Origin of the sequence: Pseudofrankia coriaricola (assembly GCF_001854805.1) — a bacterium.
Classification (GTDB): Bacteria; Actinomycetota; Actinomycetes; order Frankiales; family Frankiaceae; genus Pseudofrankia.
In genome coordinates this window covers 1-57671 of sequence record NZ_MBLO01000258.1, presented here as the reverse complement: position 1 = coordinate 57671, position 57671 = coordinate 1, and the positions used below count along the sequence as shown (strand labels likewise).

At 71.4% G+C, this 57671-nt stretch carries 49 protein-coding genes and 1 pseudogene (1 of these 50 running past the window's edge); 19 read left to right on the top strand and 31 right to left on the bottom strand.

Translation table 11 applies throughout. The annotated features are described in order from the left end of the window. Nucleotides 1-498 carry the 3' portion of an SDR family NAD(P)-dependent oxidoreductase gene (locus BCD48_RS37770; protein WP_241842310.1) on the top strand. Its footprint begins 264 nt before the window's first position, so only the last 498 of its 762 coding nucleotides appear in the window; its start codon lies beyond the left edge, outside the window; its stop codon occupies nt 496-498. A gap of 101 nt (nt 499-599) precedes the next feature. Here BCD48_RS37770 and BCD48_RS37765 read toward each other — a convergent pair whose 3' ends face one another. Beyond that, nucleotides 600-3035, bottom strand: coding sequence for a bifunctional acetate--CoA ligase family protein/GNAT family N-acetyltransferase (locus BCD48_RS37765; protein ID WP_071053191.1), 2436 nt, complete (start codon nt 3033-3035; stop codon nt 600-602). 164 nt (nt 3036-3199) lie between these two features. Beyond that, nucleotides 3200-3985 (bottom strand): SDR family NAD(P)-dependent oxidoreductase, encoded by a 786-nt coding sequence (locus BCD48_RS37760; protein WP_071053190.1) that lies wholly within the window; start codon nt 3983-3985, stop codon nt 3200-3202. 82 nt (nt 3986-4067) lie between these two features. Between BCD48_RS37760 and BCD48_RS37755 the strand changes: the two genes are divergently transcribed. The 3 genes from BCD48_RS37755 (at nt 4068) to BCD48_RS37745 (ending at nt 7257) form a co-directional block, all read left to right on the top strand. Further along, nucleotides 4068-4877 carry an SDR family NAD(P)-dependent oxidoreductase gene (locus BCD48_RS37755; protein WP_071053257.1) on the top strand — a complete coding sequence of 270 codons (810 nt, stop codon included), beginning with the start codon at nt 4068-4070 and terminating at the stop codon, nt 4875-4877. Between the two features lie 74 nt (nt 4878-4951). After that, nucleotides 4952-6190 carry an acyl-CoA dehydrogenase family protein gene (locus BCD48_RS37750; protein WP_071053189.1) on the top strand — a complete coding sequence of 413 codons (1239 nt, stop codon included), beginning with the start codon at nt 4952-4954 and terminating at the stop codon, nt 6188-6190. Continuing rightward, nucleotides 6190-7257, top strand: a complete 1068-nt coding sequence (locus BCD48_RS37745; protein ID WP_071053188.1) for a phosphotransferase family protein — start codon at nt 6190-6192, stop codon at nt 7255-7257. The genes BCD48_RS37750 and BCD48_RS37745 overlap by 1 nt, the downstream gene beginning before the upstream one ends. A gap of 68 nt (nt 7258-7325) precedes the next feature. On the opposite strand, the gene BCD48_RS37740 is transcribed toward BCD48_RS37745, so the two are convergent. From BCD48_RS37740 to BCD48_RS37725, 4 genes are all read right to left on the bottom strand, one after another. Continuing rightward, the gene (locus tag BCD48_RS37740) at nt 7326-8126 is read right to left on the bottom strand and encodes an SDR family NAD(P)-dependent oxidoreductase (protein WP_071053187.1); all 801 of its coding nucleotides are present in this window, start codon (nt 8124-8126) and stop codon (nt 7326-7328) included. 118 nt (nt 8127-8244) lie between these two features. Continuing rightward, nucleotides 8245-9447 carry an acyl-CoA dehydrogenase family protein gene (locus tag BCD48_RS37735; RefSeq protein WP_071053186.1) on the bottom strand — a complete coding sequence of 401 codons (1203 nt, stop codon included), beginning with the start codon at nt 9445-9447 and terminating at the stop codon, nt 8245-8247. 135 nt (nt 9448-9582) lie between these two features. Then, the gene (locus BCD48_RS37730) at nt 9583-10419 is read right to left on the bottom strand and encodes an enoyl-CoA hydratase/isomerase family protein (protein ID WP_198543565.1); all 837 of its coding nucleotides are present in this window, start codon (nt 10417-10419) and stop codon (nt 9583-9585) included. 90 nt (nt 10420-10509) lie between these two features. After that, nucleotides 10510-11082 (bottom strand): TetR/AcrR family transcriptional regulator, encoded by a 573-nt coding sequence (locus BCD48_RS37725; RefSeq protein ID WP_198543564.1) that lies wholly within the window; start codon nt 11080-11082, stop codon nt 10510-10512. 229 nt (nt 11083-11311) lie between these two features. Between BCD48_RS37725 and BCD48_RS37720 the strand changes: the two genes are divergently transcribed. Next, nucleotides 11312-12088 carry an SDR family NAD(P)-dependent oxidoreductase gene (locus BCD48_RS37720; protein WP_071053184.1) on the top strand — a complete coding sequence of 259 codons (777 nt, stop codon included), beginning with the start codon at nt 11312-11314 and terminating at the stop codon, nt 12086-12088. A gap of 65 nt (nt 12089-12153) precedes the next feature. On the opposite strand, the gene BCD48_RS37715 is transcribed toward BCD48_RS37720, so the two are convergent. Next, nucleotides 12154-12666 (bottom strand): amidohydrolase family protein, encoded by a 513-nt coding sequence (locus tag BCD48_RS37715; protein WP_071053183.1) that lies wholly within the window; start codon nt 12664-12666, stop codon nt 12154-12156. A gap of 39 nt (nt 12667-12705) precedes the next feature. Here BCD48_RS37715 and BCD48_RS37710 point away from each other — a divergent pair, with 39 nt between their 5' ends. Further along, nucleotides 12706-17595, top strand: coding sequence for a diguanylate cyclase domain-containing protein (locus BCD48_RS37710; RefSeq protein WP_071053182.1), 4890 nt, complete (start codon nt 12706-12708; stop codon nt 17593-17595). A gap of 307 nt (nt 17596-17902) precedes the next feature. Continuing rightward, complete coding sequence (locus BCD48_RS37705; protein WP_131804187.1) at nt 17903-18985, top strand: hypothetical protein; 1083 nt, start codon at nt 17903-17905, stop codon at nt 18983-18985. 68 nt (nt 18986-19053) lie between these two features. On the opposite strand, the gene BCD48_RS37700 is transcribed toward BCD48_RS37705, so the two are convergent. Beyond that, nucleotides 19054-19716: a TetR/AcrR family transcriptional regulator gene (locus BCD48_RS37700; RefSeq protein ID WP_071053181.1), complete on the bottom strand. Its 663-nt coding sequence runs from the start codon at nt 19714-19716 to the stop codon at nt 19054-19056. Nucleotides 19717-19805: 89 nt separating this feature from the next. On the opposite strand from BCD48_RS37700, the gene BCD48_RS37695 reads away from it, so the two are divergent. The 5 genes from BCD48_RS37695 to BCD48_RS56100 all read left to right on the top strand — a co-directional run bounded on the left by BCD48_RS37695 (nt 19806) and on the right by BCD48_RS56100 (nt 26396). Next, on the top strand, nt 19806-20597 hold the full coding sequence (locus BCD48_RS37695; RefSeq protein ID WP_157910612.1) for a TauD/TfdA dioxygenase family protein: 792 nt from the start codon (nt 19806-19808) through the stop codon (nt 20595-20597). 446 nt (nt 20598-21043) lie between these two features. Further along, complete coding sequence (locus BCD48_RS37690; protein WP_131804186.1) at nt 21044-22249, top strand: ABC transporter substrate-binding protein; 1206 nt, start codon at nt 21044-21046, stop codon at nt 22247-22249. Nucleotides 22250-22373: 124 nt separating this feature from the next. Further along, on the top strand, nt 22374-25370 hold the full coding sequence (locus BCD48_RS37685; RefSeq protein ID WP_071053178.1) for a branched-chain amino acid ABC transporter permease/ATP-binding protein: 2997 nt from the start codon (nt 22374-22376) through the stop codon (nt 25368-25370). Nucleotides 25371-25417: 47 nt separating this feature from the next. Then, nucleotides 25418-26125 (top strand): ABC transporter ATP-binding protein, encoded by a 708-nt coding sequence (locus BCD48_RS37680; protein ID WP_071053177.1) that lies wholly within the window; start codon nt 25418-25420, stop codon nt 26123-26125. 46 nt (nt 26126-26171) lie between these two features. Then, nucleotides 26172-26396 (top strand): LysR family transcriptional regulator, encoded by a 225-nt coding sequence (locus BCD48_RS56100; RefSeq protein WP_083419796.1) that lies wholly within the window; start codon nt 26172-26174, stop codon nt 26394-26396. Here BCD48_RS56100 and BCD48_RS37675 read toward each other — a convergent pair. The 9 genes from BCD48_RS37675 to BCD48_RS37635 all read right to left on the bottom strand — a co-directional run bounded on the left by BCD48_RS37675 (nt 26342) and on the right by BCD48_RS37635 (nt 37752). Next, the gene (locus BCD48_RS37675) at nt 26342-27154 is read right to left on the bottom strand and encodes a TetR/AcrR family transcriptional regulator (RefSeq protein WP_083419795.1); all 813 of its coding nucleotides are present in this window, start codon (nt 27152-27154) and stop codon (nt 26342-26344) included. The genes BCD48_RS56100 and BCD48_RS37675 overlap by 55 nt on opposite strands. Nucleotides 27155-27160: 6 nt before the next feature. Further along, on the bottom strand, nt 27161-28690 hold the full coding sequence (locus BCD48_RS37670) for an AMP-binding protein (protein ID WP_071053176.1): 1530 nt from the start codon (nt 28688-28690) through the stop codon (nt 27161-27163). A 91-nt stretch (nt 28691-28781) separates the two neighbouring features. After that, entirely contained in the window at nt 28782-30035 is a 1254-nt protein-coding gene (locus BCD48_RS37665) for an ABC transporter substrate-binding protein (RefSeq protein WP_071053175.1), read from the bottom strand. 148 nt (nt 30036-30183) lie between these two features. Beyond that, complete coding sequence (locus BCD48_RS37660) at nt 30184-32979, bottom strand: ABC transporter permease subunit (protein WP_198543561.1); 2796 nt, start codon at nt 32977-32979, stop codon at nt 30184-30186. Between the two features lie 3 nt (nt 32980-32982). Continuing rightward, nucleotides 32983-34629: a class I adenylate-forming enzyme family protein gene (locus BCD48_RS37655; protein WP_083419793.1), complete on the bottom strand. Its 1647-nt coding sequence runs from the start codon at nt 34627-34629 to the stop codon at nt 32983-32985. A 151-nt stretch (nt 34630-34780) separates the two neighbouring features. Next, nucleotides 34781-35047: a hypothetical protein gene (locus BCD48_RS37650; protein ID WP_071053174.1), complete on the bottom strand. Its 267-nt coding sequence runs from the start codon at nt 35045-35047 to the stop codon at nt 34781-34783. A 101-nt stretch (nt 35048-35148) separates the two neighbouring features. Further along, on the bottom strand, nt 35149-36021 hold the full coding sequence (locus BCD48_RS37645) for a TIGR03619 family F420-dependent LLM class oxidoreductase (protein ID WP_157910611.1): 873 nt from the start codon (nt 36019-36021) through the stop codon (nt 35149-35151). Nucleotides 36022-36266: 245 nt separating this feature from the next. Then, nucleotides 36267-36701 carry a CoA transferase gene (locus tag BCD48_RS37640; RefSeq protein ID WP_071053172.1) on the bottom strand — a complete coding sequence of 145 codons (435 nt, stop codon included), beginning with the start codon at nt 36699-36701 and terminating at the stop codon, nt 36267-36269. A gap of 73 nt (nt 36702-36774) precedes the next feature. Next, nucleotides 36775-37752 (bottom strand): TauD/TfdA family dioxygenase, encoded by a 978-nt coding sequence (locus tag BCD48_RS37635; protein WP_071053171.1) that lies wholly within the window; start codon nt 37750-37752, stop codon nt 36775-36777. Nucleotides 37753-38031: 279 nt separating this feature from the next. Between BCD48_RS37635 and BCD48_RS37630 the strand changes: the two genes are divergently transcribed. Then, nucleotides 38032-38808 carry an ABC transporter ATP-binding protein gene (locus BCD48_RS37630; RefSeq protein WP_071053170.1) on the top strand — a complete coding sequence of 259 codons (777 nt, stop codon included), beginning with the start codon at nt 38032-38034 and terminating at the stop codon, nt 38806-38808. A gap of 103 nt (nt 38809-38911) precedes the next feature. Next, a complete protein-coding gene (locus BCD48_RS37625; protein ID WP_131804185.1) occupies nt 38912-39886 on the top strand; it encodes an alpha/beta fold hydrolase in 975 nt (324 codons plus the stop codon). Nucleotides 39887-39920: 34 nt separating this feature from the next. Here BCD48_RS37625 and BCD48_RS37620 read toward each other — a convergent pair whose 3' ends face one another. From BCD48_RS37620 to BCD48_RS37585, 8 genes are all read right to left on the bottom strand, one after another. After that, nucleotides 39921-40724, bottom strand: coding sequence for an enoyl-CoA hydratase/isomerase family protein (locus BCD48_RS37620; RefSeq protein ID WP_157910610.1), 804 nt, complete (start codon nt 40722-40724; stop codon nt 39921-39923). Continuing rightward, nucleotides 40721-41515: an alpha/beta fold hydrolase gene (locus tag BCD48_RS37615; protein ID WP_274536625.1), complete on the bottom strand. Its 795-nt coding sequence runs from the start codon at nt 41513-41515 to the stop codon at nt 40721-40723. Before BCD48_RS37615 ends, BCD48_RS37620 begins: the two co-directional genes overlap by 4 nt. Before the next feature lie 108 nt (nt 41516-41623). After that, the gene (locus tag BCD48_RS37610) at nt 41624-42466 is read right to left on the bottom strand and encodes a mycofactocin-coupled SDR family oxidoreductase (RefSeq protein ID WP_071053167.1); all 843 of its coding nucleotides are present in this window, start codon (nt 42464-42466) and stop codon (nt 41624-41626) included. Nucleotides 42467-42528: 62 nt separating this feature from the next. Further along, nucleotides 42529-43323, bottom strand: a complete 795-nt coding sequence (locus BCD48_RS37605) for an SDR family NAD(P)-dependent oxidoreductase (protein WP_071053166.1) — start codon at nt 43321-43323, stop codon at nt 42529-42531. A gap of 94 nt (nt 43324-43417) precedes the next feature. Then, entirely contained in the window at nt 43418-45841 is a 2424-nt protein-coding gene (locus BCD48_RS37600; RefSeq protein ID WP_071053251.1) for a CaiB/BaiF CoA transferase family protein, read from the bottom strand. A 4-nt stretch (nt 45842-45845) separates the two neighbouring features. Next, a complete protein-coding gene (locus BCD48_RS37595) occupies nt 45846-47123 on the bottom strand; it encodes a CaiB/BaiF CoA transferase family protein (RefSeq protein ID WP_198543559.1) in 1278 nt (425 codons plus the stop codon). Nucleotides 47124-47250: 127 nt separating this feature from the next. After that, nucleotides 47251-48387 carry an amidohydrolase family protein gene (locus tag BCD48_RS37590; protein WP_071053165.1) on the bottom strand — a complete coding sequence of 379 codons (1137 nt, stop codon included), beginning with the start codon at nt 48385-48387 and terminating at the stop codon, nt 47251-47253. 112 nt (nt 48388-48499) lie between these two features. Continuing rightward, nucleotides 48500-49972 carry an aldehyde dehydrogenase family protein gene (locus BCD48_RS37585; protein WP_071053164.1) on the bottom strand — a complete coding sequence of 491 codons (1473 nt, stop codon included), beginning with the start codon at nt 49970-49972 and terminating at the stop codon, nt 48500-48502. Between the two features lie 154 nt (nt 49973-50126). On the opposite strand from BCD48_RS37585, the pseudogene BCD48_RS56990 reads away from it, so the two are divergent. Together BCD48_RS56990 and BCD48_RS54470 are read left to right on the top strand one after the other, a co-directional pair. Beyond that, nucleotides 50127-50339, top strand: a pseudogene (locus tag BCD48_RS56990) (SDR family NAD(P)-dependent oxidoreductase); the annotation flags it as partial. Between the two features lie 44 nt (nt 50340-50383). Next, nucleotides 50384-50560: a hypothetical protein gene (locus BCD48_RS54470; RefSeq protein ID WP_241842309.1), complete on the top strand. Its 177-nt coding sequence runs from the start codon at nt 50384-50386 to the stop codon at nt 50558-50560. Between the two features lie 80 nt (nt 50561-50640). Here the strand turns inward: BCD48_RS54470 and BCD48_RS37580 are convergent, their stop codons facing one another. Next, on the bottom strand, nt 50641-51891 hold the full coding sequence (locus BCD48_RS37580; RefSeq protein WP_071053163.1) for a cytochrome P450: 1251 nt from the start codon (nt 51889-51891) through the stop codon (nt 50641-50643). Nucleotides 51892-52135: 244 nt separating this feature from the next. Then, nucleotides 52136-52330: a ferredoxin gene (locus tag BCD48_RS37575; protein WP_071053162.1), complete on the bottom strand. Its 195-nt coding sequence runs from the start codon at nt 52328-52330 to the stop codon at nt 52136-52138. A 642-nt stretch (nt 52331-52972) separates the two neighbouring features. Between BCD48_RS37575 and BCD48_RS37570 the strand changes: the two genes are divergently transcribed. Then, nucleotides 52973-54031: a hypothetical protein gene (locus tag BCD48_RS37570; protein ID WP_198543558.1), complete on the top strand. Its 1059-nt coding sequence runs from the start codon at nt 52973-52975 to the stop codon at nt 54029-54031. Between the two features lie 149 nt (nt 54032-54180). Here BCD48_RS37570 and BCD48_RS37565 read toward each other — a convergent pair whose 3' ends face one another. Continuing rightward, nucleotides 54181-54705: a SixA phosphatase family protein gene (locus BCD48_RS37565; protein WP_071053161.1), complete on the bottom strand. Its 525-nt coding sequence runs from the start codon at nt 54703-54705 to the stop codon at nt 54181-54183. A 202-nt stretch (nt 54706-54907) separates the two neighbouring features. Between BCD48_RS37565 and BCD48_RS37560 the strand changes: the two genes are divergently transcribed. Beyond that, a complete protein-coding gene (locus BCD48_RS37560) occupies nt 54908-55183 on the top strand; it encodes a hypothetical protein (RefSeq protein WP_071053160.1) in 276 nt (91 codons plus the stop codon). Nucleotides 55184-55373: 190 nt separating this feature from the next. On the opposite strand, the gene BCD48_RS37555 is transcribed toward BCD48_RS37560, so the two are convergent. After that, nucleotides 55374-55982: a TetR/AcrR family transcriptional regulator gene (locus BCD48_RS37555; RefSeq protein WP_071053159.1), complete on the bottom strand. Its 609-nt coding sequence runs from the start codon at nt 55980-55982 to the stop codon at nt 55374-55376. Between the two features lie 48 nt (nt 55983-56030). On the opposite strand from BCD48_RS37555, the gene BCD48_RS37550 reads away from it, so the two are divergent. Then, nucleotides 56031-56915 (top strand): alpha/beta fold hydrolase, encoded by an 885-nt coding sequence (locus BCD48_RS37550; RefSeq protein WP_241842308.1) that lies wholly within the window; start codon nt 56031-56033, stop codon nt 56913-56915. On the opposite strand, the gene BCD48_RS56985 is transcribed toward BCD48_RS37550, so the two are convergent. Together BCD48_RS56985 and BCD48_RS37545 are read right to left on the bottom strand one after the other, a co-directional pair. After that, entirely contained in the window at nt 56857-57177 is a 321-nt protein-coding gene (locus BCD48_RS56985; RefSeq protein WP_157910609.1) for a TauD/TfdA family dioxygenase, read from the bottom strand. The genes BCD48_RS37550 and BCD48_RS56985 overlap by 59 nt on opposite strands. A gap of 97 nt (nt 57178-57274) precedes the next feature. Continuing rightward, nucleotides 57275-57671, bottom strand: a 397-nt coding sequence (locus BCD48_RS37545; protein ID WP_491677198.1) for an SDR family oxidoreductase, incomplete at its 5' end; no start/stop codon positions are given.

Genomic DNA, 57671 nt, shown 5'->3' with positions numbered 1-57671 from the left:
ATTCTCGTGAACAACGCGCAGTCATCGGTCCAGGTCCGCCTCGAGGACACGACGGACGCCGACGTGGAGCTCGCCTGGCGCAGCGGCGCGCTGGGCACCCTGTACTGCATGCAGGCATGCCTGCCCCACCTGAAGGAGCGCGGAGGCAGCATCGTCAACTTCGGGTCATCGACGGGGGTCCGCGGCGACACCACGTTCGGCTCCTACGCGATGGCCAAGGAGGCCATCCGAGGCCTGTCGCGGGTCGCCGCGCGCGAGTGGGGCCGCTACGGCATCCGCGTGAACGTCATCTGCCCGACCGCGATGTCGCCCGCCGCCGAGGAGTACCGCGAGGCCAACCCCGAGCGCTTCGCGATGGTGATGCGGGAGATCCCGCTGGGCCGGTTCGGTGACCCGGAGACCGACATCGGCCGGGCGGTGGCCGCGCTCGTCAGCGATGACATGTCCTACCTGACCGGCGCGACGCTCATGCTCGGCGGTGGCCGCGAGGTCCAGTGAACCGGCCCGCCGGCCGCGCCGCACCCGGGCCGTGCGCCCGGCGGGCCGGTCGGCGGGCTCGGCGAGGCACTGGACCGTGCATCGGGACCTGGCATCGTCGGTCAGCCCGCGGCCTCGTCGGGCGTGGCGAGGGTGAGCCGGGCGCCGAGCGCGGCCACGCCGCCTCTGTCCGGGAACACCCGCAGCGGCCGGATCGCGAGGCCTGTGACCCGCGGCAGGTCCTCGACCATCGCGGACACCCTCAGCAGCATTTCCTCCAGCGCGCCGACGTCACAGCGCGGCGCCTCCCGCCACCCGTCCAGCAGCGGGAATGCTCGCAGCGACCGGACCATCTCCGGCGCGTCCCGGTCCGACAACGGGGTGACGCGCACGGCCACGTCCCCGACCAGGTCCGCGTAGTCGTCGGCGAGGGCGAGGGTCACCACCGGGCCGAAGACCGGGTCGGTCGCCACGCCGACCGCCATGTCGACCGCGTCCGGCTCCCCGCCGGCGGCTGGCTGCTCGGCGACCGGGATGCCGTAGTGGCGCAGGAGCGCCCGGGCGGCGTCGGGGTCCACCGGGCCCGCTGGCAGGCTGTCGAGCAACGCCCGGGCCGCTGCCGCGTCCGCGTCCCCCGACTCGACGACCACGCCCGCTGGGCTGCGCCGCCACGCGCCGTAGGCTGCGGCCGCGCCAAGAGCGGAGGCGGCCGCTTCGGGGAACACGTAGCTGGGGATCGCCCGCCCTTCGCGGCGCAGCAGGGTGGGAAGCCCCGGCGCGGACAGGAAACTCGTCACGACCGTCTTGTGCGGCACCGCCGCGGCCGCGGTGGCGATCGCCGCGGCGACGTCGGCGACGTGGCGGACCAGCGGCGGCACGTACAGCACAACCAGCGCGTCGACCGCGGGGTCGGTGAGCGCGGCGTCGACGCTCGCCCGGTAGTCGGAGGGCGTCGCGCCCGGTCCCAGGTTCGCCCCGGCATGGCCGGTGACGACCAGCCCGCTCGCCTGGCACGCGTCGGCGGTCAGGGCGCCGGGCCCGTCGGCGTTCGTGACGATCGCGACCCGGTTGCCGCCGGGCACGGGCTGGTTCGCGAGCAGGAGCGCGACGTCGAACATGGCGCCCAGGGACCGCGTCCGGATGATCCCCGACTGCTGGAACAACGCGTCCAGCGCCGCGTCCGAGCCGGTGACGGGCTCGTCGTCGGCTGGCCCGCCGGGGACCTCCTCCCAGAGCGTCGGCGAGCCCGCGTGCACGGCGACGATCGGCTTGCGGGCGGCGATGCGCCGCGCGATCCGCGCGAACTTTCGCGGGTTGCCGAACCGGCCGAGATGCAGCAGGACCACCGAGGTTGCGGCGTCCTCCTCCCACCACTGAAGCAGGTCGCTGGTGGACACGTCCGCGGCGTTGCCGATCGACACGAAGCTGGCGAAGCCCAGGCCGAGCTGCTCGGCGTGGCTGAGCACGGCGAGGCCCAGCGGCCCGGACTGGCTCGACATCGACACCGGCCCCGGCGGGGGGATGCGGGGCGCGAACGTGGCGAACAGGGTCTGGTCGTCGAACCGGCTGACTATTCCCATGCAGTTCGGCCCGATCAGGCGCATCCCGCCGGTCCGCGCCGCGTGGACCAGGCGCCGTTCACGGTCCAGGCCGTCGAGCCCGGACTCGCCGAACCCGGTCGACACGACGACGACGGCTCCCGCGCCGACGGCCGCTGCGTCCAGGACGACCTGCTCGGCATTCTCGGCGGGGACGGCGATGACGACGAGGTCCACCTCGCCCGGCAGGTCGCGCAGGCTCGGGTAGGCGTTGACGCCCGCGATCTGGTCGGCATGCGGGTTGACCGGGTGGACGGGCCCGTCGAAGCCGTGGGCCAGCAGGTTGCGCAGGATCTCGTGGCCGATGGTCTTGGCCCGCCGCCCGGCGCCGACCACGGCGACGGACCGCGGCCGCAGCAGCGGCCGCAGCGAGGAGCGAACCGCGACGTGCTCGCGGCGGTCGGACCGGGCCATCACCTGGCCGGCGGGGTCCGTCGTCATCGTCACCTGGACGACCGAGCCGCCCCAGACGGTCTCGGTCCGGTATCCGGAGCCCGCGAAGGTCCGCAGCATCCGCGTGTTGTCCGCGAGGACGTCCGCGGTCAGGGTCACGACGCCGCGGGCGCGGGCTGCCTGGGCGAGCCGTTCCAGCAGCAGCGTGCCGAGACCGTGCTCCTGGTAGTCGTCCTCGACGGTGAAGGTGGCCTCGCCCCGGTGGGGCTCGTCTGGCGCGCGGACGCAGCGCGCCACCGCGATGAGCCGGGTGCCCAGCGTGGCGACGAGCGCGATGTGGTCGACCTGGTCGACGTCGGCCCACGCCCGGAGGGTCTCGGGGCTGATCCGCACCACGGGGCCGAGCAGCCGGTAGGAGATCGTCCGGCGGGACAGCCGGCCGCTGAAGGCGATCAGAGCGTCGGCGTCGTCCGCGCGGATCGGCCGGACGAGCACCGACCGGCCGTCGCGCAGCAGCCCCGGCCGCTCCCAGGAGGCCGGTCCTTCGTCTCGCCGCGTCCTTGCCACGTCCTCACCCTAGTCGCGGTGATCAGTCGCGATCGGTCGCTCCCGGCCACCCGGGTCGGCCCAGGTCGGGGCGTGGCCCGCCGTGCCGTGGGGCGCCTGGCCGTTCGTCGCCGCCGGGCGGCGGCCAGGAGCGGGACTACCGTCGCCCGCGCCCCGGTATGCCGTCAGAAGGTGAACGGCGACGGTGGTCGCAGGTCGCCGAGGCGGTTGGTCGTGTAGGCGAGCCAACGGTCGTAGTCGTCGGCCTTGTTCCGGAACGACGACCCCACCCGCGGGTTCGGCAGGATAAGGAAGTTCTCGGCCGCCAGGCCCGCGACGGTGATCTCGGCGACCTCCGCCGGTGTCTGCACCAGGCCGATCCCCGGATGGTCGGCGCCCTGGACGGTCCTCGTCTCGACCGCCGTCGGGCACAGGCATGACACCCGGATGCCCTTGTCCGAGTAGTTCAGCGCCAGCCACTCCGCGAACCCCAGCGCGGCGTGCTTGGTGACGGTGTAGGTCAGCTCCGACGGCCCGGTGATCAGTGCCGCGGCGGAGAGCGTCTGGAGGAAGTGGCCGCCGCCGCGGCGCAGCATCCGGGGCACCAGGCACTGGGCGGCCCAGACGTGGGCTAGCACGTTGACCCGCCACGACCGGTCCCAGGTCGCCGCGCTGGTCTGCAGGTTGCCGCCCTCCGGCCCGCCGAACACCGCCGGGTTGCCGCAGAACAGGTCCGTCGGTCCGGCGGTCTCCTCGGCCCAATCGATGAACGCCGCCAGCGCCGCCTGGTCACCGACGTCGCAGGGACGCCCGGGGACGCCGAGCGTCTCGGACATCGCCGAGACGGCGTCGGCGTCCAGGTCGCTGACGACCACCGACTGTGCGCCGTGCGCGAGGAACGCTTCGACGAGCCCGCGGCCGATGCCGTGCGCCGCGCCCGTCACCACGATCCGGCTGCTTTCGATTTTCATGGCCGTCTCCGTACAGCTGTGGGACCCGTCCGGACAATCGTCGCAGGTTGTGGCAGAGAATGACAGCATGGCAGACTCCGCCATGTGCGACGCCACTGGTGCGCCGCGAGGGGAGGCGACGGTGGGTCTCGCGGAACTGTTCGACCTGGAAGGCCGGGTCGCGGTGGTGACCGGCGGCAGCCGCGGGATCGGTTACGCCGTTGCCCGCGGCTTCGCGGCGGCCGGGGCCGACGTGGTCATCGCGAGCCGCAAACTGGAGGCCTGCCAGGAGGCCGCCGGGCGGATCGCGAGGGAGAGTGGCCGCCGGGCGGTTCCCATCGGCTGCCACGTCGGGCGCTGGGCGGACTGCGACCGTCTCGTCGACGAGGTCTACGCCGCGTTCGGCCGCTGCGACGTCCTGGTCAACAACGCCGGGATGTCCCCGCTCTACCCGGACCTTCCAAGCGTCACGGAGGACTACTTCGACAAGGTCGTCGGGGTCAACCTCAAAGGGCCGTTCCGGCTCGGTGCGCTCGCGGGCGACCGGATGGCCGCGGCCGGCGGCGGCAGCATCATCAACGTCTCGACGATCGGCTCGCTGCGCCCCGGCGCCGGCGAGCTCGTCTACGCCTGCGCGAAGGCCGGCCTCAACGCGCTGACCATCGGGCTGGCGGAGGCCTACGGGCCGGCGGTGCGCTCGAACGGCATCCTGCCCGGCGGTGTGCTCACGGACATCGCCGACGCCTGGACACCCGAGCGGCGCGAGCAGGCCGCGCACGCCACCACTCTCGGCCGCGCCGGCACGGCCGACGACTTCGTCGGCACCGCCCTGTGGCTCGCCAGCCCCGCCTCTGCCTGGGTCAGCGGCACCCTCATCCGCGTCGACGGCGGCGCGTACCGGCAGACCAGCTGACCGGACCGCCCCGACGGGCGGTCCCGCACCGCCGGCGACCGGCGCGGGCCGGGCCGGCGAAGGGAGAGCAGACCATGGTCGACTTCGCCATTCCCGAGGAGGCCCGGGCCGTGCGCGCCCGGGTCGCGGGCTTCATCGACAGCCACGTCCTGCCGGCCGAGCAGCGGGTCGGCCAGGAGCCCTATTTCGACATCGTCGCCGAGCTGCAGGCCAGGGCCCGCGCCGAGGGGCTGTGGTGCCCGTTCGTCCCCCGGGAATGGGGCGGGATGGGGCTCGGGCCGCTGGCGAACGCCGTGGTCCAGATCGAGGTGGGCCGGTCCTTCAGCTACCTCGCCGCGTGGGCGCTGAACTGCATGGGCCCGCAGGACGCGACCATGATGACCTTGATCGAGCACGGCACGCCGGAGCAGAAGGAGAAGTACCTGCGTCCGCTCGTGGCCGGCGACCTGCGGATCTGCTTCTCGATGACCGAGCGCGCCGCCGGCTCGGACGCGACCGGGATGCGCACCACCGCCGTCCGCGACGGCGACACCTGGGTCCTGGACGGCGAGAAGTGGTTCTCCAGCAACGCGACCATCTCCGACCTCGCGCTGGTGATGGCGCGTACCAGCGACGAGGGGCCCCGCCAGCAGCGGTTCACGACCTTCCTCGTCGAGCTGCCGAACCCGGGCTACCGGATCATCCGGAACATCCCGACCATGGACGAGCCGTTGCGGGCCCGCTTCGGCGACGAGGTGCGCAGCGGCCATGCCGAGGTGGTCATCGACAACCTCGTGGTCGGGCACGAGAACGTGCTCGGCGGTGTCGGCCAGGGGTTCGCGATGGGCCAGCACCGTCTGGGCTACGGGCGGCTGCGCCACGGCATGTGGAGCATCGCGAAGGCGCAGGCCGCGCTCGACCTGGCAGCCGGCCGGGCGCTGGAGCGGGAGACGTTCGGCGAGCCGCTCGCCGACCGCCAGGGTGTCCAGTGGATGCTCGCGGACTGCGCCGAGCAGCTGTACGTCACCCGGCTGATGGTCCTGCACCTCGCCTACAAGATGGAGCGCGGCCTGGACCTGCGCCAGGAGAACTCGATCGCCAAGAACTACATCGCGCACATGCTGCACAACGTCGTCGACACCGCGCTGCAGATCCACGGCTCCCTCGGCTACACGCTCGACACCCCGCTGGCCGAGTGGTACGTCGAGGCCCGCCAGCAGCGGCTCGTCGACGGCCCCGACGAGGTGCACCGCTGGGTGATCGGGCGCCACGTGCTCAAGGCCTTCCGGCACGACGGCACGACGGCCGCCGCGACCGGTGGGGACCTCGTCTGATGGGCACCGGCACGGGCACCGGCGCCGCGGCTGCCGGCGGCGCGCTCGTCGACCTGCCCGCGTTGGAGGGCTGGCTCGAGACGGTGCTGCCGGGCGGCGGCCCGGCGCGGCGGGCCCGCCTCGGCGAGGCGACCGGCATCGCCAACGCGCTGTTCACCGTCGACTGGGGCGGACGGACGCTGGTGCTGCGCAGGGCGCCCGCGGCCCGGATCACGAGCAGCGCCGGCAACACCGTGCGCGAGGCCTGGCTGCTCGCCGCGCTCGCCGACACCCCGGTCCGTCATCCGCGGCTGGTCGCAGCCTGCCCCGACCCGGCGGTGATCGGCGCACCGTTCATCCTTATGGAGCGTGTGGACGGGTTCACCCCGGCCGGGGGCCTCCCCGCACCGTTCGACGCCGACCCCGCCTCCCGCCGCGCCTTCGGCCTGGAGGCCGTCGACGCGCTCGCGGAGCTCGCGCTCGTCAACTGGCGGGCGGTGGGCCTCGAGGGGTTCGGGAAGCCCGACGGGTTCCTCGACCGGCAGGTCGACCGGTGGCTGTGGCAGCTCGGGACCTACCAGGCCCGGCCGCTGCCGGAATCCACCGACAACCTCGCCGCCTGGCTGCGTGCCCACCAGCCGGCGACCGGGCCGATCGCGATCATGCACGGGGACTACAGCCTGTTCAACGTGATGTTCGCGCCGGGCGCCCCGGCCCGGCTCGCCGCGATCGTCGACTGGGACACCGCGACGATCGGCGACCCGCTCATGGACCTGGGCCACCTGCTCGCCCGCTGGGACGAGCCCGGCGAGCCGGCGACCTTCCTCGGCTCCAGCGACGTCGCCGACCGGACGGGGCTGGCCGGCCGCGCCGAGCTGGCCGCGCGCTACGCGGAGCGCACCGGCCACTCAGTCGCTGACCTGCGGTTCTATGAGGTGCTGGCGCTGTTCAAGCTCGGCTGCATCATGGAGGGCCACCACGCCCAGGCCGCCCGTACCGGGGACCCGTCGGGTGCCCGGTTCGCCCCGATGGCGCCGGCGATCTTCGCCGACGCGCTCGCGATCGCGCGCGGGGACCGGACGCCCTAGGCCTCCGGTCACGTCGGCGCGGCGGCTGTCACGGGCCCTTGTGGCAGCTGCCGCGCCGCGACGCCGCGTCAGGCATGCGCGGTCGGCGCGGTTGCCGGAACCGGGAGGCCCAGCTCGGTGAGCAGGGGCGACGAGTATGCGATCCGGCCGGTGAGGTCGCTCGCGAGCAGCGCGGCGGCGGCCTCGGCGATCACGGATTCGTCCTCGAGCGGGAAGCCCGCGACGAGGCCGTGCGCGCCGGTCCCCGCGGTCGCGACGTTCTCAAGCGGGGCCAGCGCGTTCACCCGCACCCCATACGGGTGCGCCTCGGCGGCCAGCCCGGTCGTGAAGCGCTCGAGCGCCGCCTTGCACATGCCGTAGACGGTGAAGCCCCGTCGCTGGATCTCCTCGAAGGGCGGCCCGGCGGGATGGACGGCGGCCCGTGACGAGATGTTCAGAATCCGGCCCCGGCCCCTTTCATACATTCCGGGCAGCACGAGCTGGGCCAGCTCGAACGGCGCTCGGACCTGCATCTCGAACATCAGCCGGTAGCGCTTCTCGGAGAAGGCGTCGACGGGCGCGATGTAGGTGATGGCCGCATTGTTGACGAGGATGTCGATCGGTCCCAGCGTCCGCTCGGCCTCCGCGACGGCTCGGCGGCGGTCCTCGGGCCGGGTCACGTCCCCGGGCACCGCTACCGCGATACCCCCCGACAGGCTGACGGCCCGCACCGTGTCCGCCAGGGAGCCAGGCTGACCAGGGGTCGCGGTGGTCGTGCGGGCCATCACGGCCACGGCCGCTCCCTCGGCGGCGATGCGTCGGGCTATGGCCGCGCCTATTCCCCGGCTGGCGCCGGTGACCAGCGCGACGGTGCCCTCGAGTTGGCCCATCTTCCTCTCCCTCGGGATCTTCGTGTCGGCCTTTCCTGACCACGCCGCCGAGCCACGACGTCGCGGGATACCCGCCGACTCGCGGCGCCGGTCGCGACGAAGCCGCGGCCAGCCGACGTCAGGAACGGCGGACGTCGGTCCAGGGGATGCCCTTGTCGACCCGGATCTCGCCGGGAAGCCCGAGCATCTGCTCGCCCAGGATGTTGTGCAGGATCTCGGACGTGCCGCCCTCGATGGTGTTCGCCCGGGCACGCAGGAAGGCCCGCGTCGGACTGCCCTGGTCGCCTGACTGGGCGAGATCGACCTCGCGTGGCTGGTAGGACTCGTGGAGCATGCCTGCGGCGCCGAGCAGGTCGACGGTCAGGTCGGTGGCGCGTTTGTTCAGCCGGGCGGTCATCAGCTTGGCTACCGCCCCTTCCGGGCCGGTAGCGCCACGAGTCATGCCTTCGGTCGCGCGCAGCGTCGTCAGGCGGTTCACCTCGACGTCGACCCGGAGGGCCAGAAGCGCGTCCCGTAGCGCGCTGGCCGTCGGCGAGGTGCGGTCGGCCCGATCCCGCCAGGCCGCCAGCGCCGAGCGCAGCGCCGGCTCGGCGGAGAGCCCCTCGGACAGCATGTACCGCTCGTTGTTCAGCGTGGTGAGGGCGACCGCCCAGCCACCGCCGACCGGGCCGACCCGCAGCCGGTCGGGCAGGTGCACGTCGGTCAGGTACACCTCGTTGAATTCGGCGTCGCCGGTCAGCTGCCGCAGCGGCCGGACGTCGACTCCATGCGCGGTCATGTCGCACAGGAAGTACGTCAGGCCGCGGTGCTTGACGGCCCGTGGGTCGGTGCGGGCGACGAGCATGCCCCAGCGGGCGACGTGCCCCCAGGACGTCCACACCTTCTGCCCGTTCACCACCCAGCCGTCGCCGTCTCGCTCGGCCCGCGTGGCGAGCCCGGCGAGGTCGGAGCCGGCGCCTGGCTCGCTGAAGAGCTGGCACCAGACCTCCTCGCCGGAGAACAGCGGCCGCAGGTAGCGTGCGTGCTGCTCAGGCGAGCCGTGCTGGAGCAGGGTCGGGCCGCCCATGCCGTAGCCAAGCGGATTGCTGTCGAAGCCGATGGGTGCGCCGGCCGCCGACAGCCGGGCGTTGACCCGCGGCTGCAGACCGGGTGAGACACCGAGCCCGCCGAGCTGGACCGGGAACGAGACCCAGGCGAGCCCGGCGTCGAACTGGGCGCCGAGAAAGCCGGTCCGTGTCGCGGCCTCTGGCGGATGTTCGGCGAGGAGCCTGCCGACAGCATCGTCCACGATGCGTATCTCGTCGTCCGAGTCGTTGGTCACGGCGTCCTCCGAGGCGATATCAAGGCCGCAGTCTCAGCGAACTGACCGAGCGGCGCGGATCTCGCGTCCGCCCTTGTCTGTCCGTGGCGCGGTCACGGCCCAGCCGGCCATGCCCGGCAGCCGACCGTGGCAGCGTCAGGGCTGGACCGACGGGAACTGAACCTTGCGGCCGTCGGCCAGCGCGCTCATCGCGGACCGCATGTCGGTGCCGTGAAGAGTGAGCATCTGCAGTGCGGTGGAGAGCTCAAAGATGGGAGCCTGCTGGCGTACCCAGGTATTGAGCGCCTTTTTGGTCCAGCGGGTGGCGTACTGGGCATTGGTGGCGATCCGAGCGGCCACGCCCAGGGCCCGGGCCAGGACCTGGTCATCCGGAACGCAGACGCTTACCAGCCCGAGCCGCTCGGCCTCATGGCCGGTCAGTGTCTCGCCGGTGAGCAGGTAGTAGCGCACCTTGGCAAGACTCATGTACAGGGGCCACAACAGGGCCGCGTGGTCGCCCGCGGCCATGCCGCCGCGTAGATGCCCGTCGTTGAGCTTGGCGCTGGCCCCGACGACGCTGATGTCGGCGGACAGTGCCACCGCCAACCCGGACGCCATCGCCAGTCCATTCACCGCCGAGACGATCGGTTTGCGGCAGCTGATCATGTTGTCGACGAGGGCCGACATCTCGAACATGGACTCGTCAACGCTCGCGCTGGCGGGATTGTCGTCCTGGCCGAACGTGCCGAGTTCGCCGCCTGAGCAGAACGTGGCGCCGGCACCAGTGATCACGGCGACCGTGACGGTCGGGTCGGCGTCCACCTCCCGCCAGATCTGGGCGAGCTCGACGTGCAGCCGTGGATTGACGGCGTTACCGGTCTCCGGGCGGTTGATGGTGATCAGCAGGACGCCGTGGGGGTGCTGATCGAACAGCAGGTGCTCGTAGCGGGCCGCCCATGCGTCGATCGACGCCATCTCGAATGCCTCCGGCATCAGGCGTGGACCTCGCGACCCTCTCGAGTGGCGGCGGTCCCGAGGAACGGGAGATCAATAATTTACAGTGTAAGTAGTTTTGGGGAGATGTCAATCGCGCAGGCCCAGGTGGCTGCGCAGCCCCGCCGTCATGATCTGCAGGCCACGCTCGAACAGGGCGTCCCTGTGCGCGGCCGAGTGGCGGGTCACCGCCGGCGTGAGCTGGGCAAAACTGCCGATCATGAAGGTGAAGAAGAAGGTCACGCCGTCGCGGGCGGCTGCCTCGCCAGCTCCCGCGGCCTGGAACAGGCCCAGCAGCGCCTCCCGCGCCCGCGCCTGGGCCGGGCGCTCGTCGAGGCCGTGCGCCGAGAGCAGCGCGGGGATCCACGGATGCGGAAGCTGAGCGCGCCAGGCGTCGAGGGCGTAACGGCGCAGCTCGGCGTCCCAGGGGTGCGCGTCCGGGTCCGGCGGGCGGATCGGGTCGATCACGCTGTCGACCGTCTTCTCGAGCAGCAGCGCCTTGGTTGGCAGGTAGTTGTAGACGGTCATCGCCGAGACACCGAGTTCGGTGGCGAGCGCCCGCATGCTGAAGTCCTGCGCCCCGGCGCGGTCTAGAACGCGCAACGCCGCCGAGACGATCTCCACCTGGGTCAACGAGGGTGCCGGCCCTCGACGTCCTGGCACGCCCGACTCCCTCCTGTCGACCATCGGCCTCCTGTCGACCATCGGCCCCGCGGCCCCGCCGGGCACGGACGAGGCTAGTGCGCCGGTCCTGAACGGGGGAGTTCGCATACTCGCGGGCGGCCGGCAGAAACCTCTTACAGCGTATATGGTAGTGGGACCGGTAGGGCAACCGCGCCCTACGCCCTCGTCGCCGCGGGCGGCCGGGATGTGTCCGATTGGGGGAGAGAACATGCCGGCCACAGCCGAGTTCGGTCACCGGGTAGCGCTCGTCACGGGCGCGGCCGGTCAGGGCATCGGACGCGCCGTCGCGGCCCGGCTGGTCTCGGGCGGGGCGCACACGGTCGTCGCGGACGTGCACCCGGCACGCATCGAGCGCGTCGTCGCGGAGCTGTCCGCCCAGGCGCCCGAGGGGATCCGGGTGCTGGGCAAGCTGCTGGACGTCGCGGACCTGGCGGCCATCGACACGGTGGCGAAGGAGATCGCCGAGGAGCTGGGCCCGATCCGCGTCCTCGTCAACAACGCCGCCTACAACATCATGGCGCCGATCTGGGACTACCGTCCGCAGGACTGGGCCCGGGTCATGGACACCAACGTCACTGGGCCCTGGTATCTGTCCAAGGTCGCCATGACGCAGATGCGCGCGGCCGGCGGCGGGGTGATCGTCAACATCTCGACGGTCGCGCCGGACTGCGGCGGAATGGGGCTGGAGGGTCCCTACGCCGTCAGCAAGGGCGGCCTGAACGCGCTGACCCGGTCCTGCGCACACGAGGGCGGTCCATACGGGATCCGGGCCAACAACGTCACCATGGGCCTGGTGCTGGGCACCCGGTACGCGGATGTCCACCACCCGGACCTCGTGGCTGAGGCGATCGCCGCGTCGCCGATGAACGCGCTCCCGCACGCGGTCGACATCGCCGAGGCGGTCGCCTTCCTGGCCAGCGACCGGGCCCGCTTCATCACCGGGGAGACCCTGAACGTGGCCGCCGGCCAGTTCATGCGCTACTGACCGCGGCGCGGACGCCGCCCGGCCAGGGGGCGCTCTCCCCATGGCCGGGCGTTCCGCGGAGTTCGTCAGCTCACGGCGGTAGCAACCGGGCCGTGCTGGGCCGCGGGCGTCGTCGCCAGCGTCGTCAGGTCGAAGTCGAACAGGCGCGCGGCGTTCCTGGCAGAGATCGCCAGGCTCTCCGCCGGCGTCGTGCCCTCCAAGGCCCGCGCCAGCCGCGTGCGCGAGTGCGGGTAGGTGCCCTCGACGTGGATGAAGTCGCTGCCGAAGGCGATCGTCTCGACACCGATCCGCTCGCGGAGCGCGACGTCGGCCTTCGACAACGGGCCCGCCGCGAAGCAGCTGGCCTTCCACTGTTCGGTCGGCGTCATGGTCAGCCGGTGCGACGGGTGGTCGACGGTGCCGTGGAAGAACATGTCGCAGGAGTCGAGGATCCGCGGAATCCACTGGCAGCCGGTCTCGATCCAGCCGAAGCGGATGTTCGGGAACCGCTCCGGGACACCGGCCAGCAGCAGCAGGTGTGTCCGGTCCGTCCAATTGCCGGGGCGTGGTCTGGGCAGAACCCGGGAGAGTGCGGGCACGCGAGACGAGCTCGGCGTGGCGTGGTGTGGGGCTGATAGATGGACGAGCAGGCAACGGCGTCGGTCCGGGATCCGTTGCTGGCTGCGCGGGTGACGGTGCTCCATGAGACGGAGCGGACCCGGGTCGTTCGGCTGACGTTCCCGGGTGGAAGTGTGATCCGGAAGGAGCCGCTGGGGCCCGGCGCGCGGCGGCGGCTGCGGCATGAGGTGGAGATCCTCGGTCAGCTGTCCGGTGACGAGGGAGTCACGCAGCTGGCGACCGGGCTGCCGTCGTCTTCGGACTCGATCCTGCTGGCCGATGTCGGCGGTGCGGCGCTGTCCGAGCGGACTACTCCGCTGGATGCGGGCGAGCTGGTCGGACTGGCCGGGTTGCTGGGGCGGGCGATGGCGGAGATGCACCGGCGGGGGGTGGTGCATCGGGACGTCAATCCGGCGAACATCGTGATGACTGGTGGCGGAGATGCGCCATGTCTGGTCGATTTCTCGCTGGCCACGACGTTCGCGGTGGTTCAGCCGGAATTCGTAAATTACAGCGAGATCGTCGGAACGGTGCCGTATTTGGCGCCGGAGCAGACTGGCCGGACTGGTCGTCAAGTCGACCAGCGGGCCGATCTGTACGCGCTCGGGGCGACGTTGTACGAGCTGGCCACCGGGGCGCCGCCGTTCGGTGCCGGTGATCCTGTTCAGGTCATTCATGACCATCTGACGCGGGTGCCGGCGCCGCCGTCGGCCGTAAACCCGGCGGTGCCGGCCGGCCTGTCGGCGATCATCATGCATCTGCTGGAGAAGGAGCCGGACGATCGCTACCAGAGCGCCGACGGGCTGGTACACGATCTTACCCTGGTACGTCGTGGCGTCGTCTTGGTGCATCCCGGCGAGCACGATTTCCCCGCACGACCGCTGACACCATCCCGGTTGGCCGGGCGTGGCCGGGAGATCGGCGAGCTGGGCGCGGCGTTCGCCGAGGCGATGGAGGGCCGCTGCCGCGGGCTGCTCGTCTGCGGTGCACCGGGGGTGGGCAAGACGGCACTGGTCAACGAACTGCGGCCGATAGTGGCCGGTGTCGACGGCTGGTTCGTGGCGGGCAAGTACGACCAGTATCGCCGTGACCAGGAGTATGACGGCGGCTGGCAGGCGTTTCGGGCGCTTGGCCGGCTGTTGCTGGCCGAGCCCGAGGACTACCTGGCCGAGGTGCGGGAGCGGATACTGCGGGCGTTGGGACCGAGCGCCGGGCTGGCGACCGCCGTCGTGCCGGAGCTGGCGACTCTGCTGAAGGTCCCCCCAGATCCGGGCGATCCGATGACCCTGCAGGTGCGAGCGCAGCGCAACGGCGTCGAGGTCCTGCGCGCCGTCGCCTCCCGGAAACGACCGGTGGTGTTCTTCGTTGACGACCTGCAGTGGGCCGGGCGGACACCGCTGGGCTTCTTCGATCTGATCCTCAGCGGCGCCGAACAGGTCGAGGGACTGCTGCTGGTCGGCGCCTACCGGGAGGACGAGGTCGACCCGGCCCATCCGATGACGCCGATGCTCGCCCGCTGGCAGCGCCAGCCGGTCGGTCCGCGCGTCTTGCGGCTCGGCAACCTGGCCCCGGACGGCCAGGCGGCCATGGTGGCCGACCTGCTACGCGGCGCGCCTGAGGCCGCCGTGGAGCTGACGCGGATGATCGCGCCGTCGACCGGGGGTAATCCGTATGACACGCAGGAGCTGCTGAACTCCCTGCGCCACGACGGTCTGCTCGTCCCTCGCGACGGCGGGTGGCGATGGGATCGGGCGGTGCTGGGTCGCCGGCTCGGGCGGGTGGATGTGGCCGGGATGCTGGCCGCTCGGGTGGCCGGGCTACCGTCGGCGACCAGGCAGATGTTGGCGGTGATGGCGTGTCTGGCGGGCCGGGTGGAGCTGGACCTGTTGGAGATCGCGACGGGGCTGGCCGCGGAGGAGGTCGAGCACCGGCTGGCCCCGGCGTTCGCCGTCGGCCTGCTGGTGCTCGAGCCCGGTGGCGGGCAGGGGGTGCGGTTCCACCACGACCGCACGTGGGAGTCCGTGCTGGGCGCCCTCAGCCCGCGGCGGCAGCGTGCCCTGCGACGGCGGCTGGCCCGGCGGCTTGCGAGGCGATCGAAGTACTTCGCGGTCGCGGCCGAGCAGTACCTGCACGTGGTCGAGGCCGTGCGGGACGACGCCGAGCGGCGGCTGGTGGCCGGGCTGTTCCAGCAGGCCGCCGAGCAGGCGCGGCTGCTGAGCAACCATCCGCTGGTGGAGCGGTTCCTGACCGCGGCGGTGCCGCTGGTCGACCCGACCGACGCCGACCAGCTGATCGAGGTCCGCACCGGCCGGCACGCCGCCCTGTACAGCCTGGGCCGGTTGGAGGAGGCGGACGAGGAGTACGGGAACGTCAGCCGGCTGTGCACCCGCCCGGCGCAGCGCACGGCGGCCACCGTGCTGCAGGTGATCAGCCTGACCAACCGGGGCCGCCCCGACGAGGCGGTCCGGCTCGGCTTGGACCAGCTGCGCGAGGTCGGTTTCGCCGTGCCGGACCGGGAGCATCTCGATGCGGAGATCGACCGCAAGCTCGACGTGGTCTACCGGTGGGTCGACCAGACCAGCGCAGCCGACGACCTGCGCCGGCCGGAGGCCATCGACCGTTCGCGACGTGGCGCCATCAAGCTCGTCAACCGGCTCATCCCCGCGGCGTTCCTCTGCGACCGGCCGATGATGGCCTGGCTGACCGCGACGGCGCTGGAGATGTGGGCGCGGGACGGACCGGATCCCGCCCTGATTGGCCCGATCAGCCACGCCTCCGTCGTGACCATGGCACTCAGGCAGGACTACCGCACCGGGTACCGCATAATGCGGCGCCTCCTCGAGGTCGGTCACGCACGCGGCTACGAACCGGACATATGGCAGATGCAGTCGCTCTATGCGGTGTTTACGGGCCACTGGTTCGACCCGCTCGAGGACAATCTGTCCGCCGCGCGTCGTGCACTGGAGGGCCTGCTCCAGGGTGGCGACCTGCAGTACGCCTGCTGGACCCATTGCGTGCTGCTCCCGGACCTGCTTGACTGCGCGCCGTCGCTGGACGTCTCCGTCGCCGATGCCGACGAGGCGATGGCTATCGCCACACGAACCGGCAACGGACACGCCGAAGAGGTGTTCCGGAGCTGGCGCCAGCTGGCGAGGGTGCTGCGTGGCGAGGCCGTCGGCCAGGCGGCCGACGAGGCGGCCGAGCAGGGCCTGCTGGCCGCCAACCCGCTCGCCGCCGCCAACCTGCACCTCACCCGGGCGATCGCCGCCGCCATCTTCGATCATCCGGCCGGGCTGGCCCGGCACACAGTGGCGGTGATGCGGTTGTTGCCGGCCCTCGATGCGACCTACCTGATCGCGGTCGCGCGCGTGCTACGGGCTCTGGCCCTGGCCGGGCAGGCCCGGATGACGGAAGCGGGCCGGCGCGGGGCCGTGCTGGCCGAGCTGGACGAGGTGGTCGACTGGCTGGCGGCCCGCGCGGCCGACGCGCCGGTCAACTTCCTGCACCTGTTACGCCTGGTCGAGGCCGAACGGGCCTGGGCCACCGGTGAGTTCCGCGAGGCCGCCTACGCCTTCGACCTGGCGCAGCGCGAGGCCGCCACTCGGTCGCGCCCCTGGCACCGGGCACTGATCCTGGAACGCGCCGCACGGTTCCACCTTGCCCAGGGGATGGAGGAAACCGGCCGCATGCTGCTGGCCGCCGCCCGCCACCAGTACGCCGACTGGGGCGCCACCGCCAAGGTCAGCCAGCTCGACTGGGCCTACCCGACGCTGGCGGCGCGAGCACCAGCCCAACCCACGTCCGGCAGCACCGCCGTCAGCACCGGCACCATCGACCTGCTCGGCGTCGTCGCCGCCTCCCAGGCACTGAGCTCCGAGACCAGCATCGAGGGCCTGCGCGCCAAAGTCGTGGGAATCCTGTCCGAGATGACCGGCGCCACCGGCGTCCACCTCCTCCTTCGCGACCAGGCCGACCACGAGGGCGGCTGGCTGGTACCCACCGACGACGGCACCATCCCGCTGCGCGAGGCCGGCCTGCGCCGTCTGCTGCCACCCTCGGTCGTCTGGTACACCGAACGCACCCACGAACCCACCGTCATCGCCGACGCCACCCGCGACGACCGGTTCGCCCGCGACCCCTACCTCACCAGCCTCGACCGCTGCTCCCTACTCGCCATCCCCGTCACGATCCGCGGCGAACTCAAAGCCATGCTCCTCCTCGAGAACCGAATGATCCGCGGCGCGTTCGCCACCAACCGCCTCGAGCCGATCATGCTGATCGCCGGGCAGCTCGCCGTCTCCCTCGACCACGCGCAGGTCTACACATCCCTGGAACGCAAGGTCGCCGAACGCACCGGCCAACTCGCCGCCGCCAACCAACGCCTGGAACAACTGTCCATCACCGACCCCCTCACCGGACTGGCCAACCGACGACGCCTCGAACAAATCCTCCACGCCGAATGGCACCAGGCCTGCCATCAGCACACCCCCCTCGCCGTCGCCATGACCGACATCGACTACTTCAAGCGCTACAACGACCACTACGGCCACACCACCGGCGACCGCTGCCTCCAACTCGTCGCCACCTGCCTGGCCACCAACATCGACGACACCCACCTCGCCGCCCGCTACGGCGGCGAGGAATTCGCCATCGTCATGCCACACACCGACACCGACACCGCCGCCCGCGTCGCCCGGCACCTACGCGCTGCCGTCGCCGCGCTCGCCGAACCACACCCCCTCGGCATCGACCACATCGTCACCCTCAGCATCGGCGTCGCCGCCACCATCCCCACCTCCGACAATCAGCCACAAAGCCTCATCGACCTCGCGGACGTCGAGCTCTACCGAGCCAAGCGCGCCGGACGTAACCGCGTCGAAGTAGCACACCCGCACCCCGCGTCGGGATAGCCGAAGGTCTGACGAGGCAGGGCGGCCAGCCGGGCGGCGATGGCGGCCACTCACGATCACGTCGGCCGCACGCACAGACCTTCCACGTGACCAGACAGGTTGCTAATTAGCTAACTTGTCTATATAAATAGCCCGAGGCGGGCATCCCCTGGTCGCGCAAGCCCGGCACGCGCATCGAGGTGGTGCCTGGGGCTGGCCACTCGGTGCAGGGCGACCGGCCACAGGAGCTCGCGACCTTGATCGCGGCCTTCGGGTGGCCGACCTCGTGACCTTCATGCTGACCTCCCGTCTGAAAGGACAGGTGCCGATGCGCGCCGAAAACCTGGCCGTCGCGGCCGTGCCGTCGCGAGGGGACTTCGGCGGGGCCGCGCTCGCCGGCCACCGCCAAGTCGTGGCGGACGAGTTCGTCGTTGACCGGGAGATCCTTGGGCTGCGCCGTGAGGGCACCTACATCTGGGGAGCCCTGCGTGATGGCAACGGCGATCTCTTCAGCCTTATGCGGCGGGTGCCGCCGACCGGGGCCGTCACCGGAACGGTCGACGCCAACTCCCTCGGTGACCGCCTGGTCGTGCTGTCGAGCGCCGACGCGGACATGCTGGTGACCCGCCGGGAGCCGCGTAACGCGGTGTCCAGTGACCAGGTGACCCGTTCGATGGCGGACGGCGTCGCGACGCTCGCGGGCGAGAGCGCGGGCCGCGGCCGGATGTGCCTGCGGACGGACGGCGTGTCGATCGACTACCTGGAGGAGGGTGTGCTGGAGCTGTCGGGCTCCCGGGTCGGCCCGGGCCTGCAGTGGTACCTGCCGGGAACCTCCGGGGCGCTCTATTACCCGACCCAGACCTGGCTGGTCGAGGGAACGGCGCTGGGCTGGGAGGCGCGTGGCTTCCTGTTCGTCGAGGAGGCCTACATGAGCCCCGGCGCCCGGCTCTACGTCGCGAAGGACCCACTGCACGACGTCGACTATCTGACCTGGTACAGCTGGGCGACGCGCTGGGAGGACGGCGAGGTGGAGTTCGGCCATTTCCTGTTCGGCCAGGGCCGGTTCCACGTCGGGCTCGTCGTGAATGGTGACGGCTCGGTCCGCGTGGTGCGGGAGATGGATGTCGTCGTCCGGCGCGCCGAGGACGGCTACTGGCACGACGGCCTCGAGTTGACCCTCGACGGCGAGGCCTGGGAGCTCGTCCCGGACCCGCGGGGCCGGATGCGGCTGGGCCCCATCCCGAACCCGCAGCAGGAAGGCCTTGTGCGGGGGTGGGGGAGCGGCGCGCCCCAGATGTGTGGATGGCCTGGGGCGAGACGGTCCCCGCCAACGGCGAACGCAGGCCCCGCTGACCGCCGACGGCTTCGAGAAGCCAGAACGCCTCACCTAGCGTCGGTCGCGACACGCTGACCTGCTCCATGAGAACTGACTCGGGCGCGAGGGCCTTGCCCCGTTTGGCGCTGCCGGCCGCCTGAACATCAACCTTCCTTGGTGCGAACCGTGTGGGGTGCGCTCAGGATGCCCACCCCCGCGTCGATCACGTCGTCCAGGAACGCGTCGTCGGATAGCCCGCCCTGCTGCTCGTCGTGCGACGAGTGCAACCGGCCCGCCAACGCGGTGAGCACGAAGGCGACGAGGAGTACGCGGCGGTTTTCGGCGACGGCTTCGGGTACGTGACGAAGGGCTCGCTTGAGCGCCTCCCTCGTCCGTTGGCCGCTCAGTCCGAGCTCGCCTGGTAGCGACGCGTAGATCTGCTCGGGTCGCGAGGGGATGGTCACCAGCTGGGCGAGGAACTTGACGTAGCTTCTCTGCGCCGGATCGATCTCCGCCAGGGGTCGGATGATCGCCTCCACGATGATCCTGAGGTGTTGCTCCGCGGGTGCGTCGGTCAGCTGCTCCAGCAGTTCCAGCCGCCGCCGGTTCAGCAGCGGGACGCGATGCTCGAAGATCGCCCGCAACAGGCCGTCCTTGGAACCGAAGTGGTACTGGACGGCGGCGGGGTTGCGGTGCCCGGCGGCCGCCGTGACCTGACGAAGTGAGACGGCGTCGATGCCGTGTTCAGCGAAGAGGCGCTCCGCTGTCTCCAGTAGGTGCGTCCTTGATCGATCACGGACGGACAGCGTTGACAGCGGACTCGTCATGTGTTGCATGTCTACATCAGGCGTTTGAAAAACCAACACATGTTTGCCGCTGAGGAGCGTCGATGACGTCCACCACAGACCAGGCCGGGATGACCGCCGCGTGGCAGGTCACCCCGCTCGCGGGGAGAGTTGGGGTCGCGGTTCGAGGACTGGACCTGCGGGCAGCCGATGACACCGCCGTTGAAGGGCTCCAGTCGCTGCTCGCAGATCACGGCGTGGTGGTGATCCCCGATCAGCACGTGACGCCCACTGACCACATCCGCATCGGCGAGGCGCTCGGGCGGATCAAGCAACCGCCGGACTACATCGAAACGTTGCCGGGGTTCGACCAGCTCGCTGTGATCTCTACGGAGAACGGTCTCGGGTACGCCACCGACCGGTGGCACTCCGACGTGACGTGGGCGGCGGCGCCACCGAAGTACTCGATCCTGCACATGGAGCAGCCGCCACCGAGTGGCGGCGACACGATGTGGTCGAGCCAGTTCGAGGCCTTCGACTGGTTGAGCCCGAGCCTCCAGTCCCTCCTGATCGGGCTCACCGCCGAGCACGCACTCCCCACCGGTGACGCCAAGTTCTCTTCGCGCCACCCAGTCGTCATCAGCCACCCCCGTACGGGGCGCAAGGCCCTGTTCGTCAACTCCATCTTCACGAAACGCATCATCGAGCTCCGCGAGGACGAAAGCGACGGGCTGCTCGCCTACCTGTTCGCCCACAGCACGCGACCGGAGCTGGTCTGCCGCTGGACGTGGAGCAAGGGCGATCTGGCCATCTGGGACAACCAATTCGTGCAGCATTACGCAGTCGGTGACTACCACCCGGCACCACGCAAGATCCACCGCATCGAAATCGAAGGCGAGCCGCCCGTGCCCGCCACGATATAGCCGGACACTCATAGTTCCGGCCGGGGGTCGGCGCCGCGATGACCTCGGCTACGGCCACCCGCCGTTGACGCCGTCCAGAATGAGAACCTGCGCGCCGTAGACCCGGTGGCCGAGGTTCGCCGAACCGCGGTTCGGTCACGGAGCGATCATGAGCGCTCGTCATGCATCCGTCCTACGCCACGTCGTTCGTGAGCCTCCTACCCGCTTCGGGTCGGCGTGATCTGAACATGTCGACGTTATCCAGAACACTGAGCTATCTGCCTATTTCCAAGGAGCTGGCGGGCGAGCGGCAGATTGAGGGACCCGGCCGCGAGCCGCGGTCTCGTGGCGAGGATCCGAGCCGACCCATCAGGTCTTGACGCCGGCGCCTCGACCACCGACCCGCGCCGCGTCCGCGCCCGGTCGCCTTGTTCTTTTGATCGTTTCACTCATGGAGGTACTGAAAGGTGCGCAAGAAGTTAGGACTGGGCGCCGGGTTGGCGGGCGCCCTCGCACTCACACTCGCCGCGTGCGGGAGTAGCGGGTCATCGGGTAGCGGGGCGGCGAGTAGCAGCAAGCCGACCGGCGAGCCCATCAGGATCATGACTATTACCGCGTTGTCCGGCCCGTCGGTTGGCAACACGTGGATCCCGGCCGCCACCAAGGCGGCGGCCAAGGCCATCAATGATGCCGGCGGGGTGAACGGCCGGCCCATCGAGGTTACTGTCTGCGACGACCAGTTCGATCCGAACAAGGCGGCCGCCTGCGCGACCCAGGCCGTTGCCGGCAAGTACCTGTTCGTCACGGGCAGCAGCGGCTTCGGTGACCGTTTCATGCCCATCCTTGAGCAGGCGAAGATCCCGGTCGTCGGCGCCCAGCCGAACAGCGCGAGTGAGCTGAAGAGTCCCTACTCGTTCCCGTTCACCTCCACTCTGGTCCAGATCGCCGGTGGCGGGACCGCATGCGGCAAGCAGGGCAAGACCAAGCCCGCCTCCGCCGTCCTCGACCTGGCCGCCGCCAAGGCGCTCGCGGGGATCTTCGCGCTTGGCCTCAAGCCGTTCGACCTCACGGTGACGAAGAACGTGACCATCGCGCCGACCGCCACCGACCTGTCGACCTATGCGGCCAACCTTTCCGGTGCCGACTGCGTCGAGGTTGTGGTGGGCTCCGCCCAGTTCGACCGGCTGACCCAGGCGATGCGGCAGGCGGACAACGGCGCGGTCATCGCCTACGGATCGGCGGACGTCAGCCAGCAGACGATCGACTCGCTCGGCTCCGCCGGGGACCACGTCGTCCTGGTCGCTCAGCAGGTACCGGTGAGCGACACATCCGTGCCCAGCGTCAAGCGCTTCCACGACGAGGCCAGGGCGGCGGGCGTCGACGACAGGACCCTCACCGACGACAGCATGATTGCCTGGGCGGCCACGCACTACGTCGCCGAACTGGCCAAGAGCCTGCCGTCCATCGACGGCGCGAGCCTCGCGGTCGCGCTCAACAAGGCAGGCACGATCAACTACGACCCGCTGCCCAAGGTCGACTTCAGTAAGCCGATCACGATGGTGTTCCCCGGCAACCGCGTCTTCAACACCTCCGTCTTCCTGTCGGAGATCAGGGGTGGGAAGCGCGTGCCGCTGTATGGGAACCAGCAGTTCAGCGTCCTCGGCTCGTCCTGAACTGGCGCCGCTGGCCGGCCCGCCAGGCGGGTGGCCGGCCGGTGGTGGCTATTCCCTCTCTTCGTTCTTTTCGTTCTCGTCCTTCGCTCCTGGTTCTCGTCGGCCTGGCTAGAAAGGTCCGGACGTGGAAGTCATCCGTTTCGCCCTGCTCGGACTGGGCGCCGGAAGCCTGTACTCGCTGGCCGCACTCGGGATCGTCCTGGTTTTCCGCGCCTCCGGGGTGCTGAACTTTGCCAGCGGCATCACCGGCGGGTTCGCCGCGTTCGTTTTCTACGACCTGCGGGACATGCACGACGTCAACTGGATCCTCGCGCTGGCGCTCTCGATCGCCTTCGGGGCCGCGCTCGGCGCGGCCACCCACCTGCTGGTGATGACTCCGCTGCGCAAGGCGTCCGCGCTGGTCAAACTGATCTCGACGCTCGGCCTGCTGATGTTCCTGCAGGGCGCCGTGGTGCTCATCTGGGGGTCGTCGGGCCGTTTGGTGGAGTCGATCCTGCCGACCGAGCCGGCGCACCTCTCCGGGTCGCTCACCATCGGCAAGGACCGCATCGCCCTCATCGGCATGCTGGTGGTGCTCGCCAGCGCGCTGAAGCTGATCTACGGTCGCACCCGGTTCGGCCTTGCCACCGCCGCGGTCGCAGAGAACCGGCGGGCCGCCTCCGCCGCCGGCTGGTCGGCGTCCACCATTGAGCTGGCGAACTGGACCGTCGGCGGTGCCCTCTACGCGACCGTCGCCATCTTCCTCGCACCGATCGCCGGACTGTCGGCGAGCTCCCTGACGCTGCTCATCGTGCCGGCCCTCGCCGCCGCGCTGCTCGGCGGCTTCTCCTCGTTCCTGCTCACCATCGCCGGCGGGATGACGCTGGGCGTCGCCCAGTCCGAGGTCGGCCGGTACGCGCATGTCACCGGCCTTGCCGACTCCCTGCCGCTGATGCTGATCACGCTCATCATCATGACCGGTGGGAGAGCACGACCGGCTCGCGGCGACCTGCCCACCCGGCTGCCGACGCCCGGCCCCGGCCGAGTCAACCTCCCGATCCTGGTCATTGCTTCCGGGCTCGGCCTGCTCCTTGTCTGGACGCTCAGCTCAGACTGGGTTGACGCGATCAGCACCACTCTCATCGCGGCCCTCGTCGTGCTGTCGGTGGTGGTCGCGACCGGCTACGCGGGCCAGCTGTCACTCGGTCAGTGGGCGCTCGCCGGCTTCGGAGCGTGGGTGGCGGCCGGGCTGGTCGCCACGCTTCACTGGCCTTTCTGGCTGTCCGCGCTGCTGGGTATCCTGGCCGCGATCCCGGCGGGCCTGGTCGTGGCGCTGCCCGCGCTGCGTACCCGTGGAGTGAATCTGGCGGTGGCCACACTCGGTCTTGCCCTGGTGATCCAAAGCATGATCCTCAACAACGGGGACCTCACCGGCGGCCTCGACGGCACGAACGTCAGCTCGCCGTCCCTGTTCGGCATCGACCTGGACCCGACGCTCTACCCGCGGCGCTATGCCACGCTGGCACTGATCACTCTGGTGCTGGTGGGCCTGATGGTCGCCAACATCCGCCGCGGCCGCACCGGGCGCCGGTTGCTGGCTATCCGTAGCAACGAGCGCGCCGCCGCCTCGATCGGGGTCGGTGTGTACACCGCCAAGCTCTACGCCTTCGCGGTCGCCGCCGCCATCGCCGCCGTCGGGGGCATCCTGACCGCCTTCCGCAGCCCGACCGTGGTCTTCGCCCAGTTCGACGTGTTCGGCTCGATCAACGTCGTGATGTTCGCGGTCATCGGTGGCATCGGCTGGGCATCGGGCAGCGTGGCCGGCACGTCCCTGGCCGCCAGCGGGCTGATGGCGAAGATCATATCCGAGGCCGGCGACATCAACGGCTGGCTGCCGCTCATCGCCGGATTCGGCGTCATCGCCACCCTCATCCAGGCACCGGACGGGGTGGCGAAACTCAACGCCGAGCGGTATCGGAAGGTCTTGGGCATGCTGCGGCGGGCCGCCGGCGGCCGAGCCGGCCCAACGGAAGAACCGGACGGCGGGGATCCGCGGCCGGCGTCCGATCTGGAGCGCGCCGCCGAGCCGGGGGCGTCATCGAGCCGGAGAACGCCGCCGGGGCGGCGGAACGCCTCTGAGAGTGAGCGCTCGGCGAGGACGGGTGAGGTTGCTGTCGGTGTCGCGGAGGTCGATGCCAGCGATGCGGAGACCACCACGACGACTGCCGCCGCGATGGACGTGGGGTACGCCGCATCGCCGCACCAGGCTCCGGCGATCCTCGATGTCCGCGATGTCTCGGTCCGATTCGGCGGGGTGCAGGCGTTGGATTCGGTGAGCCTGCGGCTCGAGCGCGGACAGGTAATGGGCCTGATCGGCCCGAACGGCGCCGGCAAGACCACCCTGCTGGACGTTGTCACCGGCTTCACCCGACCCGACTCCGGCGAGGTAGTCCTCGACGGGCGCTCGATCGCGCGCCTTTCCCCCGTACAGCGCGCGCGGGCCGGGCTGGGCCGCTCGTTCCAGGCCGTCGAGCTCTTCCCGGACATGACCGTCCGCGAGAACCTGCTTGCGGCGGCGGACCGCCAGAGCCGCTGGGCCTATTTCACCGACCTGGTACGCCCCGGCCGGGAGCGACCGAGCGCGCTCGTCGACGAGGTCGTCGCCGAGTTCGACCTGCACGCCCTGCTCGACCGGCTGCCGGCGCAGCTGCCACACGGCCGTGCCCGGCTGGTCGGCGTCGCCCGCGCGCTACTCACCGAGCCATCGGTGCTTTTCCTGGACGAGCCCGCCGCCGGCCTCGACTCGCAGGAGAGCGCGGAGATCGGGTCGGTCATCCGCGGCATCGCGGATCGGCGCGGAACCGCCGTGTTACTGATCGAGCACGACGTACCCCTCGTCCTTGGAGTCTGCGACCGCATCGTCGTGCTGGACTTCGGTCGGCGCATCGCCGGCGGGACCCCGGACGAGATCTCCAGCGATCCGGCCGTCCTGCGGGCCTACCTGGGTGAGCAGAGCGCGGACTCGTCGGATCCGTGCCCGGCCGGGGCCAGCCCGGGCGGTGCCGGCCCTGACGGGGTGAGCCGCCCGGAGGAGTCGACGTCTGTCCGCTCGGGGCAGCCAACGGCCGGACGCCCGGCATGAGAACGACATCGACGAGCGAGTCGGGCACGGAGAGGACGGGAGCGGGGATGACAACGTTGATCGAAGCCAGGAGCCTGTCGGCCGGCTACGGCGCGCTCGCGGTCGTCCGGGACCTCGACCTCGAGGTGCGCGCCGGTGAGGTCGTCGTGCTGCTCGGCCCGAACGGTGCGGGCAAGACGACGACCTTGCTCACCCTGGCCGGCGAGCTGCCCGCCCTGGCCGGCGAGGTGCGCTGGCGGGGTGCGGCGACCAACGCTCCCCTGCACCTCCGGGCACGCGCCGGCCTGGGCCTCGTCACCGAGGAACGGTCGGTCTTCATGAGCCTGACGGTCGACGAGAACCTCCGGGTCTCCGGCAGCGACCCGGACGTGTCCCTGGATCTCTTCCCGGAACTCGCCGCGATGCGGCGGACCCGGGTCGGGCTGCTGTCCGGCGGCCAGCAGCAGATGCTCGCCCTGGGCCGGGCACTGGGCCGCCGGCCAGCTCTGCTGCTCGCCGACGAGCTGTCCCTCGGGCTGGCGCCGCTGGTCGTCGAGCGGCTGCTGGAGGCAGTGCGCCGCTGTGCCGACGACGGCGTCGGCGTGCTGCTGGTCGAGCAGCACATCGCCAAGGCGCTGCAATACGCCGACCGCGGCTACGTACTGGCCCGCGGGACGGTCCAACTGCGCGGCAGCAGCGAACAGCTGCGCGGCCGGATCGAGGACATCACTCACTCCTACCTCACGGGTCCCGCCGCTACCGCCGGCTCGCGATGACCACGAAACACCGGCCGGGTCGCGCCGACGAGAGGTGAGTGGGCGAATGGAGCTGCGGGCGCTACGGGTCGTCGTTGCCGTGGCCGACTACGGCAGTGTCACCCGGGCGGCGGCTGCCCTACACCAGTCGCCGTCATCGGTCTCGCACATGTTGGTCTCGAGACCGAGCCGCGGATCGGCCTGTTCCACCCGACCTGGTCAATCGGCGGGAAGGGCCTACTCCCCGTCGGGAGGCGCGGCCGAGGGCAGTCGCAGCGACCGTTCGAGATAGTCGAGATCGGTCCGCAGCCGCGCGATCGCCCAGGACGGCCCGCCTCTCGCCGTCGCGTCGCCACCGCCCCGCGCCACGCCGCGCAGCGCCATGGCGGCGATCTGCTCGGCGGCGAGATGGGGCTGCACCCCACAGCCCGGTTCGGACCACCAGGCCGGCGCCGTGACCAGGTGCTCGATGCCGTGCGCCGCGACCTGCTCGTCCAGCGGGAGGAACACCCCGTCGCGCACACCTTCGGCGAGGAGGGCGCCGATCCGGTCGTGCACGGCGCGGCGGGCGTCGGCGTAGGCCGCGGCCTCGTCCGCGGCCAGATGGTGCGCGCTCAGTGCGACCGCGCGGTAGAGATAGGCGTGCTCGATGGAGGCAAGCACCAGCAGATGGGCGAGCCGGCGCAGACCCGCGGCGGGTCCGGTCGGTGTGGCCGCCGCCGTGTCGAGCGCCGCGGCGGTGGCGTGGATGGCCGCGTCCGCGAGCCGGGCCAACAGGGCCTCCTTGTTCGCCACGTAGTGGTAAAGGGCCTGCCGGGTGACGCCGACGTCCTCGGCGATGTCCGTGAGGTTGGTGCCGGCGAACCCCCGGGTCGCGAAGCGCCGAGCCGCGGCATCGTAGATCTTCTCCTCGACGAGCTGCCGCCGGGATGTGTTTGGTCGCGGGCGACCAGATCCTGGCGGCGACGCGCCGGACTCCTCGATCATGGTGTGGTCAGAGTACCCGGGGGAGAACCGCCCGACGGTGCCCGGCGCGTCCGGCTGGCGCACCCCGGGTCACGCCTCGCCAGCGACCGGATCGCTGGCCGCGAGGGGCGGCGCCGTCGCCGCGATCCGGGCTTCCCTGATGGCGCTTCGCCGGATCTTGCCGGCCTCGTCGCGTAGCGGTTGTGTGACGAACTCGACGCTGCGCGGCACCTTGTACGGCGCGACCCGGTCCGCGACGAACGTGCGCAGGGCTGCCTCGTCGACCGCGGCGGGCTCGTCGCCGGCCTGCGCCGGGCCAGCCTGCGCCGCGCCGACCTGGACGACCGCGTGGACGCGGTGCCCGAGGTCGGTGTCGGGCAGGCCGACCACCGCGCTGCCGACGACGGCCGGGTGCTCGTCGAGGGCGGCCTCGACCTCGGCCGGGTACACGTTCTGTCCACCGGTGACAATCATGTCGACGCGGCGGTCGGACAGGTAGAGAAAGCCGTCCTCGTCGAGCCAGCCGAGGTCGCCGACCGTCTGCCAGCCGTCGTCGTCCACGGACGCCTCGGCGCCCAGGTACCGGAAGGTGGTGACGCCGCCCGGGGAGCGCAGCCAGATCTCGCCCACGACGTCCGGCGGGCAGTCGACACCTCGGTCGCGGACGCGCACCTCGCCGAACAGCGGCCGGCCGACCGATCCCCGGTGCGTGAGCCAGTCGGTCCCAGAGATCACCGTGGCCGCGATCTGCTCGGTGGAACCGTACAGCTCCCAGAGCCGCTCCGGGCCCAGCCAGTCGATCCACGCCTGCTTCAGCCAGGGGGCGCACGGCCCGGCCATGTGCCAGACGCGGCGCAGGGAGCCGAGGTCGTACCGGGTGCGCACGGATTCGGGCAGCCGCCAGATCCGGTTCATCATCGTCGGCACCAGCATCATCCAGTCTGCGCGGTGACGTTCGACGAGCCGGAGCACCTCCTCGGCGTCGAACCGGGGCATGACGACGAGGTGGTTTCCCGTGAGCAGGCCGCGGATCGCATAGCCGAACGGCGCGTTGTGGTACATCGGACAGGTCACCAGCTGGGTGCCGCCCACCCGGTCGCCGAACCCGAAGGGCGTCGTCGGGTCGATGAGCGCGGGCTGGCCGTCCAGGATCAGCTTCGGCCGCCCGGTGCTGCCACCGGAGGTGGGCGCCTTCCAGCAGGCCGAGACCCGGTCCGGCAGCGGTGAGGAGTCGTGGGACTCGTCCGCGCTCAGGTCGGCGGGCAGCACCTGGCGGTCAGGCAGGACGGCCTGGTCCACGCCGATCACCAACCGTGAGTCGGCCAGCTCGACGATGGCGGCGAGCTCCCGGCCGGGCAGCCGTGGCGACACCGGCTGCGGCGTGGCGCCGAGCTTGAGGATCGCGAGGGTCGCCTCGACGATGGTGGGCCCGTTGGGGAGGGCGAGGGTGACCAGGTCGCTCTCGTGGACCCCCAGGTCCGCGAGCATCCGGGCGAGCCGGTTGGAGGACGCCTCCAGCTCGGACCTCGTCATGGTCTTAGCGCCGACGGTGACCGCCGGCCGGTCGGGATCCTCGTCGGCCAATGTGCTCATCGCCCGGCCGAACGACATCGTGCTCATGAGGAAGGACTCCCTCCAGGCGTTGCCCCTGTGGGCATGGCTGGACCTGGTGGCGGGCCGGCCGTCCGCGGATGGCCGGCCCGCCACAGGCTCAGGACAGGACCTTGCGGACGTCCACCGGGTCGGGGGACGCCAGGACGGGCTCCCCGTCCGTGACCTTCACGAGGTAGGCGAACGGGTTGGAGATCCGTGGGTAGGTCGTGGACACGGACTCTGTCGGCGTCCACGGGGGAAGGACGCCGAGGTCGAGGTCCTTGGCGGCGTCGAGCTGCGCGACGAGGCCGGGGGCGTCCTTCGTCGGGGCCTTCGCCAGCAGTTCGGCCACGGCGACCACCGCCGGCCAGGCGAGCAGCGAGGTGCCGAATAGCGCCTTGGGGTCGGCATCCTTGTCACCGGAGGCCAGCTCGGCCTGGAGATCCTCGCTCATCCGCCGGACGGCGGGGTTGTCGTCGGCGGCGGACAGCGGCGGCACACTCGTCCCGTGGATGATGGTGTCGGTGACGTCGCCGCTGAGCTGCCCATAGTCCTGCGGCCTGAGCGTGCCCGAGTTCAGCAGCCAGCTCACCCGCACGCCGTTCTGGTCCGCGGCCTGCAGCGTCTGGACAACCCCCTGCTGGGTGAGCGCGATGACGGCGCTGTCCGCGCCGCTGCGCTGGATGGCCGTGACGAACGGCGCATAGTCCGCCGTGGTGACGGGGAGTTTCTGGGTGCCGACAACCTGCATGCTGAGCTTCGCCGCGACCTGCTGCATCGCCGCGATGAACGGGCCGGCGGGCGCGTTGTCCGTCGTTGCGATGAAGACCTTCTTGCGGCCTTCCTGGGCCGCGCCCATCATCGCGGCGGCGTACGGGTAGTTCAGACCGCCGTCCATCAGGTACGAGTTGCTGGCCTTGTACTCGGTCGGGGTCAGGGCGCCGAGCCCGACCTGCGGGATGCCGGCCTTCGCGAGGATGTCGGAGACCTGCGCGCCGCCCTGGGCGACGATGGACTTGACCGTGGCCACGACGTGCTCGTCGACGAGCTTCCGGGCACAGGCCGCGGCCTTGTTCGGGTCGAACTGATCATTGCAGTACACGAGTTCCAGCGGCCGGCCGTTGATCCCGCCGCGGGCGTTCACGCCCCGGACCGCCGCCCGGGCGACGGCGACGTAGTCGGGCGTGTTGTAGAACGAGTTGTCCGTCGGGGCGATCTGGCCGATCTTGATCGGCGCGCCGGTGAGCTTCGCCGTTGGGGCGGCGCTGCCCGTCGGCGAGCTCGAGGACGACGAGCCACCGCCGCAGGCGGTGAGAAGGACGGCCGTCGCTAACAGCGCGGCGACCGCCGTGCCGGATGCTCGGATGCGCATGGACTCTCCTTGGATCGAGGCGTGGACGGACATGGACGGTCCGGCGCGGGCGCGCCGGGACGCGAGGTGTGGCGGGTGGGTGGACCTGACCGGCGGCCGGGGGCGAGAACGGCCAGGGCCTGTGCCCGCCGGCGCCGTCCAGACGGACTCAGGCCCGGGACGGGGCTACGTTCGGGTCGGCAGGCACGCCTGGGCCGGGCGGGTTGGCCTCGTCGGGAACGGTGACCGGTTCCGGCTCGCCGAGATAGGCGGCGCGTACCGCGGGGTCCTGGCTCACCTGCGCCGGTGTGCCGTGGGCGATGCGCCGGCCGAAGTCGACCACGGTGACGCGGTCGCATATCGACATGACCACGGCCATGTCGTGCTCGACGAGCAGGACCGCAAGGCGCCAGTTGTCCGCCAGCTGACGCACCAGCCGGCCCAGGTGCGCGCTGGCGGTGTCGTCCAGCCCGGCGGCCGGCTCGTCGAGCAGGAGTACGGCCGGTCCGGTGGCCAGTGCGCGGGCGATCGCGACCAGCCGGCGCTGGCCGAACGACAGCCGGTCGGCGACCTCGTCCAGGTGTTCGAGCAGGCCGAACTCGCGTAGCGCCGCCATGGCCGGCGCGGGTACCCGCTGGTGGGCCGGCCGGACCAGGTCGCGCAGGCCGGCGAGCCGCCCCTGCCCGCCGTCGGCGGCGAGCAGGTTCTCCCGGACGGTGAGATCGCCGAACAGCTCCAGCGACTGGAAGGTTCTAGTGAGGCCGGCCCGAGCCCGTCGGTGGGCGGGCAGGTTCTCCAGTGGGGTGTGGCCGATCCGCACCGACCCGGCGACGGCCCCGGTGAATCCGCTGACGGCGTCGATGACCGAGGTCTTGCCCGCGCCGTTGGGCCCGATGAGTCCCAGGACCTCACCAGGCCGCACGACCAGGTCGAGCGTGTCGACGGCGACGACGGCGCCATACCGGACGGTGAGCCCTTCTACGACGAGGTCGGCCCCCGCTGGTTCGTCGTCCGCGGCGGGCGTGTCCGGCTGGCGGGGCGCGCCCGGTGCCGGCTCGTCCGCGGCCTGGGCGGCATCCGCGCGGGCGTCCCCGGCTGGTGGCCTCCTGCGCGCCTTGGCCGCCAGGCGGGCGACGGCGTGCTGATTGTGGGACGCCATCCCGTTGGCATCCTGTAGGAGCAGGAGAATGAAGATCAGGCCGCCGGCGAGCGTGAGCCAGGCCTCGATCGCGCCGAGGTAGTTCGTCAGGAGGCTGCCGACGCCGCCGGTCGACAGGGTCGACCCGAGTAGCGGGCCGGTGAGGTAGCCGACGCCGCCGAGTACCGCGAGAGTCACTGTGGTGATGGAGTTCGTGGGGTCGAACGTGACGTCGTAGGTGATGGTGCTGGCGGTGAACGCCAGCAGGGTCCCGCCGAGCCCGGCCAGCGCGGCCGAGAGCGCGAACGCGGAGAGCTTGGTCCGGACGAGGTCGATGCCGAGGGAGGCGGCCGCTCGCTCGTTGGTCCGGACGGCCAGCATCCGCCGGCCCGACGGGCCGCGCCGGACGCCCGCCACGACCGCGGTCGCCAGCAGCAGCCAGCACAGGGTGAACACGGCGTAGCGGCCCGGTGAGGCGATGGCGTCGACGCCGATGCCGAGAAACGTCGGCGGGCCGACCGTCGTGCCCGCCGCGCCGCCGGTGAAGCTCGCGTTGTTGAACAGGACCGCCTGGACGGCCGAGCCGAGCCCGAGGGTGATGACGGCGAGGTTGACCCCACGGGTGCGCAGCGCCGGCAGGGCGAACAGGGTGCCCACGGCTGCCGCTCCCGCGATGCCGGCGAGCAGGGCGAGCTCGAACGGCCAGTGCGCCGCGGCCACCAGCCTGCCCGAGAAGTACGCGCCGATCCCCGCGAAGGTGAACTGCGCGAGGGAGAGCTGCCCGCAGTAGCCGGTCAGCACGACGACGGACAGCAGCAGGATGGCGATGACGCAGCTGTAGGTCATCACCGCGTTCCAGGCCGCCGGCAGTACCCAGAGGGCAAGCGCGGCGAGCGCTGCCGCGAGCGGCAGCACGACGCGCCAGCGGACCTTTCCGGTGCCCACGGTCGGCCGGTGCTCCACTAGGGAGCCCCGCAGCGGCAGGCCGCGTCCGCGCGCGACCATGACGGCGAGGATCAGCAAGAACGGTACCGCCTGGGAGACGCCCTGCTGGGTGACGTAGCGGTTCAGCTCGCTCTGGATGATCCCCAGTCCGAGGCCGCCGGCGGTGACCAGCCAGAAAGAGCTGAACGAGCCGAACAGGGCCACCGCCATCGCCACGATGACCAGGGAGGTCAGGGTGCCGATCTGCAGGCCGGTAAGGGGAACGATAAGGATGCCCGCGAGTGCGGCGAGCCCGCCGCCGAGTGCCCAGTTCAACACGGCGATCAGGTCCGGCGACCAGCCGAGGCTCGCCAGCGCCGTCTGGTTCTCGGCGAGCGCCCGGGTCGCGAGGCCCAGCTGGGTGCGGCGGAACACCAGAGTGAGCACCGCGGTGAGCACCACGGCGATGCCGAGCAGCCACAGGCGGTCGGACGCGACGGTGAGGGAGCCCAGCCGCAGGGGGGAGCGTGGCAGGAAGCCGCGCACCGTACGGGGGCTGGCACCCCACACCAGGGTGGCCGCCGACTGAATTATGATCATGATGCCGAGGGTCGCGATGACCCGGGCGAGCGGCGACGCGGTCCGCAGCGGCCGCATGACCGCCAGGTGGATGAGGGCGCCGAGCGCGGCGACCGAGGCCACCGCGGTGACGACGGCGGGTGCCTGAGCCCAGCCCTGGCCACGGACCAGCTCGTCGTAGGTGAAGGCGCCGAGCATGGCGAGCGCGCCGTGGGCGAAGTTCACGACGCCGCAGCCGCGGTAGACGACGACGAGGCCCTGCGCGAGCAGCGCGTAGACGGCGCCGACTCCCATGCCCAGCAGGGCGAACCGAACCGGGTCCACGGCTCAGCCCGCTAACTTCTGGCCGGCGAGTTCGGCGACCAGCTCGGCCCGCAGGACGTTCTTGCGGATCTTCTGTGACGCCGTCATCGGGAAGTTGGTGGTCTGACGCCACAGCACCGGCACCTTGAACGGGGCGAGCACGCGGCGGGCGTAGGCCCGCAGCACCTCCTCGGTCAGGGTGGCTCCCGGGACAGCGCGGACGAACGCCGCGACCTGCTCCCCCCACATCGGGTCCGGAAAACCGACGACGGCGACCTCGGCGATCTCCGGAAGGCTCAGGAGCGCCTCCTCGACCTCCCGGGGGTAGATGTTCTCGCCTCCCCTGATGATCACCTCGCGCACGCGGCCTCGGAAGGTGAGCACGCCTCGGGAGTCCATGGACGCCAGGTCGCCGGTGTGCAGCCAGCCCTCGGCGTCGAAGACCTCGGCGTCGCCCTCGGGGCTGCCGAGGTAGCCGATCATCGTCAGCGCGGACCGGGTGCACACCTCGCCGACCTCGTCGTGCGCGGCGATGCCTTCCGGATCCGTGGGGACGGCCGCGTCGAGCCGGCGGACGCAGACGTCGCGGTGGGGCAGGGGGCGTCCGATGGTCGCCGCCTTGTCCTCGGCTGTGTCTCGCGGGGAGGTCTGCGTGATGGAGACCGACTCGGACTGGCCGTAGCCGATGAGCAGGGTCGCGCCGAGGCGCGTCTCCAGGTCACGCACCAACGCCGGCGGGATGGACGCGCCACCGCCCATCATCGTGCGCAGCGTGCCGAGGTCGGCCCGCGCGAACTCGGGGTGCGCGAGCATGCGCTGCAGCACCGTCGGGACGATTCCCGTGTGTGTCGCCCGGCTGCGTTCGAGCAGCCGCAGCAGCGCCTCCGGCTGGGCGGACGGCGCCACGACGTAGCTGCCCCGCACGGCGAGGGCGCCGAGCACCGCCGACACGGAGCCGCCGACGTGGTGCAGCGGCAGCGCGGTGCACCAGACCTCCGCGTCCGTCGGCTCGAGCGCCAGCGCAGACAGGCGGGCGCTGTTCAGCGCGGCGAAGTGGCTGAGGATCGCCCCCTTGGGGCGGCCGGTTGTGCCTGACGTGAACTGCACCAGGAACGGCTCGTGCGGGCCCACGGGCGGCAAAACGCTCGGTTCGTCGCCTGCCGTCGCGGGTCCACCGGTGATGACCTCCGTCGCCCAGGTGTCGAGCTCGACCACAGCGCGGATCGTGGGCAGGCCGGCCCGTAACCAGGCCGCACGCTCCAGCAGTGGTTTGCCGGCGGAGTCGGCGACCGTGAACAGCAGGGTGACGTCCGCGCTGTTCAGGAGGTACTCGCACTCGGCGTCGACGAGGGCCGGGTTCAGCGGCGTCAGCACGGTCCCGGCCAGCGCGCTGGCGTACTCCAGGAGGACCCAGCCGATGCTGTTCGGCCCCCAGGCCGCGACGCGTTCCCCCGGCCGGGCGCGGGTCAGCAGCCACTGTGCGCCGCGCGCCGCGGCCTGGTGCAGTTCGGACCAGGTCAGGTGGCGCAGCTCGGCGCCGTCCTCCCACTGCACCGCGGCCTGGGACGCGGCGGCGGAGCGCGCGTACTGAGCCAGAAGATCGCCGATGGCGCACTCGAGGAGGTCGGCGCTGCGCCCGGCGGTCCACAGCGCCCGCGGCGTAATGGGCACGGATCATGCTCCTTCCGGTCGCCGGAGGCTGGTCGCCTGCCTCGGCGCCCCGCGAGGTGATGTGGCTAACAAATTCATATGATTCTGCGACCTTGTCAACCTTTTGACGCCGGCGCAAGGACGTCCCGCGTGGTACGGGCGGATCTACCCGTCAGCTGTCGGGTGTGCGGTGTCGGGGGACCTCGACCTGGGGGTCGGTGCCGGCGCCGCAGGCGAGGAACGCGTCGTACGTTTCCGGGCCGTCCGCGTCGTGCTGGAGCCACAGGGCCTTGGGCCGCTCGGTGGTGGTCGCGAGGTCCAGTGAGCCTCCCGCGCGACGGTCGTCCTCCCCGCGGCCGAGTGCGCGGGCCGCCAGCCCTAGGTCCGTGCCGGGCCCGGACCCGGCCGCGGGGGGTAGCGACGGCGGAGCCTCAAGCATGACCAGACCGCTACAGCTTGTGTACGGGCAGGCGAAGGGGAGACCTTATGGGAGGGACGAGCGCTCGCGTCGACCGTAGCCGTTTTTCAACAAGTCGCCGGTCATCGCAGCGCTTTGCCGAACGCGTCGGCGAGGCGGTCGAGCCGCGGGAGGATTTTGTCGGCGCCCACGTGTCCAAGACCGCCGACGATGAGCCGCTCCGCCCGGACCTTCTCGGCCCGCTCGAGGACGTCGGATGCCTGCGCCGGTCCCATCGCCACCGCCGTCATGGCGTTGGCGTCGCCGGGCCGCCTAAACCCCGTCAGCAGGATCGAGAGTCGGAACGCCTCGGTCCGCCCGCGCGCCTCCCACTGTTCGGCGATCGCATCGAGGTGACGCGGCAGGTCGGAGTCGAAAAGGGCATTGCCCATCGGCACCCAGCCGTCCGCCCACGCCGCGATCCGCTCGAAGTTCCTTGGGCTCGGGGGAACGCCGAGCAGGATCGGCGGCCTGGGCTTCTGATAGGGCTTCGGCCAGGAGCGGCTCGGTTTGAGGTCGAGGAATTCTCCGCTGTAGGAGGCGATCTCCTCCGTCCACAGTGACGTCATCAGCTGCAGCGTCTCACCCAGAACCTGGGCGCGCCGGTTCGCGGGGAAACCATGCGCCTCGAACTCCTCGCGGTTCCAGCCCCAGCCGACGCCCAACACAAGACGCCCCTCGCTCAGCACGTCCAACGTCGCGACGGCCTTGGCGAGCGCAATCGGGTCATGTTCGCCGACGAGTGAGACGGTGGGACCGATCTCGAGCGAGGTCTGCGCGGCCACAAAGGACAGGGCGATATACGGATCCCAGAATCGGGCATACCGCTCGGGTATTGGCCCGCCCGGCGGATACTGGCTTCGCGACGAGTCGACCGGGATGTGGGTGTGCTCGTTGAGGAACAAACCTGTGAAACCGCGTTCCTCGCAGGCCTTGGCGAGGTCGAGTATCGGCATCGAGATATCGGTACAGTCAGCGAAGACACCGATTTTGGGTCCCCGGGTTCCATCGAATCGCATGCGCACCAACCCTTTCGCGATGGCTCCGAAACGCAGAACGGAACGGCTCGGCCGAAGTTGCCGTCCCTGATCCTCCGCCGTACGTCGTCGTGCGCGCCCCTGAAGATGGCGTCGAGCAGCGTTCGTTGTTCGGGTAGGTGGGCTGGGCTCGTCTTCCCCTCCCAGGGCACCTACCTCCTGGGTCAGGCCGGGGCGGAATCCGGCTCATGGACGGCGCTGGCGGCGACCAGGTCGTCGATTTCAGCGGCGGAGAAGCCCCAGGCCGACAGGGCCGCGTGGCTGTCGGCGCCGGGCGCCGGCAGCGCGGAGCGGATCCCGCCGGGAGTGCGGGAGAAGCGTGGGGCGGGCTGGGGCTGGATGACGCCGAAGGCGTCGGTGAAGGTGCCCCGGGCGGCCAGATGGGGGTCGTGGGGGGCCTCGTCGAGGTTCAGCACCGGCGTGACGCAGCCGTCCACGGCGGCGAAGGCATGTGCCCACTCGTCGCGGGTGCGGGTGAGGCCCAACTGGATTGGCCCGATCCCCGCCAGCTCCACGACCCGGATGCCCGCCAGCGGGACTTCCTCGCGGACGCTCTCGGATCGGCCATCCGGTGTGCTCGGTGACTCGTCAAGGCTCATGATGTGCTCCTGTCGACGGTCGTCCGGCCGGGCCTGCCCGGGCCGGTCCAGAGAGTGCGAGGTCAGCCGCCCCTTAATGCGGGCGGACGGCCGGAGATGCGCTGGCCGGATCGTTCGGGGTCGGTGGCATCGGTTGTGGGGACCCGGGCGTCTGGGGTCCGGGCCGGTCAGCCGGCGCCGGGTTCCTGTGCCCGGGTCGCGGCGCGCGGTCCGCGTAGACCTGGGGGATTCCGCGGGTGCTGATGCGGTGGACCAGCCGGCGCTCGCCGTCGCGGTCGCTGTAGTGGGTGCGCGTCGCGCTGTGGACGACCGACCAGTTGTCCCAGATCAGGACGTCGTCGACGCCGGCGCGTGCCTCCTGCCGGAAGCGTGGCTGCAACGCGAACTCCTTGAGCTCCAGCAGCAGCTCGATCGCCGCGTCCTCGGCCATGTCGACGATCCCGGCAGCGGTGCCGGAGAAGCCGAACAGGGAGCGCCGGCCGGTGACCGGGTGGGTCGCCACGAGCGGGTGCGTGACGCGCGGCAGCTCCCGAGTCGCGCCCCGGCCGCGGACCTCGCCGTCGGTCGTGACCTTGCCGCCCCGGGGGTCGTGGATGACGGCCAGCCGGTCGACGTGGGCGCGTAGCCGGTCGGGCAGAGCGGCGTAGGCGGCGGCGCTGTCGGCGAAGCGGGTGGCGTTTCCGGCCGCGGGCATCTCACGGGGGTAGAGCATGGTCACCGCGGCGGGCTCCGCCTCGTAGGAGCTGTCCGAGTGCCAGTGCATCGCGCCGTCCCGCGACACCTCAGGGGTCGCCGGCGAATTCGTGATCCGGATGATCTCGGGGAACTCGTGATCCCGGGCGCCGGGCACGAAGAAGGAGATCGGCGTGCCCCACTCGGCCCCGAAGCGCACGTACTGGGCGCGGCTCAGCCGCTGACCAGGGATGAGGAGCACCCGGTGGCGGAACAGCGCGTCGACGATCGCGCGTATCTGCTGGTCCGACCGTGGAGCCGCGAGGTCGATGTCCGTCAGGGTCGCGCCGAACGCCCCTGGCAGCCTTGTCTCGATCAAGGTGGAGTCGCTCCCTGGTTGTCCGGTCCCGCGCTGGCGGGGTGACAGCGGTTGCGTCGATGGGATGCCGGCGTCAGGCGGACGCGCGTGGCGCATGGGTGGCTGGTAGCTCGATGTTCGCTGGCGAACGTTCAATTATCTTACTAATCTATCGCTAAGAGGCACGCTGCGCCGGCTGCGGAGGGCGCCTCGGATGCGTCCGCGCTGCCCGGCCCCTGGCATGGCGGGACGGGCTGGCCCGCCTGCTCGCCGCAGGCGGTCCTCGAGGAGGGACGAGCCATGACAGCGGCCAGAACCGACGGCGAGACCGCGCTGCTCGAAGCCAGTGGCCTGTGCGCCGGGTACCAGGGGGTCCCGGTGGTCCGTGACCTCGACCTCACCGTCCGGCCGGGTGAGGTCGTCGCGCTGCTCGGCCCGAACGGCGCCGGCAAGACGACGACGCTGCTGACGTTGGCGGGCGGACTGCGCGCGGTGTCCGGGACTGTGCTCGCGGACGGCACCCCGACCCGGGCACCCCTGCATCGGCGCGCGGCCCGTGGCCTGGCGCTCGTCACGGAGGAGCGGTCGGTGTTCATGAACCTGTCGACCGCGGAGAACCTTCGGGTCGGCCGGTGCGACATCGGCCGGGCGCTGTCCCTGTTCCCCGAGCTGCGGGCAAAGCTGAAAACCCCCGCCGGGCTGCTCTCCGGCGGGGAGCAGCAGATGCTCACCCTCGCCAGAGCGCTGGCCCGCCGGCCCCGCCTCCTGCTCGCGGACGAGCTGTCGCTTGGCCTGGCGCCGTTGGCGGTGGCCCGCCTGCTGCGCGCGGTGCGTGCGGCCGCCGACGAGGACGGTGTCGGCGTGCTGCTGGTCGAACAGCACGTCACCAAGGTTCTCGAGGTGGCCGACCGGGCGTATGTGCTGCGTCGCGGACGGGTCGAACTGTCCGGCACCGCGGCCGAGCTCCGCGGCCGCCTGGCCGAGGTCGAGGGCAGCTACCTGGCCGGTGGCGTCGTCGGCGGCGACCGGCAGGCCACGGACAGGGCGCTCGGCGCGCCGGAACCCACCGTGCCCTGACGGCGAATACCACCGCCCGCCTTCTCGTCCTCCTTCTCGTCTGTCCCTGGCTATCCGTGATGAAAGGCAGACCTTGATGCGTGCCTACAACGTGACCGTAACCGTGACCGGACGGACGGATCTGCCGGGGGAGCTGTGGACGGCCGCCACCGTCTATCTGCCCGACCGCCTCTCCGACTCGGTGACTGTGTTATTCGGGTTCCCGGGCGGCGGCTTTGGCCGCCGCTACTTCGACGTCCAGGCCCTTCCCGGCTACAGCCAGGCCGAGTACCACACCGCGGCCGGTTTCGTCTTCGTGGCGTGTGACCACCTGCTCGTCGGCGACAGCGCCCGGCCGCATGACCCGCTCGCGCTCACCTACGAGAACCTGGCCGCCGCCAACCATGCCACAGTCGAGCACATCGTCGCGCGCCTCGGGGAAGGCGCATTGGTGCCTGAGGTCGCGCCCGTCCGTGTCGTGAAGACCGTGGGAATGGGACAGTCGATGGGCGGCTGCCTGCTCACCGTGCAGCAGGCGAACCACCGTACCTTCGACGGGGTCGCCTTCCTTGGCTGGAGCGGGATCTATACCAACTTCCCGACGCCTGACGGTGGCCGCGCCACGCATCCCCTGCCGACCCGTGGTACGGATCTGCACCCCATCGCGGACAAGGTGCTGGGCGTCGTGGCTCCTGATGAGGACCAGTTCAGGTTCTGTTTCCACTGGCCGGACGAGGAGCCGGAGCTCATGGAGGCGGACCTGTCGACCTATCGCCCTTTCTCCGGCGTCGTCCGCGGCGACGACAGGACACCGTGGGGAAGCACGACCGTGCCTCCGTGCGCGGTCACCATGATGACCGAAGGCGCGGTCAGTGCTGAGGCGGCGGCGATCGACGTGCCGGTGCTCGTTGGTAGCGGTGAGCGCGATGTGATCCCAGACCCCCGGGCGGAACCGTCCGCCTACCGGTCTTCGTCCGACATCTCGCTCGTCGTCGTTCCTCGGATGGGTCATATGCACAACTTCGCCCGTACGCGGGAACACCTGTGGGAGCACATCTCTCTTTTTGCCCGCCGCCTGCCAGCATCCCCGGCCCAATAGCGCGGGTGGCGGTCGGGCCGCGTCATCGAGCCTGTTACCCGAAGCGCGAGGGCTGGCCGGCGCGGAAGGCGTGGATGGCGGTCGTGAGGTCGTGGTTGTAGCCGGCGAGGACCTGGGTGCGGTTCTCCAGCACGAGGGCTTGCTCCAGGCTCGGCGCGTCGGAGCCGAGCCGGAGCATCTCCTTGCTCAGCCGCACACCGAACGGCGCGTTCGCGGTGATCTGCGCGGCCAGGTCGAGGGTGGCGTCGAGGACGGCGTGCGGGGCGACGACGTGGTTCGCCAGCCCCCAGCCCAGGGCCTCGGCCGCGTCGACGGCGCGCCCGGTGTACATCATCTCGGCCGCGCGGCCCTCGCCGACGAGGCGGGGAAGTAGATAGCTGATTCCCATTTCGCCGGCGGACAGGCCGAGGCGGGCGTTCGCGACCAGGAAGCTGGCGGTGGTCGCGGCCAGGCGGATGTCCGCGGCCAGCGCGAGCCCGAAACCACCCCCGGCGGCCGGTCCGTTGACGGCCGCCACGACCGGCACCGGTGCCTCGCGCAGGCGGGTGACCAGGGAGGCCAGCCGTTGCTGGCCTCTGTAGCGCTCCTCGGCGCTGTCCGTGCCGGCGCCATCCCAGCCGTCCTTGAGGTCGAAGCCGGCGCAGAAGCCCCGCCTGGCGCCGGTGAGGACGATGACGCGGGCATCCAGGTCATGGTCGACGCGGTCGAGGGCCGCGTGCAGGCCTTCGACGAGCGGCACGGTGATCGCGTTGAGCCGGTGCGGCCGGTTCAGGGTGATGAGCCGGACGCCGGGCCGCGGCCCGCTGACCAGCACCGGCTCTTTGTCGTTGGTTGTCACCAGGTCTCCTTGGGAGGTGTGTCGCCGCGGGCGCGTAGCAGGCAGCGCTCGGCGAAGGCGAGTGCGGCGAGGTGGTAGGGGAGGGCGGCCCAGCCCAGGCTGATGTTGTGACCGGCGCCGGGCTGGCGGGCCGTCTCCACGGACGGCGCGGCCGCGAAGGCGCCCGCGATCGCGGCCAGTTCGGCGTCGTCGCACACCCACCAGTTCTCGTGCTCGGCGAACGTGAGGCGCACCGGAATCCGGACCGCCGCGGCGAGCGCCGGGAACTCGTCCGGCCAGGCCGCTGCCTCCCGGTTCTCCGTGGCCGGCACAGGTTCGATGAGCCCGCGCCCGGGCCGGAAGGTCCCCGGCGGGTAGAGCTCGGGAGGCCCCCAGAACAGGCGGATCGCGTCCTGCCTGCTCAGCTGCCGGGTGCCCTCGGCGACGCGGCGGGTGCGCTCGGGCCGGTAGCGACGGCCGGCGCCGGAGCCGTCGAGGCCCAGCAGCTCACCACCGCGGGCATGCCCGCCGAGATGAATCGAGAGCTTCAGGCCGTAGGAATGGCCGCACAGCAGGAAACCCGCGCCGACGTCGTGGGACAGCGCGAAGGTGTCGAGCGCGCGGAAGACCAGGTCGGCCTGCGCGCGCAGGAGACACAGCTCAGCGGGGAGCCCGGCCGAGGCGCCGTAGCCTGGCCGGTCCAGCGCGAGCACGTTCCAGCCCGCGGCCGCGCCGATCGTGAGCAGGAACAGCTCGGGCAGCGCCTCGCCGTGGAAGTAGGCCGCGTTCATGCCGCCGCCGTGCAGCGCCACGAGCGTGCCGCGAGCGTGCCGCCGCGGCCGGGACAGCAGACCGGAAAGCGAGCAGGGGCCCGCGGCGAGCAGGACTGGCCGCGCGAGAGGCGGCGGACACGCCGTCAACTACTTGATGGAGGAGCCGAGGTCGACGCCGAAGACCTGGCCCGTCACGTAGCGGGCCTCGTCGGAGGCGAGGAACAGCAGCGCGTTGGAAATGTCGACGGTCTCCACCCACGGTGTCGGCATCAGGTTGACCATGGTCGCGAAGATGGCCGCCGCATCCTCCTTCGTGGGGTTCTCCAGATCGGGGCGGAACAGCCGGTACAGCCCTTCGTTGAGGACCATGTCGGTGGCCACGGTGCCCGGGGTCAGCGCGTTGACTCGGATGTTGTGCGGGGCCACCTCGCCCGCGAGGCTCTTCATCAGACCGATGACGCCGAACTTGGACGCGCAGTAGTCGGCGAGGTTCGGCACGCCCTTGGTGCCGGCGCCCGAGCTGGTGAGGATGATCGAGCCGCCACGTCCGGCCTCGATCATCGGCGGCACGCACACCGATGTCGTGTTCCAAACTCCGGTGAGGTTGGTGCTGAGCACGTCGGCCCACTGCTGCTCGGAGATCTTCCAGCTCTCCGGGCCGAACGGGCTGATGCCGGCGTTGGCGCTGACGATGTCGACGTGGCCGAACTCGGCGAGACCGGCGTCCAGCGCGGCCCGCAAGCTGCCGCGGTCGCGGACGTCGCCCTGGCGGGCCACGATCCGGCGGCCGGTCTTCTCGACGAGCGCGACGGTCTCGTCCAGCTGGCCCGGCTCGGCCTGCCGGTACGTCATCCAGGGATAGGCGTCCGGCGCGACGACGTCGACCGCGATGATGTCCGCGCCCTCCTGCGCCAGCCGCACCGCGTGCGACCTGCCCTGGCCTCGCGCCGCCCCGGTGATGAAGGCGACCTTGCCCTCGACACGACCCATGTCTGTTCCCTGCCTGCCTTCCGGCTGCTGTGCCGCGGTTGGATGAACCGCCGTCCGGCTGATCAGCCGGCGGTGGGTTCCCCGACCCGCAGGCGGGTGTACATCCGGCGAAGACCGGCGAGCCACCTGTCGTGGTCGGCGCCCCGGCGCGCCGCGTAGGTCGCGACCTCGGGGTGGGTGAGGACGAGGAACCGGCCCTCGTGGAGCTGCGCGAGCGCGCGGGCCGCGGCCTCGTCCGCGTCGATCAGGGTGGTGGCCCCGAACCGGTCGGCGGGGTCCGCGCCGGCCGCGGCGGACGCCGTCATGCCGGTGCGCATGCCGAGCGGGCAGATGCAGGAGACCTGGATCCCCCGGTCGGCGTAGGTGAGCGCGAGATGCTCGGCGAGCGCGACCTGCGCGTGCTTGGTCACGACATAGGCGGCGGTGCCGGGCTGGTTGGTCAGCCCGACCGCCGAGGCCGTCGAGACGAGCCAGCCGCATCCTCGTTCCAGCATCGAGGGGAGCACCGCGCGCGCGGCGTACAGGTTCGACATGACGTGCACCCGCCACTCGCGATCCCAGCAGTCGTCGCCGGTGAACACGTCCGAGGGCCCGACGACCCCGGCGTTGGAGATCATGACCTCGACCGGCCCACGCCACCGGCCGGCCTCGTCCACCGCCCTTTGGACCTCCTCCTCGACGCTCACGTCCGCCTCGACGGCGAGCCCGCCGACCTCGGCGGCCACCTCGCGTGCTCGGTCCCCGTGCAGGTCCACGGCGACGACGTGAGCGCCCTCGGCGGCGAGGCCGCGGCACAGGGCGGCGCCGAAGCCGCTGCCGCCGCCCGTGACGACGGCGACCTTTCCCGTGAGCTGCATGGGTGACCTCCGTCGAGCGAGCGAAGTGGGGTGCGGATGAGGGGCGTGGTCGGCGACATGTGCGGCGACCCAGGGGACCTTGGGACCCCGTCGTCTATTGCATGCCGCGGTTGCGGCCGCCAGCGTCTGGTTCGGTGCCGATGACGCCGTCGGCTTCGAGGGTTTTGATCTGTTCGTCGGTGAGACCGAGCAGGTCACGCAGGATCTCGGTGTTGTGCTGGCCGAGCAGGGGCGCGGAGGTGCGGTTGTACATAGCGGGACCGCTGGCCAGGCGGGCGGGGTAGGCCTGCAGCAGATGGCCGCCGGTGATGGGGCGCTCCACGCTTTCGTAGAACTTGCGGGCCAGCAGCGGTTCGAGCCTCGCCGGCTCGTGCTGGAGCAGCACCGGCGCGGCCGGCACACCGGCCACGGCGAGCGTCGCGACCGCTTCGTCGGAGGTACGGGCCGCGGCCCAGGTCGCCAGATGGTTGTCGAGGAGGTCGTGGGCGGCGCGGCGGCCTTCCCTGGTGTCGAGCGCCGGGTCATCCGCCCAGGTCGGACAGCCGAGGGCGCCCTTGAGTGCCTCCCACTGCCCGTCGGTCGCGACTGAGATCATCATCCAGCGGTCGAGGTCGCCGGTCGGCGGCCGATCAGAGGTGCGGTACGCCCCCTGCGGGGCCGCGTACGGGCTTCTGTTGCCCTCGCGGGACAGCAGGGCGCCGTAGGCGGAGTATTCGATGACCTGTTCGGCGGCGATGTTGAGTGCACTGAAGATCATGGAGCTTTCGAGGTGCATGCCAAGGCCGGTGCGGCGGCGGTGTTCGAGAGCGAGCAGCAAGGCCAGCAGGGTGTGGCCGCCGGCGGTCGGGTCCATCGGGCCGTTCGGGATCTCCGGGGGCTCGTCCGGCCAGCCGGTCATCCACGCCAGGCCGGAGGCCATCTCCATCGTCTGCGCGTAGCCGCCGCGGTCGCGCCAGGGTCCGGTGAGGCCGTAGGCGGGCGCGCGAACGTAGATGATGTCGTCCTTGACGCCGCGGAGCTTGTCGTAGGTCATGCCCCAGCCGTCCATGACCCGCGGGCTGTAGTTCTCGATGACGACGTCGGCGTGCGCGACCAGCCGCAGAGCCAGCTCCCGGCCGCGCTCCGAGCCCATGTTCACGGTGAGGTCGCGCTTGCCGGCGTTGGGGCCGATGTACTGCGGAGCCCATTCCCACCAGCCCGGCTCGCCGATCTGCCTGAGGGTGTTGAACCGGAGGGCGTCGGGGCGCTGGATGGACTCGACGTGGATGACGTCGGCGCCGAACATCGCCAGCACGTTCCCGACGATCGGGCCGGCCCAGTTCATGGTGAAGTCCAGGACCCGCAGCCCCTCGAACGGCAGCCGCCCGGCCGCCTGGCCGCGCGGCACCGCCGACACCTCGGGTAGGCGGGGCTTCGCCGACCGGTAGCGATCGTTGTGCTCGCCCAGCCGCGGGGCCTGGGTGAACGGCCTGCGGGCGGCGCCGGCCGACAGGGTGTAGGACACGTCCGGCTGGGTGAAGCCTCGGCGTGGGTTTGCCAGGAAGCCGTGGCGTTCGACGAAGTGGTCGAAGCCGACCACGGTGTCGCCCCGGCCGACCGGCGAGGCGGGAACCCGTAAGGCGTCCGCGAGGTCGAGGATCTCCTCCGTCGTGTGCCGCGCCGCCCAGGCGTCGATCGCGGCCGTGAGCTCGGCCGACCGGCTGGCGCGGACATGGAACCGGATCAGCGACTCGTCGTCCATCCAGTCCGGCTGTTCGGCGAGCGCGCAGAAGTCGAGCCACTGCTGGCCGGTGACGACCATGAAGCCGACGTAGCCGTCCTTGGTGCGGTGGATCGCCGGCAGGTTGCGGCTCCTGTTCGGTCGCATCGGGGTACCCGCGATCGACGCCCACGTGACCGAGTACATCGTCGTGGTCAGGATGGCGGCTTCCAGCTGCGAGACGTCGACCAGGTCGCCGTCCCCGGTGGACAGCGCCCGCCACCTGGCCGTCAGCGCGCCGATCGCGGCGATCATCCCCGACGTCCACTCGACCAGCTGGCCGCCCTGCGCCACGGGCGGCCGGGCCCGGCTGCCGCGGGTCATCGGCGCGCCGGCCAGGGCCTGCAGCACCGCGTCGGTCGCCGGCCGGTCGGCCCACGGGGAGTCCAGACCCCACGGGGTGATGCTGACGACGACCGCGTGGGGGTGGTCGCGGCGCAGCGCGTGCGGGTCGTGGGCGCCGCCCGGCCCGACCACGACGATGTCCGCGCTGGACAGCAGGCTGTCCAGCAGGTCGGCGTCGCCTGGAAGGCTGACCACCACGCTGGTCTTCGACGATGCGAGGAACTGGAACAGCGCGCCGTCGTCGCCGGCGGCGATCGTGGCGCCGCTCGCGCTCCAGCCCCGTAGCCAGTCGCCGCCGGGCCGCTCGACCTTCACCACCTCGGCGCCGCCGTCCGCGAGCAGCTTGGTGGCGTAGGCCCCGGCGATGCCCTCGGTCAGGTCGACGACCCGGACGCCCTCCAATGGCGCGGACATCACGTCACCCCCTCCGCGCCGCCGTGGCGCCGGTCAGCGGTCCGGCCTCCGTCACGAGGCCCTGGTCCCGTAGCTGGTCGATCTCGGGGTCGGACAGGCCAGCCTCGCGCAGCACCTGCCGCGTGTGCTCGCCGGCGGCCGGCGCCGGGATGCGCACCTCGTAGGGCTGGCCCGCGATGACGGCCGGGCTGCCGACACAGGTGAACGGCCCGGCGACCGGGTGCTCGGTGTCGACCAGGATCTGGCGGCCGCGGATGTTCGGGTCGGCGGCCATCTCGGCGACGCCCTGATTCGCCGGGCCGAGCGTGATGTCGTGCGCCGCGGCGAGCGCCACCCAGTCGGCCAGGTCGCGGGTCAGGAACACCTCGGCGAGCCGGTGGCGCAGCTCGGGGGTGCCGAAGTCGACCGCGCCGCCGTCGGTGGGGGAGGCCTCGGCGAGCAGGTCCTCGCGGCCGACGGCCTGGCAGAAGTTCCGCCAGAACCGCGGCTCGATGGCGGCCAACAGCACCACGTGACCGTCGCGGGTCTCGTAGAAGTTGTAGCGGGCGCCGGTCATCTCGCCGCCGACCATGTCGGGCATGCCGGCGCGGTCGGTGATCCGTGCGTCGTTGAGCGCCAGGTCGACGGGGAAGTAGGCCGACAGCACGGCCGCGTCGCAGGCGGCGACATCGATGTTCGCCCCTTCGCCGGTCGCGCGGGCGCGCACCAGGGCGGCGCAGGCGTAGAGCGCGGCCTGCATCGCGGCGATCACGGTCGCCTCGCCGGCCAGCTCGGTGCCGGTACCGGTCGGCTCCTGACGGTGCAGCAGACCGTCGTCGCCGCGGGCCCGCAGGTGGGAGCCCGCGATGGCGCCCATCATCATCCCGTGTGCCGGGATGCGGGCATAGGGGCCGTTCGCGCCGAACGCCGTGCAGGACACGTAGACGATCCGCGGGTTGTGGGTGCGCATCGCCTCGTAGCCGATCCCGAGCCGGTCGAGCACTCCGGGCCGGTTGCCGTCGACGAAGATCTCCGCGCCTTCGACGAGCCGCCAGAACACCTCCCGGCCGGCCTCGGCGCGCACGTCGAGCGTGACCGAGCGCTTGTTCTTGTTCACCTGCAGGTGGGGCACGCTGTACGCGGGCGCGATCTGGCCGAGGAAGTGGCGCAGGTAGTCGCCGTTCGGCGGTGCCTCGATCTTGACGACGTCGGCGCCGAGGTCGCCGAGGAACATGCCCAGGGTGTCGCCGTTGAGCAGCTGCGCGGACTCGAGCACCCGCACGCCTTCGAGCAGCCTGATCATCAGTCTCTTTCTGTTCCGTCGTTCCGGCTGTATGGCTGGTCGGACGACCGCCGTGCCACGGCCCGTTCCCGGCGGGCCGTGGCACGGCGGTCCCGCGAGCGCGCCTGGCCCGGGCGGCCGCGTCCCGTCAGGCGGACGTGTCCGTGCCGGCGGGGACGGCGAGCGGGAAGTGGAACAGGGCCTCGGCGTTGCCGTGGGTGATCGCGGCGACCTCGTCGGCGGGCACATCGGCGAACAGCTCCGCGCAGGCCTTCTGGGTGTGCGGCCAAGGGGTGTCGGCGTGCGGGTAGTCCGACTCGAACAGGATCCGGTCGACGCCGTAGTAGTGCCGGGTCGTCAGCCCCCACGGCTCCTCGATCATGCAGAACCACATGTTCCGCTTCGCGACCTCCGAGGGCTTCGTCGCGTCGAGGTGGCTCCAGTAGCCGTGCCGTTCCCACTGGCGGTCGGCGCGCTCCAGGGCGGCGGGCAGCCAGCCGATGCCGCCCTCGCTCCAGACCAGGCGCAGGTCAGGGAAGCTCCGGGGGATCGGGGAGCACATGACGTTGACCGCGGCCCGGCCGGTGTGGGCGAACGCCGCGGCGATCTCCACGATCGGGGTGGTGCCGGGGTCGAGCGTGGAGGAGCCGGCGGAGCCGACGTGCATGCACACTGGCGTCTGGCTCTCCTCACACAGCCGCATCAGCGGCTCCCAGGTGCCGTCGTGCCAGGACCCGACGCCGAGCGCCGCGGGGTCCTCGACGAAGCACAGCGCCTTGGCGCCCTTCGCCAGGGTGCGCTCCATCTCGGCGACGGCGAGGGGGACGTCCCACAGCGGCACGATCGTCATCGGGACGAACATCTCCGGCGCTGCGGCGCACCATTCGTCGAGCACGAAGTCGTTCCATGCCTCGACGCAGACCTTCGCGAGATCCTTGTCCGCGAAGGTGATGAACTTCCGCCCGCCGAAGCCGGGCAGGGTCGGGAAGTTCACGCTCGCGAAGATCCCGTCGGCGCGCATGTCGGCGGCGCGCGCGACGGGGTCGTAGCAGCCGGGGATCATGTCGTCGAAGCGGACCGGCTCCATGCCCCACTGCTCGCGGGGCTTGCCGGCGACCGCGTTGAGGCCCATGGTCGGCTGGCGCTGGCCCTCGTAGACCCAGAACTCGCGGCCGTCGGCCTCCTGGACGTGCGGCGCGGCCTCTCGGTAGCGTGCCGGCACCCGGTCCGACCAGACATGCCCGGGCTCGACGATGTGGTCGTCGACGCTGAACAGGGTGTACAAGACTGTCTCCTCACCGGTAGCCGGTCGGCGCGATGTCCGTAGGCGGCGCGACGTGCGACGCGACGTGGCAGGTGGCGACCTGTCGGAGCCGGGGCCGTCGCCGCCGGCTGGGCTAGAGCGCCATCCAGACGTTCTTGGGCCGGCTGAACTCCCGGATCCCGGCGATCCCGCCGAGCCGGCCGATGCCGCTCTGCTTGACCCCGCCGAACGGGACGGCCTCGTGGATGCCGACGAAGCCGTTGACCCACACGTTGCCGGCCTCCAGCGCCGCGCTGACCCGGTGGGCCCGGCGGACGTCGCCCGTCTGCACGTAGGCGGCCAGTCCGTAGCGGGTGTCGTTGGCGAGGCGGATGGCCTCGTCCTCGTTGGCGAACGGCGCGACGGTCAGCACCGGGCCGAAGATCTCCTCCTGGGCGAGCGGGCTGGCGTTGTCGACGTCCACGAAGACAGTGGGCTGGATGAAGTAGCCGCCGGCGAGGTCATCGCCGGCCCGGGCGCCGCCGGCGAGCAGGCGGCCCTCGCCGCCCGCCTTCGCGCGGTCGATGACCCCCAGGATCCGGTTGCACGCCGTCGCGTTGATGACCGGGCCCATGGTCGGCGGGGCGAGTGCGGTCGCCGGGTCGCCCAGCGGGATCTGCTCGGCCACGGCGCGGATGATCTCGACGACCTGGTCGTAGACGGACGCCTGGACGAGGACGCGGGTGCCGTTGATGCAGCCCTGGCCGGAGAGGTTGATGACGGCCCCGAGGGCCTGCTGCGCGGCCGCGACCAGGTCGGCGTCCTCGAAGATGAGGTTCGCGGACTTCCCTCCGAGCTCGAGGGCCACCGGCTTGAGCGTGTGTGACGCGCCGGCGAGGACCTTCTGGCCGACCGCGCCGCTGCCGGTGAAGTGGACCTTGTCGACGCCCTCGTGGGCGACGAGCGCCTCGCCGGCCTCGGCCCCGCCGGGCACGACCTGCAGGACACCCGGCGGCAGCCCGGCTTCGAGCGCCAGCTGGCCGATGCGCAGCGCGGCGAACGGGGTCAGTTCCGGCGGCTTGACGATCACGCAGTTGCCGGCGGCGAGCGCGGGCGCGCAGGTCATGCCGATCGCGTGCACCGGCCCGTTCCAGGGGATGATCACCCCGACGACGCCGTAGGGCTCGTCGCGGGTGTAGTCGAACGACGGGACGGTGTCGGTGGTGACCACGTCGCCGCCGATCTTGTCGACCCAGCCCGCGTTGTAGGTGAACAGCTCGGCGGCGGCGAGCGGCGCGTGGTGGTGGACGTAGGCGGGGCCGCCGCTGTCGATCACGGCGAGTGTCCCGAGCTCGTCGACGTGTGCCCGCAGCAGGTCCGCCAGCCGCAGCAGCGCGTCGCGCCGCGCGGCTGTGGGCATCGCCTTCCAGACCGCCAGCGCCGCCCGCGCGGTCGTGACCGCCTGGTCGATCTCGGCGGACCCGGCGACGGGCACCGCCACCGTCGGGTTCCCCGTCGCGGCGTAGACGTGCTGGTAGGTCCCAGCGGACGTGTCGCGTACCAGCTTGTCGCCGATCAGCAGGCCAGGCTCGCCGAGTAACTCGACGGGCGCTTCCAGGACGGGCATTCGTTCCTCCGACTTCCTGTCTTGGCCGCTCGGCCGGTGCTCTGTTCGCCTCGCCAGCCTGGGCCCGCGGCAGTGGCGGACGACACATGCCTAAGTTAGATTAATGAACTGACTATTTCAACCACCGCTCGGGCCAGTCCGAGGGAGCGCGGGTATGTCGATGGCGGGGAAGGTCGCGGTCCTGACCGGGATCTCGTCCGGGGTGGGGCGGGGGGTCGCCGCGGAGTTCGCCCGGCAGGGCGCGCTCGTCGTCGGGATGGCCCGCCGGGAGGAGCTGGGCAAGGCGTTGGAGCGCGAGGTACGCGACGCGGGCGGCGAGCTGACGTTCGTCGCGGGCGACGTGCGCCGCACGGACGACTGCGACCGCCTGGTCCGCACCCGGGCTACGAACGGACCGGGGCGGGTGACGAGTTGGCGCGGGCGCTGCGGCAGTCCCCGACGGACGTCGGGAAGGCGCTGGCGTTGCTGTGCGACGACGATGCGGCCCTCATCAACGGTTCGACGATCGCCATCGACCGGGCGGCGACCGCGGGGTTCGTCGCCTCCAGCATGGTGCTCATGTCCTGCGCGGAGCTGCTCACTGGCTGACCGGCCGCGGCGGCCGGGCGTCGCCTGGCCGCCCGTCGGCGGTCCCGGTGCCGGTCGCGCGACCGGCACCGGGCCGGGAATCAGAGGACGAAGCCGCTGCCGACCTTGCCGCCGGGCGTGAAGACCGCGGGCATGTCGATCCAGCCGTTGACGATGCCGATGGTCGGGTAGCGCTGGGCGGCCGTGAAGTCGATCTGGAAGTCCGGGATGCGGCGCAGGACCTCCTCGAGCACGACGCGGAACTCGACCCGGGTGAGGTTGGAGCCGAGGCAACGGTGCGCGCCGAGGCCGAAGGCCTGGTGCCGGTTCGGCCACCGGCCGAGCACGACCTCGTCGGGCCGGTCGAACATCTCCGGGTCCTGGTTCGCGGCCGCGAACGAGATCAGCACCCGGTCGCCCTCCCTAAGCGGGCAGCCCCCGATCTCGACGTCGCGGGTCACGGTCCGCGCGAGCGCCTGGGTCGGGGTGAAGTAGCGCAGGAACTCCTCGCAGGCGGCCGGAATGCGCGCCGGGTCCGCGGCGAGCCAGGCCCGCTGGTCCGGGTGCTCGACCAGCCAGGCGAACGCGTTGGCCAGCAGACTGGTCGTGGTGTCGTTGCCGCCGGCGATCACCAGGTTGCACATCTCGACGATGCGCTGGTCGGACAGCTTCTCCCCGTCGATCTCCATGTCGACGAACACGCTGATCAGGTCGTCCTTCGGCTCCGCGCGGCGGGCGAGGACGGTCTGGAAGCAGTGCTCGAGCACCTTCAGGTTCTTGGCGACCGCTGCCTCGAACTCGGCCGTCCCCGGTGGATTGAACACGATACTGTGCGCGGCGTCGGAGTACAGCCGCCAGTCGGTGAGCGGCACGCCCAGCACCTGCGCGGTCAGCAGCGCCGGCACGGGGCTCGCCAGGTCGTGGACCAGGTCGATCGTCCCGGTCTCGATGACGGCGTCGAGCATCGCGGTGGTGACCGAGCGGACGAACGGTTCGTACGACTTCGACCTGCCGGGGGAGAACCACGGGTTGAGGTACTTGCGGTAGGCGGTGTGCAACGGTGGGTCCATCTCGATCGGGGTCGAGATGACGGGTGCCTCTGGCAGCGTGATGCCCTTGAAGGGCGACGCGGGGTCAGGGTCGTGGCGGGAGGAGAAGGAAGCGTCGTCCTTCACGACGGCCTCGACGTCGGCGTAGCGCGTTAACACGGTGAAGCCCCCGTGGGCGGTCGAGTGCGCTACCGGGCAGCGGCCGCGCAGGTCGGCGTAGGTCTCCCGCCAGTGTTCGGCGTATGCGGGGGAATGATGGTCGAAGTCGACCGACTCGGCGGTCTGGGCCTGCTGGGTGGTCATGACGGGGATCCGCTCTCGATGGTGCCGGAGCCCCGGCGTGGTCACGCCCGGGCGGGGCCAGTGATCTCTGCGCGTGAGGGTGCCGCAGGCGGCGGGAGCGGCGTCAGCGGCGGCGGCCTGATGGCGAAAGTCAGATAAAAGTCAGGTAAAAGTCAGGTAGAGGCCCGATGAGGTCGTGGGCGCGTATGCCATCGGCCAACCGCGCGGTCGGGTCGCCGGGGCCGCATCGAGCTGGCGATCGTCGTCATTCCTCGAGGACGACCGCGTGTTCCGGGCAGCCTCGATGGGCGAGCCGGGCCTTCGCCTCCAGCTCGGCGGGAACGTCGACGAGCAGGACCACGGCGTGGCCGTCGTCCTCCCGCAGGTCGAACAGCTCAGGCGCGTTCATCGCGCACAGCGTGTGCCCCTGGCACACATCCTCCTCGACACGGACGCGCACGACTCGCTTCTCCTCCTTCCTCGGCCGTTGGCAGCCGTCGCTGGGCTTCGGTGGCCTGCCAGAGCGATCTCGTCGCGCGGCGGATCCATGGGACGCGCGCCCGCCAACCAGCTGACGGGGCCGGCTCGGCCCAAGCTAAACGCTTAATTAGTTATATAAGTCGGCGTAAGGTCGAGAATGGCCCGGCACTGAGTCATCGTCAAGTCGCGCGCGGCGGCCTTTCGGCGCACGACGGGGGAGCGCCGCTGGCCCGTGCGGACGGGGCGCCTCGGGGCGGAGCTGGCGGACCGCGGCGGCTTGGCGTCGAGGCGCCTCGCAGCCACCGCTCTCCTCCTGACGGTCAGTGATCTCACCTCAGGCGTCGGATCTCAGGCGCGGACGATGCCGCGCGACGGTGCGGACGGACACGAGGTCGGTCCGCATGGCACCGTCGCCCGGCCTGACAGAACGTCCGCCCGCATGGCCCGCCCGCCGGTCTGGTCGGGGATGGGAGACCTGACGGGGAAGGTGGCGTTCGCGACGGGCGCGGCCCCGACGCCCGGATCATCGACTTTGGTCGGTACGGATTCGCACGATGGCCGTGGTCGACCCCCGCGGCGAACCGGGAGAGTGGTGCTCCACCCGAACCAAGCAGGAGGACCGGTGACTGTCGACAGACCAGGCGCCGACAGTGTCGCCTCGCCGGAAGCCGCCGACCCGCCATCGCGGTCGCGCCGGCTCGCGCCGGTCGTCGCCCTGATGCTGATCGCGCCGTGGGCCGCCGAATGCTCCTGGGGCGGCTTCCCGGCCGACGAGTTCCTGACCGTCGTTCTCATCCTGGCCCCGATGTACGGCGGAGCCGCGGTGCTAATCCGCGAGACAGCCCGCCGAGCCGGAGGCGGGTGGCCGGCGATCGTCCTTCTCGCCGCCGCGTTCGGGATGCTCCAGGCCGGCCTGGTCGACCAGTCGCTGTTCAATCCGGACTACCTGGACGACACCGGGTTCGCCGCGGAGGCGGTGGTCGCGAAGGCGACGTGGGTGCCGGCGCTCGGCTTCAGCGCCGGACAGGCGTTCGACTTCATCGGCAACCACGTCACGCTGAGCATGTGCGCGCCGATTGCGCTCGTCGAGTCGTTCGTGGCCCCGCCCCGGCGCCACCGGCCCTGGCTGGGCCGGCCCGGTCTGGCGGTGGTCGGCGTCCTGTATCTGCTCGGCAGCCTACTGATCTTCTCCGACGAATCCGGACGCAAGGACTTCATGGCCAGCCCGTCGCAGGTGGCGTTCGCGACGTCGGTGGTGCTCGCGCTCGTCGGCATTGCACTGTTGCCACGGTGGCGGCGCCGCGGGCTCAGCCCCGCGTCCCGGCCCGCCCCACGCCCGGTCTGGGTGGGCGCGGTCGTAATCGGCGCGAACCTCGGTAGCTGGTTCGTCTCCGGCTGGCCCGGCGTGGGCGTGCGGGTCGCCCTCGTCGCGGCGATCGCGGCCGTCGTCGTGGCCTGGTCCCGGCGCGCCGACTGGGGGCAGCGGCACGTGCTGGCCGCGTGGGCGGCTCCGATGATTCTCGCGGCGGTCGGCGCCTACCTCGTGCCAAACTACGAGCCGACGTCCGCGCCGGCGGCGTTGATCAGCGACGTCGCCGTCAGCGTGATCACGCTCACGCTCGTAGGCGCGGCATACCGGCACGCGGCACGGACGCGCCCCGCGTACACACGACCGGCCTAGCCGCCGGCCCTGTGCCTGCCGGAAATGCCACAACGCGGTCGCGCTGCTACGCCTGCCGCCCCGCACTGATCGCGACAACGGCGTCGAGATCCTCACCCTGCGGCACCAGATCACCGTGAGCGGGTCACCGATCAGGGCGCTCGTGGCGGTCAGGGCTTCGCACCGCGCGGGACGGTGAACGCGGTCAGCCGGGCGGTGCCGGGAGCGAGCGCCGCCCAGGGACCTGCCCAGGTGACCACCGCGACCGCGCTGGTGGGGAATTTCGTCGCCGCCCGTTCCAGGAGGTTGCCGTCCGCGGTGGCGGCGAGGTGGAGGGTGAGCTGCTGCACGCCGGGGTTGTGGCCGATCAGCAGCAGGGTGCCACAGGCCGCGGGGGTTTCGCGGACGACGTCGAGCAGGACGGGGACGGTGGCGTCGTAGAGGCGGGGTTCGTAGACGACCGGCGCTGTGTCGGCGAGTTCCCGGGCTGCCAGCTCCCAGGTCTCGCGGGTGCGCCTGGCGGTGGAGCAGACGACCAGGTCCGGCAGGTAGTCGGCGTCGCGCAGCCACCGACCCGCGGCCGGGGCGTCGCGGCGTCCCCGCGGAGCTAGGGGCCGGTCGTGGTCGGCCACATCGGGCCAGGCGGATTTGGCGTGCCGCAGGACGACCAACCGCCGCGAGAACGGCGCGGTCATGGTGCGGGCCTGGGCGGGTGCGGGCGGCCGACCTCTTCGACCTCGGCCACGCGGCCGGAGTGGCCGTCGACAACTCGCAGCACGGTCCCGGCTTGCGCCGTCCGCGTCACCGGGACCACCCGAAGACGATTCATCGCAGGCATCCACCTCCCATCGCCCGCGAGGCTAGACCCCGTCGATGCGATCAGCATCCAGGGGAGCCGTGGCGACCTTCCTCGGCTCCAGCGACGTCGCCGACCGGACGGGGCTGGCCGGCCGCGCCGAGCTGGCCGCGTGCTACGCGGAGCGCACCGGCCACTCGCTCGCTGACCTGCGGTTCTATGAGGTGCTGGCGCTGTTCAAGCTCGGCTGCATCATGGAGGGCCACCACGCCCAGGCCGCCCGGACCGGGGACCCTTCGGGTGCCCGGTTCGCCCCGATGGCGCCGGCGATCTTCGCCGACGCGCTCGCGATCGCGCGCGGGGAACGGACGCCGTAGGCCTCGCGGTCACGCCAGCGCGGCGGCTGGCACGAGCTCTCAACTGAACCCGAACAGTTCAGTAGCGTGCCCAACATTTCAGTCGACGCTTCAGTCCGGGATCGATCAGTTCAGTAGCGGCGTCGGACGGTGGGAGTTCGGAGTGCCGTTTGCCGGCCTGGGCTGCTCGCGCTCGCTCGGCGCATTCGGTTCAACTTTGTGGGCCAAGTCGGTGGTCGAGGTGGCGCGCGAGGACGCGTCGGGCGTCGTCTGCTGATCGTCGGCCGCTGAGGATGGCGTTGCCGAGCCCGACACCCAAGGCGAGGATGGCAAGCGCCTCGTCGGCGAGGTCCTGTCCAGGGTCGAGTCGCCCATCGGCCTGGCAGGCGCGCAGCTGCTCGATCAGCCACGCCTCGAGAGCGTCGGGGTCGCTGCCGTAGGGCTGGGCCGCCAGCGTGGGGTCGGTCAGCGCGAGCGCGAAGTACTGGTTGTAGAGGACGTGGAGCGACCGGCTTTCGGCGTCCAGGGGCAGCGTCGCGAGCAGGACGAACTCGATCCGTGCCCGGCCGGCGGCGGGCAGCCCGGCGGCGGCGAGGCGCGGCAGCACCCGCTCGGCGAACTGCTCACCCACCCGGCGCAGCCCGAACAGCAGCAGCTGCTCCTTGGTCTGGAAGTAGTACTGGACCAGCCGCACCGAGACCCCGGCTTCGGCTGCCACCTCCCGGAACCCAGCTGTGTGCAACCCACGTGTGGCCGCGACGCGCAGCAGCGCGTCGGCGATGTGGCGGCGGCGCTGCTCGTGGTCAACCCGTTTCGGCATCGCATCCTTTCGTGATACACACGTACCATGAAAGCTACGGAGGACCCCATGGTCGGCCGGTTCCGCGGTGACAAGCAGCGTGCCAGGTTTCTCGCCGCCTACGACGCGGCCTTCGCCGCGCTGTGGCCCACGCCGTGGACGGAAACCGATGTGGAGACCGACTTCGGCACCACCCATGCGCACCGCTACGGACCCGACACCGGCGTGCCGGTCGTGCTGCTACACGGAGCCAACTCCAACGCGGTCCAGTGGTACCCGTTCCTGGCCGCCCTCGGCGCGCGCCGCCCGATCATCGCGCTGGACACCGTCGGTGATCCCGGCCGCAGCGTCGCCCGCCGGCCCGTCCACGATCCGCCGGACAGCGCCGTCTGGCTCGATCAGACCCTCGCTGGCCTCGATATTGACCGGGCGCATCTGATCGGGCACTCCTACGGCGGATGGCTGGCCCTCAACCAGGCCCTGCACGCCCCGGACCGGCTCGTGAGCGTGACCGCGCTCGATCCCGGCGGGCTGGAGAAGGTCAGCGCCCGGTTCATCTGGTTGATGTACCTGAATGGGATGGCCGGCCTCACCCCGGCGCCCCTGCGCCGACGGCTCGCGGTCTGGCTGGACAACCCCGTCCTGATCATCCCCGAACTCAAGAAGGTCCTGCTGACCGGCGCGTGGGCGTTCCGCACCCGCCGACCCGCCCCCCTCCCGCTCTCCGACGAGGACCTCCGGGCCATCCAGACTCCGGCCCTCGTCCTGATCGGGGAACGCAGTCCCCTGCTCCATCCCGCCCGCGCCCAGGCCCGGGTGGCGCTCATGCCGGGCGGCCACGCCGAGATCCTGCCCGGGGTCGGCCACGGACCGGGCTTCCAGCACGGCGGCGACGTCAACAATCGACTGCTCGCCTTCCTCGATTCCACCCAGGACCGCTCCCCACAGAGCTAAGACCGCCCGCACCGCGGCTCCTCCCTGGCGAAGGACCGCCTGGCGCGGGCTCTCGGCGTTCGCCGTCGCGGTCGCTGTAGTGGGTGGGCGTCGCGCTGTGCACGACCGACCAGTTGTCCCAGATCAGGACGTCGTCGACCTCGGCGCGGACTTCCTGCCCGAAGCGCGGCTGCAGCGCGAACGCCTTGAGTTCCAGCGTGTACCGGCGAGGAGGGCAGCCGACCTGGTCGGCCGGCGCGAGGAGCTCGGAGTGCTGCGGCAAGCCATGGATAGCAGTTCCGATTGTAGCCGATCTATGGCCACACAAGTAGCTGTGTGATCGGCCGGAATATTCGACTCCGGCTTACGTGGCGGTTGGGCTAGTCAGGGACCCTCTCGCCAAAGACGTCCTTGGCCATCTCGTCAATCATCAGAATCCTGGCGCGCCGTTCATCGCCCGCCGTGTCAACCGCCTGGCCCTGATTATGGGTGGGGCCGTGCGGAAGGCGCGTCACTCCGGCGTCAGCCACATCCCGCGGTGTCGCCCAGTCGGTCGGCTCCGGCAATCCCTTTTCCGCCAGCAGAGCCCGGAAAGACGGTGTCTCGGTCTTGCCGAGAACCAGGTTGAGCACATCGACGTTGTAGGGGCGCAGCTCGGCCCACAGGGACTCACCGAAGCACAGTTCGAAGGCTTTGCTTCCCGCGTAGGTCGCCATGAAGCTGCCGCCGCCGTAGGCTGCGCCGGAATTGACCAGCAGCAATCCGCCGCGACCACGC

Coding starts and splice junctions, on each gene's coding strand:
- BCD48_RS37700 (WP_071053181.1), bottom strand. CDS start 19,716: ATGACGAGTCCGCTGTCAACGCTGTCCGTCCGTGATCGATCAAGGACG.
- BCD48_RS37650 (WP_071053174.1), bottom strand. CDS start 35,047: ATGCTTGAGGCTCCGCCGTCGCTACCCCCCGCGGCCGGGTCCGGGCCC.
- BCD48_RS37580 (WP_071053163.1), bottom strand. CDS start 51,891: ATGACCACCCAGCAGGCCCAGACCGCCGAGTCGGTCGACTTCGACCAT.
- BCD48_RS37640 (WP_071053172.1), bottom strand. CDS start 36,701: ATGAGCCTTGACGAGTCACCGAGCACACCGGATGGCCGATCCGAGAGC.
- BCD48_RS37745 (WP_071053188.1), top strand. CDS start 6,190: ATGGGCACCGGCACGGGCACCGGCGCCGCGGCTGCCGGCGGCGCGCTC.
- BCD48_RS37605 (WP_071053166.1), bottom strand. CDS start 43,323: ATGCAGCTCACGGGAAAGGTCGCCGTCGTCACGGGCGGCGGCAGCGGC.
- BCD48_RS37645 (WP_157910611.1), bottom strand. CDS start 36,021: ATGCCGATACTCGACCTCGCCAAGGCCTGCGAGGAACGCGGTTTCACA.
- BCD48_RS37720 (WP_071053184.1), top strand. CDS start 11,312: ATGCCGGCCACAGCCGAGTTCGGTCACCGGGTAGCGCTCGTCACGGGC.
- BCD48_RS37730 (WP_198543565.1), bottom strand. CDS start 10,419: ATGCCGGAGGCATTCGAGATGGCGTCGATCGACGCATGGGCGGCCCGC.
- BCD48_RS37755 (WP_071053257.1), top strand. CDS start 4,068: ATGTGCGACGCCACTGGTGCGCCGCGAGGGGAGGCGACGGTGGGTCTC.
- BCD48_RS37760 (WP_071053190.1), bottom strand. CDS start 3,985: ATGAAAATCGAAAGCAGCCGGATCGTGGTGACGGGCGCGGCGCACGGC.
- BCD48_RS37565 (WP_071053161.1), bottom strand. CDS start 54,705: ATGACCGCGCCGTTCTCGCGGCGGTTGGTCGTCCTGCGGCACGCCAAA.
- BCD48_RS37740 (WP_071053187.1), bottom strand. CDS start 8,126: ATGGGCCAACTCGAGGGCACCGTCGCGCTGGTCACCGGCGCCAGCCGG.
- BCD48_RS37600 (WP_071053251.1), bottom strand. CDS start 45,841: ATGTCCGCGCCATTGGAGGGCGTCCGGGTCGTCGACCTGACCGAGGGC.
- BCD48_RS37555 (WP_071053159.1), bottom strand. CDS start 55,982: ATGCCGAAACGGGTTGACCACGAGCAGCGCCGCCGCCACATCGCCGAC.
- BCD48_RS37610 (WP_071053167.1), bottom strand. CDS start 42,466: ATGGGTCGTGTCGAGGGCAAGGTCGCCTTCATCACCGGGGCGGCGCGA.
- BCD48_RS37710 (WP_071053182.1), top strand. CDS start 12,706: ATGGACGAGCAGGCAACGGCGTCGGTCCGGGATCCGTTGCTGGCTGCG.
- BCD48_RS37550 (WP_241842308.1), top strand. CDS start 56,031: ATGGTCGGCCGGTTCCGCGGTGACAAGCAGCGTGCCAGGTTTCTCGCC.
- BCD48_RS37750 (WP_071053189.1), top strand. CDS start 4,952: ATGGTCGACTTCGCCATTCCCGAGGAGGCCCGGGCCGTGCGCGCCCGG.
- BCD48_RS37665 (WP_071053175.1), bottom strand. CDS start 30,035: ATGCGCATCCGAGCATCCGGCACGGCGGTCGCCGCGCTGTTAGCGACG.
- BCD48_RS37595 (WP_198543559.1), bottom strand. CDS start 47,123: ATGATCAGGCTGCTCGAAGGCGTGCGGGTGCTCGAGTCCGCGCAGCTG.
- BCD48_RS37630 (WP_071053170.1), top strand. CDS start 38,032: ATGACAGCGGCCAGAACCGACGGCGAGACCGCGCTGCTCGAAGCCAGT.
- BCD48_RS37585 (WP_071053164.1), bottom strand. CDS start 49,972: ATGCCCGTCCTGGAAGCGCCCGTCGAGTTACTCGGCGAGCCTGGCCTG.
- BCD48_RS37695 (WP_157910612.1), top strand. CDS start 19,806: ATGACCGCCGCGTGGCAGGTCACCCCGCTCGCGGGGAGAGTTGGGGTC.
- BCD48_RS37670 (WP_071053176.1), bottom strand. CDS start 28,690: ATGAGCACGATGTCGTTCGGCCGGGCGATGAGCACATTGGCCGACGAG.
- BCD48_RS37705 (WP_131804187.1), top strand. CDS start 17,903: ATGCGCGCCGAAAACCTGGCCGTCGCGGCCGTGCCGTCGCGAGGGGAC.
- BCD48_RS56100 (WP_083419796.1), top strand. CDS start 26,172: ATGGAGCTGCGGGCGCTACGGGTCGTCGTTGCCGTGGCCGACTACGGC.
- BCD48_RS37680 (WP_071053177.1), top strand. CDS start 25,418: ATGACAACGTTGATCGAAGCCAGGAGCCTGTCGGCCGGCTACGGCGCG.